Here is a 54,422-nt window from a genome sequence, read left to right as displayed (position 1 = left end):
GTCGTGCCGGTCTTCGCCAAGATCTACGCCCTCGCTGGGAAGGCGCTGCCCCTGCCCACCCAGATCCTGCTGGGGATTTCCGGGTTCTTGCGGCAAAACGGGCTTTTGCTCTTGCTCGGGCTTTTGGGCCTGGGCTGGGCCGGGGTCAGCTACGCGCGCACCCCGGAGGGGGCGCGGGTCTTCGGGCGGTTCCTCCTGCGCCTGCCGGTGGTCGGGCCGCTGGTGCACAAGACCGAGGTCGCCCGCTTCGCCCGGACCCTGGCCGCGCTGTATGCCAGCGGGGTGAACGTGGTCGCGGCCCTCGAGGCCGCCCGCGACCTGATCGGCAACGCCTTCCTGCGGGACGCGGTGGACGGGGCCGTCGAGGACGTCACCAAGGGCCTCACCCTGGCCCAGGCGATGGCCAAGCGCGCGGACCTCTTCCTGCCCCTTTTGGTCCGGCTGGTCGGGGTGGGGGAGGAGTCGGGACGGCTGGAGACGATGGTCGACCAGGCGGCGAGCTACATCGAGCGCGAGGTCCGCTACGCGACCAAGCGCCTGGCCTCGATGATCGAGCCGGTGATGACCCTGATCGTGGGTATCCTGGTGCTGGGCATGGCGCTGGCGCTCTACCTGCCGCTCTTCGACCTGCCCCAGACCCTGCTGAGGAAATGACGATGACCGGCCGTCCCTGGACCCTTCCCCTGGTGCTCTTCGTCCTGGTGGCGGCCTGGCTCTTCAACGACTGGCGGGCGCTTTCGACGGCCAAGGCCGACGTGGCCGCGCTCCGGGACCGGGAGGCGGAGCTCGAGGCCCAGCTCGCCCCCGCCGAGGCCGCGGCTCCCCTGGACCCCGGCAAGTTGCCCGACGTCTACCGCGCGGTGCTCCGGCTGGTCGAGGTGGAAAAGCTCACCCTGATGGGGCTTTCCCCCGCCCAGGGAGGCGCCTTCGAGCTCCAGGTCAAGGGCGATTACAAAGGGGTTTACGGGCTCTTGACCCAGATTCCCAAGCTGGCCTTTCCCATCTGGATCCAGTCCTTCGAGCTCATCCCCGAGGACCAGGCCGCGACCCGGTTCGACCTGGTGATCTCGATCGGGGTGCGCCTCCAGCAGGAGGACGAGGAGTAGCCCTTGCCTTCGTCCGGTCGCGGCGTGTCATAATGTAAGCGCTTACAGCATGGGTGAGGCGACGATCTACGAGGTGGCGAAGCGGGCCGGTGTTTCGGTGGCCACGGTGTCCCGGGCGTTCAACGGGGGCCCGGTCGCCGAGGCCACCCGGGCACGCGTCCTGGCGGCGGCCAAGGCCCTCGGCTACCGGCCGCACCGCCTGGCCCAGGGGCTGGCCTCGGGCCGCTCCTGGGCGGTGGGGTTGGTCGTTCCCGACGCCGCGGGACCGCTTTACGGCCGCTTCGAACGCGGCCTGTCCGAGGTCCTCGCCGCCGAGGGCTACACCTACCTGGCCTCGGAGAGCCGCCGCGACCCCGAGCGCGAGCTGCAGGTCATCGAGGAGATGCTCGCCCGCAAGGTCGACGCCCTGGTCCTGGTGGGCACCGGGGCCACGCTGGAAGCGCTTACAAAGCGGCTCGGGCCGCTCCCCCCGGTGGTGCTGGTCGAGCGCGAGGGCCCGGACCACGCCCCCGGCCTGCGGGTGGACCACACCCGGGGCGCGATCGAGGCCACCCGCCACCTGATCCGGGCGGGACGGCGGCGGATCGCCCACCTCGCCGGCCCCCGGCGCGCCGGGCGCGAGCGCCGAGAGGGCTTCTCACAGGCCCTGAAGGCCGCGGGGCTGGTCCCGGAGGCGGTGCTTAGGGGCGACTTTTCCGAGGACAGCGGCTACGCCCTGGGCAAGCGCCTTTTGAGGGAGGGCCGCCCGGATGCCGTCTTCGCCGCCAACGATCGCATGGCCCTGGGCTTTTACCACGCCGCCTGGGAGCTGGGCGTGGCCATCCCCGAGGAGGTGAGCGTGGTGGGGTTCGACGACCTGCGCTTTGCCGCCCACCTCACCCCGCCCCTGACCACGATGCGCCAGCCGGCCGAGCAGCTCGGTCGGCGGGCGGGAAACGCGCTGCTGGCCCGGCTTGCCGGCCAGCGGCCCAGACGCTGGGTGCTCCCGTGCGAGCTCGTGGCTCGCGCGTCGGTGAAGCACGAAGGAGGGTTCGTATGAGAAGGATTTTGGCAGGGTTGTTGTTGGTGTTGGGATTCGCGCTGGCGCAGACGCTGACGCTTTGGACCACCGAGGAACAGCCGAAGCGGATGGAGATCCAGCGCCAGATCGCGAAGGCGTTCGAGGCCAAGACCGGGATCAAGGTCAACGTCGTTCCGGTCACCGAGAACCAGCTCGCCGAGCGCATCACCGCGGCCTTCGCCGCCGGCCAGCTGCCGGATCTGGTCTTCCACCCCGTCGACTACACGGTGGGCTGGGCGGACCAGGGCATCCTGGACACCGAGGCCGCGACCGAGGTCATCGAGAAGCTCGGAGAGAAGACCTTCTTCAAGGGGGCGCTCGAGCTCGCCAAGTACCAGGGCAACTACACCGCGGTCCCCACCGACGGCTGGACCCAGCTGCTGCTCTACCGCAAGGACCTCTTCAAGGCCCGCCACCTGGCCGAGCCCAAGACCTTCGCCGCCATCCTGGGGGCGATCGAGGCGCTCCACGACCCGCCCAACATGTACGGCTTCGTGGCCGCGACCGACCCCAGCCAGGTCTACTTCCAGCAGGTCTTCGAGCACATCGCCCTGGCCAACGGGGTGCGCCTGATCAAGGACGGCAAGGTCGCGCTCAACACCCCGGAGATGATCGACACCCTGAAGTTCTACAAGCGCCTGGCCGAGGCCAGCCCCCCGGGGAACCTCTACTGGAAGCAGTCCCGCGAGCTCTACATGGCGGGCAAGGCGGCCCAGATCATCTGGTCGCCGTTCATCCTCGATGAGCTCGCCGGGCTGCGGAACTCGGTGCCGGTGACCGCGTTCGACGACCCCACGACCGACGAGCTGGCCAAGCGCACTGGCTTCGTGGCGCGGCTGGTGGGCCCGAACAACCCCAAGGGCGCGTCCTACGCCCAGATCAGCTACATGGGCATCACCACCGACGCCGACACCGAGGCCGCGAAGCAGTTCGTCGAGTTCCTCATGACCGACGGCTACCTGGACTGGCTCTCGATGGCCCCGGAGGGCAAGTTCCCGGTGCGTAAGGGCACGATGGACGCGCCCAACAAGTTCATCGAGGGCTGGTCGAAGCTGCCCATCGGCGTGGATCGCAAGCGGCCGATCTCGGACATCTACCCGCCGGAGGTCGTGCAGAAGATCCTGGCCGGTCTCGAGGTCGCCGACCGCTGGGGCTTCAAGGCGGGCTACGGCGCGCTGGTGGCCAAGCTCTACGGTGAGAAGGTGATCCCCAAGATCGTCCGCCGCTACCTGGACGGCGAGCTCACCGCCGAAGCGGCCGCCGCGGAGATGCAGCGCGCGGTCGAGGCCCTGATGCGTTAGCCGCGTGGGGGGGCGCTTGCCCCCCACGCTTTCTTTTTTTGCTTTTTGGGGGCACGTGATGCGACGTGGGGGTTTAAAGGCGCGCGAGGCGAGGCTGGCGTTCTTCATGCTCTTTCCCACCTTCGCCATCGTGCTTTTGATCGTGATCTTTCCCGTCATCGCCGATGTTTGGATCGCGTTTAAGCCGGTCAAGCTGGGCGATCTGCGGGTGCCCAAACCGGTGGTCATCGAGCGGGTGAAGGCCCGCCCGAACGCGCCGGGGGACGCCCTCGTCGTCCGCTACCGGGTGCAAAACCGCACCAAGAACCCGATAACCAAGACCCGGTTTACCGACCCCCTGCCCCCAGGCCTGGTTCCCCTCGACCTGCCCCGGGCCTGCCGGATCGAGGACCGCGCCCTGGCCTGCGCCTTCGGCGGCCTGGCGCCGGGCGAGCGCGCCGAGTTCACCGTAACCTTTCGCGCCGAGGCGGCCTACTTCGCTGCCGGCCGGCCGGATCCGCGCAAGACCCGGCCCGAGGTCGAAAGCGAGGCCCCCAACCCGTTGATCGCCAAGCCCTTCGTCCTCGACAACTTCGTGCGCGTCTTCAAGGACCCGGAGTTCTGGCCGATGCTCGAGGTCACCCTGGCCTACACCCTCTTCGGCACCGGGCTCTCCATTCTGCTCGGCCTCTTCGCCGCCCAGCTGCTCGCGGTGCGCTTTTCGGGGCGCAACCTGCTGCGCGGTCTCTTCCTCTTTCCCTACGTGGCCCCGGTGATCGCGGTGGCCTTCGTCTGGGTCTTCCTCCTGGACCCCTTTTCCGGCACGCTGAACGCCCTCTTGCTCAAGTACGGCCTCGTCGATCAGCCGATCCCCTTCCTCTCCCAGCGGTTCTGGCCGGTCCATTTCTTCGGCCTTACCCTGAAGCTGCCGCTGGCGCTGACCATGGTCATCCTCTTCGAGGGCTGGCGCTACTTCCCCTTCGCCTTCCTCTTCATCCTGGCCCGTCTGCAGGCCATCCCGCGCGAGCTCTACGAGGCGGCGAAGGTCGACGGGGCGGGGATCTGGGCCACCTTCCGCTTCGTCACCCTGCCCCAGCTGGCGGGTATTTTGGCCACGCTCTTCTTGCTGCGCTTCATCTGGACCTTCAACAAGTTCGACGACATCTTCCTCCTCACCGGCGGGGCCGCGGGCACCGAGACGATCACCATCAAGGTCTACGACTACGCCTTCGCCCGCGCCGACCTGGGGCAGGGGGCGGCGCTCGCGGTGGTCCTCTTCTTCATCCTGGCGCTCTTTTTGACCGTCTACTTCCGCTACGCGCCGAAGGGGGAGGTCTAGGATGCGGGTTCTGATCGGGCTGGTCACCGGCGCCGTCGGGGCTCTGATGGCGGTGTTCGCCGCGGCCTTCTCGCTGGCGCTCTTCTTCGGGCTGGACAGCGCCCCGCACCTGGGCCGGGCGCTTCTGCTCGGCGCCCTCCTGGGCGGGCTGGCGCGCTTCGTGGCCGCCCGGCCCCGGCTTGGCGCCTACCTCGGCCTGGCCCTGCTCGGGGCGGTCCTGGCCCTGCCGCTCGACCTGGTCGGGCTCGGGCCGTTCTGGTCGGCGGCGCTCGGGGCCTTGAGCGGGGCCCTTGCGGTCTACGGCCTGCGCGAGCTGCCCCCGGAGACGAGCGAGGTCTACGAGGTGCTGGGGCTGCGCTTTCTGCGCGCGGTTGGCGTTCTGGTCTTCGTCTTCGCGGTGGTCTTTCCCTTCTGGGCGATGTTCGCGGCCTCGCTCAAGCCGCGGGCGGAGTTCCTGGCCAACCCCGCGAGCCTGGCCCTGCCCCTGGACAGGCCCCTTGGCCAGCTCCTCGAGGGCTACCGGGCGGTGCTCTTCGACTACAACTTCCTCCGCTACATCGCCAACACCGCCTACGTTTCGATCACCACGATGCTCTTGACCCTGGCCCTCTCGGTCCTCGGGGCGTACGCGGTGGCCCGGCTGGACTTCCCGGGGCGGTCCTGGATGGAGCGCGCGGTCCTCCTCACCTACATGTTCCCGGCGATCGTGCTGGCGATCCCCCTTTATGCGATCTTTACCCTCATCGGGTTGCGCAACACCCTCTCCGGGCTGATCATCGTCTACCTCGCGCAGACCCTCCCGGTCGCCCTCTACATGCTGCGCAGCTACTTCGAGACCATCCCCGCGAGCCTGGAGGAGGCGGGGTTGATCGACGGCTGCAGCCGCTTCGAGGTGATCTGGCGCATCACCCTGCCGCTCTCGCTGCCGGCGCTGGCCTCGGTCGGGCTCTACGTCTTCATGATCGCCTGGAACGAGTTCCTCTTCGCGTTCATGTTCCTCGACTCCCCGGAGATCTTCACCCTCTCCCGGGGGATGGTCGCCCTCAACAGCCAGGAGGTCCCCTACCAGTACCTGATGGCCGGGGCGGTGATCGTCACCGTGCCGGTGATGCTGCTCTTCTTCTGGTTCGAGCGCTACCTGGTCGGGGGGTTGACCGCGGGAGGGGTCAAGGGCTGATGCGGGTGCTGCTCGCCGGGGCCCGCTTTCAGGGCCTGGACGGGGTGAGCCTCGAGGCCGAGAAGGTCGCCGAAGGCCTCGAGGCGCTGGGCCACGAGGTCTTCTGGCTCGCCGGGGCGCTCGAGCCCTGGCACCGCGGCGCGGTCGTCGAGGCGATGGGGCTCTTCGACCCCGAGGCGCTGGCGCTCAAGGCCGAGGCCTTCTCCGGCGAGGGTCAGGACCCGGCCCTCGAGGCCCGGATCGAGGCCGCGGGGGCCCGGCTCTACCAAGCGATCGCGGCCGCGCTTTCGGGCCAGGCCTTCGACGCGATGGTGGTGGAGAACGCCTGGGCGATCCCGATGCAGCTGCCCCTGGCGGTGGCGCTGGTTCGCCTCTGGCGGGCGCGCGGCCTGGCGGCGCTCGCCCACAACCACGACTACTACTGGGAACGGCCGCGGTTTTTGAAGCACCGCATCCCCCGTGTGCTCGAGCGCTACTTCCCCCCGAGGGGCCCGGTGCAGCTTTCCATCAACCACCAAGCGGTGCGCGCGCTCTTGGCCCGGCGCGGGCTCAAGAGCCTCTACCTTCCGAACGTCATGCCCTTCGAGCGCCCCCTGCCTCCGCCCGACGCCTACGCGCGAAGCTTCCGCCGGGCCTTTGGGCTGGAGGGGAAGACCCTCCTCTTGCAGCCCACCCGGATCGTGCCCAGAAAGCGGATTGAGCGGAGCCTCGAGCTCGCCGCCTGGCTCCGGCGGCGGGGGTGGGACGCGGTCTTGGTGATCAGCCACCCCGGGGCCGACGAGGGCCAGGCCTACCCCGAGCGGATCCGCGCCCTGGCAGCGGCGCTCGGCGTCCCGCTCTACGAGATCGGCGCGCGGGTGGGCCCCCGCCGCGATCCCCGAAAGGGGATCTACGCGCTGATGGACGTCTACCAAAACGCCGACCTCGTCACCTATCCCAGCGCCTACGAGGGGTTCGGCAACGCGCTCTTGGAGGCGGTCTACGCCAAGAAGCCGCTCTGGGTGGGGCGGTACCCGGTGTATCTGGAGGAGATCAAGCCGCTTGGCTTTCGCTTCTTTGAGGTCGGAGACCCCTATGCGCGGATCGAGGCCGCGCTCGCCGATCCGGATCGGGTGCGGCCGGACCTCGAGCACAACCACCGCCTGGCCCAACGCCACTTCGGCTACCGCCGGTTGACCTCGGTGCTAAAGGAGGCCTTGCGTGAAGCCCGCCAAGGAACGCCTGATTGAGCACCTCAGCTTCGTCTACGGATCGCTCGGCGAGGACCTGGCCCGGGAGGCCCTGGCCCTTGCGATGCGGACCGCCCCCCGGCCCGGCCCCCTGGACCGGCTGGACCTCGGCGCCGGCGAGGGGCTCTTGATCGCCTACGGCGACCAGGTGACCCGCCCCGGCGAGCCCGCGCTGCGGGTCATGGAGCGCTTCCTCGGGCGCTTGCCAGAGGGGTTTGGCGTCCACCTCTTGCCCATCTATCCCTACTCCTCCGACGACGGCTTCGCGGTGATCGACTACTACGCCGTGCGCCCCGACCTCGGCGGCTGGGAGGACGTCCGGGCCCTCGCCCGGTCGCGGCGGTTGATGCTGGACGCGGTGATCAACCACGCCTCCGCCGAAAGCGTCTGGTTCCGGCGCTTTCTGCGCGGCGAGGCGGGGTGGGAGCGGGCTTTCCTCACCGATCAGGGCTGGGACACCTCGAGGGTGGTCCGGCCCCGCACCACCCCGCTCTTTACCGAGATCGCCGGCCGCCGGGTCTGGACGACCTTCGGCCCCGATCAGGTGGACCTCAACTACCGCGAGCCCCGGGTCTTCCTCGAGGTCTTGCGGCTGCTCCTTTTCTACGTCGAGCAGGGGGCGGACCTGATCCGCCTGGACGCGGTGGGGTTCCTCTGGAAGGCCCCGGGCCGGCCCTCGCTCCACGAGCCCGAGACCCACGCTCTGATCAAGGCCTTCCGCGCCGCGCTGGACCTGGTGGCCCCGGCGGTTAAGCTGGTCACCGAGACCAACGTGCCCCACGTGGAGAACGTCGCCTACTTCGGCGAGGGGGACGACGAGGCCCAGCTCGTCTACAACTTCGCCCTGCCGCCGCTGGTCCTCGACGCCTACGCGCGCATGGACGCGCGGCGGCTCTCGGCCTGGGCGGGCACCCTCGCGGCACCGGGCCCGCGCGCTGCCTTCTTGAACTTCCTCGCCTCCCACGACGGCATCGGCCTGCGCCCCGGCGAGGGGCTCATCCCGGAGGCGGACCTGGCGCGCCTGGTCGCCCGGGCCCGGGCGCACGGCGGCGAGGTCTCCTACCGCGCCACCCCGGAGGGCCCGCGCCCCTACGAGCTCAACCTGACCTGGTGGGACGCGCTGAACCCGCCGGGGGAGGACGAGGCCCTGGGGCTCCGGCGGCACCTCGGCAGCCACCTGATCATGCTCGCCCTCAGCGGCCTGCCCGCGGTCTACTTCCTCTCCTGGCTGGGGGCCCCGTCCTGGCGTGAGGGCTACCTCGAAAGCGGGCAAAAGCGCCGGCTCAACCGGCAGAAGTTCGGCGAGGCCGAGCTCGAGGCCCGCCTCGCCGACCCGAACCACCGCTTTGCCCGGGTGTTCTCCTCGATGCACGCACTCTTTTCCAGGGTGCGGCCGCAAGCCCTCGCCCCGCACCGGGTCCGCCAGCTCGACCCCCGGATCTTCGCCGCCGAGCGCGACGGCTACCGCGTCTACGTCAACGTCTCCGCCGATCCGATCCGCCTTCCCGAAACCGGAACCCCCCTCCTCGGCGAGGGTCCCACCCTCGGGCCCTACGGGTACGCGGTCTACGCCTGATGGGGCGTGCCCGGAAGGCCAGATCGTGTAGACTGGGGCAGGGCCGGAAAAGCCCGGCGGGGACCTTGAAAACCCGGGGTTTCGGTGAGGCAAATTGTGATATGGGGAGTATTCCTTTGTTGCGTGCGATGCGCATCGGCCAAGTCGCGATTCGCCACCCCCGAGAGGTGGTGGAATGGTTCCAGAAAACGCCCCTTTTGTCGCTTTTGGCCCTCTTTGCCCCGTCCTGGACGCGCGTAAAATGGCGAAGGGTTGCAACCGCGATCAGCCCTGTAAGGGTTTGAAACACGATCCTCGAGGCCTCGGGGTTCCGGGTCGCGACACTCAGGGGTTGCAACCGCGATCAGCCCTGTAAGGGTTTGAAACTTGAGGTACTTCGGATAGGTTTGCCGCAAGACCTTTCGGGTCGTTGCAACCGCGATCAGCCCTGTAAGGGTTTGAAACTCCAACCTGTGGTAGGGGCCAGGTGCAGGCCCCCAGCCGAGGTTGCAACCGCGATCAGCCCTGTAAGGGTTTGAAACTTCTTCAAGGCGGGCTCCATCATGTTGAGCGAAAAAGCAGTTGCAACCGCGATCAGCCCTGTAAGGGTTTGAAACCACTACATACAGGGTCGATCCCGCCGGGAAGCGGGTCTGGGGTTGCAACCGCGATCAGCCCTGTAAGGGTTTGAAACTCCAGCGGGCCCGGGAGGAGGCGCAAGGCCTCCCGGGGTTGCAACCGCGATCAGCCCTGTAAGGGTTTGAAACTTCATGGGGACACCCAACGCTTCTGCGATACCCGGGTGACCCACTGGTTGCAACCGCGATCAGCCCTGTAAGGGTTTGAAACACCGCGACCCGGAGGAAGCTTCCTCCGGGTCGTTTTTCGTGCGCTGGTTTTTGGCCTTACTCCTCGTCCTGCTCCAGCGCCCGGATTTCCTCGATGAAGCGCTCGACCGAGTCGAACTCCCGGTACACGCTGGCGAAGCGGATGTAGGCGACTGGGTCCAGCCGCTTCAAGAAGGCCATCGCCCGGCGGCCGATCTCCTCGGCGGTGATCTCCGGCGCGGTGACCTGGTCCTCGAAGGTGTAGGCGAACTTCTTCAGGTCCTCGTCGGCCACCGGGCGTTTCTCGCAGGCCAGCCTCAGCCCCCGCAAGAGCTTGTCTGGGTTGAAGGCTTCGCGCTTTCCCGAGCGCTTGACCACCATGAGGGGCTCGAGCTGGGGGCGCTCGTAGGTGGTGAAGCGCCGGCCGCAGGCGGCGCACTCGCGGCGGCGGCGGATCGCCAGGCCGCCGTCCACCGGCCGGGAGTCCACCACCCGGGTGTCGGCGTTGCCGCAGTAGGGGCACTTCATGGCAGGTCGGCGAGGAGGTCGTAGAGCTCCGGGGGGCTCGGGGGCTCGGGCAGGCGCACCGTGAGCACCTCGCCGTGCACGCCGTCGGAGACCATCGAGCCCAGCCCCACCACCGCCCGCACCAGGGGCAGGTCGTAGGCCTCCCCGGCGGGGTCGCGGCTGGGCACGACCCCGTTGACCCGCACCTCTTCGGGGAAGACCGCGCTCGCGCCCTCGATCAGGCCGCGCAGGGCGCCGCGCACCGAGGCCACGTGGGGCTCCTGGCGCTTCAAGGGAGGCAGGATTAGCACCACGAACCCGCCCCCGGCCAGGTACTTGAGGCCGTGCTGCAGGACGAAGAGGCTGGACTTCACGTCGTGCCCCATCAGCTCGTACCACTCGGTCTCGGAGAGCTCGGTGAAGGGGGTCTGGCTTTCGGCGCTGGTGAGGTGGACGATCCCGTCGACCGCGCCGAAGAACTCCTCGATCTTCTGGAAGGTCTGGACGACGTCCAGGGAGACCGAGAGGTCCCCCCGGATGGGGATCGCCTCCGCGCCCAGGGCCTCGACCTCGCTGGCCACCTCGGTGGCCCGCTCGGCGTCGGGGTCCACGACGACCACCGTGGCCCGGCTGCGCCCGTAAGCGTGGGCGATGAGGCGTCCGAACCCGCGCCCGGCCTGGGTGACGACGACGATGCGCTTTTCGAGGCCGAGGATGTCTTCTTGGTCCATCAGGGGCATTCTTGCACGCCGGGGGCGCTTTACAAAACCCCTGGCATTCGCTACATTAGGGGATGCCGGGTGACCGGCGTTGTGCGGGCCCGTAGCTCAGTTGGATAGAGCGGCTGACTACGGATCAGCAGGTCAGGGGTTCGAGTCCTCTCGGGCCCGCCACCCTAGCCCCCGTCCGATGGACGGGGCATTTTCTTTTAGACTTTGGCCGTGACGCTGCTTTGCGTGCTCGCCGCCTACCTGCTGGGTTCGCTGACCTTTGGGGTCATCCTGGGCTACCTTCTGCTCGGCGACGACATCCGGCGGCGGGACCTCCCCGGCGGCTCGGGGGCGTTTCGCCAGCTGGGGCCGGCCTGGGGGGTGGCGGTGGCCCTCTTGGACATCGCCAAGGGGGCGCTGGCCGCGGCGCTCGCGCTGCGCTGCCCGGAGGCCCTGCCCTGGATGGCGGGGGCGGTGGTCGCCGGCCACAACTGGCCGGTCTTCTTCGGGTTTCGCGGCGGTGGGGGTCTGGCCCCGGCGGTCGGGTTCTTCCTCGTGGTCGCGCCGGGGCTGACGCTGCGGGCGGTGGCCTTGGCGCTGCTGGTGGCCGGACTCTACGCCCCGTTCTGGCGCCGCCACCGGCACCTGCCCTATCCCATCCCTGTGGGCGGGGCCTTTGGCCTGGTCTACCTCGTCTGGGGGGCCTACGCAGCCGGTCCGGAGCGGTTTTGGGCGGCGCTGCTGGTGGCCCTGGCGATCGCCGCGCGGGCGCTTTGGATGCTTCTCCGCGGGCGATAGACTTGGGGCATGAAACTCCTGCGCTTCAATCAGGGGCGGTGGGGGGTGCTTGAGGGCCCCTACGTCTTCGTCACCGAGGGGCCCGGGGGCAAGCCCACCGGCGAGCGGTTGGCGCTGGCCTCGGTGGCGATCGAGCCTCCGGCGACGCCGACCAAGATCGTTGGCGTGGGGAAGAACTACGCGGCCCACGCCCGGGAGATGGGCTCCGAGCCTCCCGCCGAGCCGGGGCTCTTCCTGATCGCGCCGAACGCGCTCTCCGGGCCCGAGGCGCCGATCCCCTACCCGGCCTGGACCCAGGAGCTGCACTACGAGGGGGAGCTCGCGGTGGTGATCGGGCAGACGATGCGCCGCGTGGGCGCCGACTCCGCGCTCTATCACGTCCTTGGCTACACCGCGGCCAACGACGTCACCGCCCGCGACAAGCAGCGCACCGACCTGCAGTGGGTGCGGGCCAAGTCCGCCGACGGCTTCCTCCCGCTCGGCCCCTGGCTGGAGACCGAGCTCGATCCCCAGGACACCTGGGTGCGCACCTACGTCAACGGCAAGTTGCGTCAGGAGGGGCACACCGGGGACATGCTCTTCTCCGTCGCCGAGATCCTCGCCTACATCTCCGAGTTCATGACCCTCTACCCGGGGGACGTGGTGATCACCGGGACCCCCGAGGGGGTGGGGCCGCTCTCGCCGGGCGACGTCGTCGAGGTCTCGGTCGAGGGCGTGGGCACGTTGAAAAACCAAGTGGAGGCGGTGTGATGGTCCACGTTTTGGACACCGGATTCCAGGGCCAGAGGGGGGTGATCGCGGTCTTCGCGGTGCCCCACGAGGGAGGCGTGGCCCTCGTCGAGAGCGGGCCGGAGAGTACCTTCGAGGCCGTGGCCTCGGGGCTGAAGGCGCTCGGCTACGCGCCCGGAGACGTCACCGACGTGCTCCTCACCCACATCCACCTGGACCACGCCGGGGCAGCGTGGCGCTTCGCCGAGGCCGGGGCCCGGGTCCACGTCCACCCCCGGGGCTACGACCACCTCCTGGACCCGAGCCGGCTGATGGCCAGCGCAAAGCAGATCTACAAGGACAAGATGGACGCGCTCTGGGGCCGCATGGAGGCGATTCCTTCGTCCCAGCTCAAGGCCGTCGCCGACGGCGAGGCGGTGCGGGTGGGGGAGAAGGTCTTCGTCGCCCACGAAACCCTGGGCCACGCCAAGCACCACCACGCCTGGCAGCTCGAGGAGGTGCTCTTTACCGGCGACGTCGCCGGGGTGCGCCTGAGCGGTGGGCCGGTCCTCCCGCCCTGCCCGCCGCCGGACATCCAGGTGGAGGCCTGGCGGGCCTCGATCGCGCGCATCCGGGCCCTTGCGCCGGAGTGGCTCTACCTGACCCACTACGGGCCCTACGACGACGTCGAGGCCCACCTCGCCGACCTCGAGGCGCGCTTGCAGGATTGGGCGGACTGGGTGCTGGACCAGCTCCGGGCGGGGCTCGACACCGAGGCGATGGTGCCCCGTTTCGCCGAGAAGGTGGCCGCGGAGCTGGCCGCCACCGGGCTTTCCGAGGCGGCGATCCAGGCCTACGAGGCCGCGAACCCCAGCGCGTACTCGGTCTTCGGCCTGGTGCGCTACTGGCAAAAGCACCACCCGGAGGCGATCGGCGCTTGAGCACCGCGGTCTTCGACCTCGAGGGCACGCTGACCGCCGGCGAGACCTGGAAGGGCGTCGGCGAATACCTGAGGGCGCACGGAAAGGCCGCGGCCTACCGGCGCTTCTTCCTCGCCCACCTGCCGGGGGCGCTCCTGGCCAAGGCCCGCCTGATCCCCAAGCGCCCCTATCAGAACCGCTGGATGCGTGACCTGGCCCGCCTCTTCGCCGGCATGCCCGAGGCGGCCCTGGCGGAGATGGGGGCCTTCGTGGTGGAGGTCGAGCTCTGGCCCAAGCGAAAGGCCCCGGTCCTGGCCCGGCTCGAAGCGCACCTCGCGCGGGGGGACCGGGTGATCCTGGCCTCCGGCACCTACCAGCCGGTGCTCGCGGCCTTCGCCCGGCGGCTTGGGGTCGAGGCGCTGGGGACCCCCTTGGAGGTGGTGGCAGGCGTCGCCACCGGGCGGCTTGCGGGCCCGATGAACGTCGGGCGGGCCAAGGCCGAGCGGGTGCGCGCCCATCTGGGGGGCGCGCCGGACGTCGCCTACGGGGACACGCTCGCCGACCTGCCCCTGCTCGAGCTGGCCCGGCACCCGGTGGCGGTGGACCCCGAACCCGGGCTCATGCGCCGGGCCCGGCAGCGGGGGTGGGAGGTCTGCCTCAGCCGTCCAGCGGATCGGTGAACTTGTTCTCCTTGTCCCGGTAGAGGTGTTTGTCGGCGGTCGCCAGCGCCTCTTCGAGGCTCAGCGTGCTGGCGTCGATCCAGCCGAACGAGACCCAGGGAAAGCGGCGCTTGACCCGGCGCTCGAGCGCCTCTGGGGCCTTTAGGCCGAGGTGCAGCCCGATGAACTCGTCGCCCCCGATGCGGTAGAGGGCGTCGTTTTGCCGTAAGGCGTCGCGCAGCACCTGGGCGAAGCGCTGGATCAAGCGGTCGCCGGCCTGGTGCCCGTAGCGGTCGTTGACCCCCTTGAGGTCGTTGAGGTCCCAAAGGGAGAGCAGGAGGTTGGTGCCCTGCCGCCGGGCCAGGGCCTGCAGGCGGCGGTAGTCGTCCTCGAGCGCGCGGCGGTTTCTGAACCCCGTGAGGGGGTCGGTCAGGGCCTGGGTCAAGAGCTGCCGGTGCTTGTCGTCGAGGCGTTTGAGCAGCCGGTGGTAGCTGAAGCCGAGAAAGCCGGACATCGGCCAGAAGAAGAGGGCCACCGAGAGCATCTCCGGTCCCTTGAGCAGGGGAAAGCCCAGCGCGGCGGCGCTCAGGATCGAGGCGAAGAACCCCCAGATGCCGGCCATCGCGGTGATCGCGTAGATCGGGAAGAAGGCGAGGAAGACGAAGACCTGGGGGTGCAGCTCGACGGGGAGCTTGGTCTCGGTCTGGTAGGCGTAGAAGGCGAGGAGCACGATGACCCCGAAGGCATGCACCAGGCGCGGCCAATAGCGCCAGCGCCGGTTGGCGAGCAGGCAGGCCAGGGTCCAAACGAGGTAGAGGCCGTCGGCCAGCAGGTCGCCGGCGTGGACCAGGGGAAGCTGGCTGATGAGGGCGAGGACCAGGGCCAGGCCCGCCACTTCCCAGTAGTAGCGGTCCCAGTAGCCATCGATCGGACGCCCCCCCGGTTTCATACGCCCACTCCAATCTATGCTCTGGCCGGATCCATCCCCGGCCATTTGACCCTACCTCTGGACCGGACGGCCTGAGATCCCCCCTTTGGGGCCCCCCGTTTGCGGGGATGCACGTGAAAAACGGGGCGGCCCGCGGGCCGCCCCGGGGCATCGGAACCCAACCGGGGTCGGTAGACGCAGAGCGCCGCCGTGCTTCAGTCGCCGATCGGCTCGGCCCCCAGGAGCAGGAGGCCAACGTCGTCGTAGTCGGCGTCGACCCAGTCCTCGATGAGCAGCAGGATGCCGGCCGGCTTGCCTTGATCATCGAGGGCCCGGTAGGCCTTGATGCCTCGGGGGGGTTCGTTGAGCCCCGCCACGCTGTAGACGCGCTTATCCCCGTAGTGCTCGTAGGCGTGCACGATGCCGAAGGGCCCGCCCGGGGAAAAGCGGGCGATCCGGGGCGGGTTGAGGCAGGTCGCGGGGTCGAAGGCTCCCTCGTAGGCGAGCACGAAGGTAGCGGCCTCCGGCTTGCCCTCGGGAAAGTAGCCGATCCGGTAGTTCCGGGCGGCGCTATGCCCGCCCAGCAACCTAAGCTCGACTTCGTCCGCGCGGGGCTGGAAGATGCCCGCGGGAAGGGGCGCCCCGGCTTGGTAGCCGCAGAAGGTTCCGGGGCGCGGGGTGCTGCTTCCCTCGGTGGGCGGAGGTGCGGCCTCGCCGAGGCGGCGGATCGCCAGGTCGTCGAGGAAGAAGGTCGTGGCCTTGGGGCCGACGCCAAAGCCACCGGCGCGGTAGTCGGGGTCGGTCCAGTCGAGGAGCAGGCTGCCGTCCAGCCAGAAGCGGACCCGACCGCTCTTCTCCAGGGCAAAGCGGACGTCGTGCCAGTTCTGATCAAAAAGGAAGCTGCGACCGGTCTTCGCCAGCTCGCGCCGGTCGATCAGGGTGAAGCGCTGGTCCCCGGCGAGCTTGTCGAGGCGCACGCCCTCGTAGCCGACCCTGAGCTCGAGCGCCCGGTTCCCGGCCCCGTTCAAGAAGAGCAAAAAGCGCACCGCGCTATCGGTGCTGGGCGCTTCTTCCACCTTGATGGAAGCGCGCACCTCGTAGTCGCGCCAGTCCTCGGCCCCGGTGGTGAGGTAGCCCTCGCCGTAGCCGCCCTCGAGGCGCACCGCCTTATCCAGCTTGCCGCTGGGGTCGAAGGCCTCGACGATCGTGATCTTCTGCCAGTCTTTGCTTTGCCGGAGCATCCCGTAGCGATCCGGCGCCACCACCGGCAGCACCGCCCCCGTGGGGTAGGCGCCGAAGTCGTCGGTGAAGACGGCGCCCGGCTCAGGGAGCGGGTTTCCGGGGAGGACCTTGATTGCCGGAGCAGAGACCCCGCCCGCCGCCTCTTTGGCCCCCTGGGGAGCGGTCTGTGGTGCTTTGACCGGCACCGCGACCTTGACCCCGGGCACCGGACGAACCTCGACCGTCGGCTGCGGCGCGCAGGCCGCGAGGAAAAAGAGCGAGGCAACACCAAGCCATATGCTTCGCAAACTCATCTCCCTCACCTCCTGGCACCTCCAGGCCTACCAAAGGGTTGGTTAAACATGGGTTAAGGGGGCGGGTACCGCCCCCTTAGGATGGGCCAGGCCCGACTTTACCGACAGCTTCCGTTTACACTCGGGTTGCCGTTTTGCCAGGTGATCGTAAGGGTGCACGTGGTCCCGTCGCAGTCGGTCCCTTGGAGTTCGGCGGTGCCGCTAACAATCTTGGTGCCGTTGTCATGGACGTCGGTGAGGGTCGCGTTCAGGCTCCAGCCGTTGCAGCCGGGCCCGGTGCCGCTAAACGATCCGGTGGCGTTCATGGTGCCGGCGTACCAGGGCTGGTTGGGGTCATCGGGGGTCCAGGTGCCGCCAAGGTCATAATCGAAGGTGTACGTTTCGCCGTCGCGCGTCTTGGCATCCCAGCTTCCTTGGTAGGTGAAGCGATAGCTTCCCCCAGACTTCACCAGATCGTGTTTCTGGATCGTCCAGGTGACGGTGGCCGATCCACCATCGCCGCTCACGCCCCATTCGACCTCGCCGCTTACCTTGACCCCCGCCGCGGGATCGGCGTCGTCGGGGTCTTGCACGTTCACATTTCGATACTCCCAGTAGCCCGAAGCGCTCCCGCCGCTTCCGCTATAGCTCCAGGTGCACCGGCCGTTGTAGGTGGCGTTGGCGGGGATCCCGTCGCCGTCGGGATCGCTGGAGTCGTGACCCCGGTGCAGCTCCAGCTGGCCGTATCCTGAGGGCTCAGTCCCGCGCTAAACGGGGTGATCTCCAAGATTGGAACCGGAAGCCCGGCTAGCAGCAGGGGGCTTTCGATCCGGTAAAGCTGGGCGTTGGCGGCGGTCAGTACGGTCCCGACTTCTTGTGGCGTGGCGTTTTCGCCCGTTTCTCCTCCCGGCGATGTCGCGCTTTGATTGCATCCCGCAAGCAGCGTGGCCAGAAAACCCAAAAGCGCAACCACTACGAACTTCGCCTTCATGCCACACACCGCCTCGCGGACCGTCCGCATACCGTCTGCGGACAGCGGCCGGCCGCCATGCTGAACCAGCGCCTTTCATGATAGCCCTGCTACGGTTAAACTGAGGTTAAGTAAATGGCGACCGGCTACCTGTACCGCCCGCGCTTGACGCGGCAGGTGCGCGCGGCGCTCGAGGAGGGCCCGGTGGTGCTGTGGGGGCCGCCGGGGTTTGGCAAGACGCTGCTTTTGAAGGAGATCGCCCGGGAGCTCGAGCTCCCCTACCGCACCCGGCCCGAAAGCGGCCCCGGGGCCTACGACGTCACGACCCTCCCCGCGCACCCCGAACCGGGCCAGCTCTTCGCCCTGCCCCGGCGCCCCGAGGGGCCGTTCCCCGGGCTGGTGCTCGGCCCCTGGGCGCTCGCCTTCACCCGGGAGGAGGTGCGCGAGCTCGCCCGAAGGCTGGGGCAGCCGCGGCTTTTCGAGGCCGTCTGGGAGGCCTTCGAGGGCTGGCCGGAGCTCTCCCGCTGGGGGCTCGAGGCCGGCGTCGCCGACCCGTTGAGCCCGCCCCTTCGCGACCGCGTCGAGGCGCTGCTCGGGTGCCTTTCGCGGGAGGAGCGGCGGTTTTTGTGGTGGAGCCTGCTCGAGCTCTTGGAGCCGGTCTGGCACCGATCCGGTTGGGGGGCGGTGCTCGAAGGACTGATCGCCGGGGGCTGGGTGCGGTTGCGGGAGGGCCGGGTCCGCCCCCGCCCGCCGCTCGATCGTTTTCTTTGGGCCACCCGGGGCCTGCCCCCGCGCGAGGACCTGGGCGGGGTGCTCCAGACGGCGCTGGCGGTGGATCCGGCGGGGGCGCTCGCGGCCTTCTTGGCCTACGAGGACCCCGCGGCCGGGGCGGCCTTCGAGCGCTGGGCCAAGGGTGCGTTGGAAGCGGGGGAGACCGCGGCGGTGGTGGCCCGCTGGACGGCGCTCCCAAAGGCCGCGCGCACGCCGCGGGGAGCGCTCTTGGTGGGCCAGGCCCTGCGCAGCCTGGGCCGCTTCGAGGAGGCCTTGGGGCTCGCGGACTGGGCTAGCCAGGACCCCGAGTTGCGGGCCGAGGCCCGGGCGCTTTCGGGGACGCTCTTTTTGCACCTCGGGCGCTACGCCGAGGCCGAGGCCTCCCTCAAGGAGGCCCTGAACATCACCCCTGAGGCCCAACGCGCCCCGCTCGAGGTCGCCCTCTCCGCGGCTTTGATCCGCCGCGGGGCGTTTGGCCAGGCGGCGGACCTCGCCAAACGGGCGGCCGCGCGCGCCGGCGACGCCCTGACCGCGGCCAAGGCCCTGCACAACCTGGGGGTGGCGCTGCACCACCAGGGGGCCTTCAGGGCAGCCCTTTCCGCCTACCGGGAGGCCTGGGAGCGAAAGCAGGGGCTGCCCGCGATCTCCCGGGCCAACACCCTGCTCTCCTGGGGCGAGGCCTTGCGGCTTTCGGGGCGCTGGGAGGAGGCCCACCGGGTGCTCAAGCAGGCCCGGGAGGAGGCCCGGCGGGCCGGCGATTACCGCGCCGAGGGGTACGCCGAGCTCAACCTCGGCGACCTCTACCTCGACGCCGGTTGGCTGGACCTCGCGGCCGCGGCCTATGGGGCCGCGGCCCAGGTGCTGGAGGGGGTGGCCGACCCGTACGGGGAGGGGCTTTTATGGCTGGGACGGGCCCGGCTTTTTGGGGCGCGGGGCGAGCCCGCCCGGGCCCGGCTCGCGCTGACCCGGGCGGAGGCCGCCCTCGAGCACGGGGGAAGCGCGGCGGAGCTCGCCGAGGTCCACCTGCTCAAGGCCCGGTTCGTTCCCCGCTGGGCCCGGCGCTACCTCCAGGTAGCCCTTCGGCTGGCCGAAGCGGCGGGGAACCTGCACGCTTTGCACCGCGTTCGGCTCGAGCTGGCCCGGCTCGGGGACAAGGACGCGGAGGCCCTCCAGGCCGCGGCGTGCTACGCCCTGGAGGAGGACCCCGTGCTCGCCCTCACCCCCCGCTACCTCCCCCTCTGGCCCCAGGCGGGGGAGGCGGGCGCGGCGCTCTTGGAGGCCCTGGCCGAAGGCCTCGGGCCGGTCCGGGTCTACAGTCTGGGCCGGGCGGAGATCCTTCGCGAGGCGCCGGTGCCGCTGCCTACCCAGCGCGAGTTCGCCCTCTTGCTCTGGCTTTGGCTCCGCCCGGAGGCCGACCCCGTCGCCCTCTTCGCCGACGCCAAGCGTCCGGAGAAGCGCCTCCACCTCGCGGTGCACTACCTGCGTAAGGCCCTCGGGGAGGACTGGGTGCGGCGGGTGGGCGAGGGCTACCGCTCTCGCCCCCTGCCCGGGGTCTGGTGGGACGCCGGGCTCTTTCTAGCGCTCCGGCGCCACCTCGCCCTCAAGCCGCTTCGCCGCCTCGCGGCACGGCTCTACCGCGGCTCCCTGGCCGGGGGTGAGGCGCTCGCCGCCGAGCGCCGGCGCCTAGCCCGTTTCGCCCGCGCCATCGGGCAGGAATAGCTCGCGGGTGAGCACTTCCTGGCGCGTTCGCTCGCCCTTTTGGCGCTTTTCCGCGTAGAGCATCGCGTCGGCCTCCTTGAGCGCCTCGTTGAGGGGCTGCGCGTCGGCCCGAGCGTAGCCCATCGAGAACTTGCGAAAGCAGGTGGCGACCCGCTCGCGGATCTGCCGGGGGTGGGCAAGGCCCAGGTGCAGCCCCACGAACTCGTCGCCCCCGATGCGGTAGATCCCGTCGGTCCCGCGGCTGCTCTTGCGCAAGGCGTAGGCGAAGGCGCGCAGGAAGCGATCCCCGACCTCGTGCCCCTTTTTATCGTTGACCGCCTTCAAGCCGTCGATATCCCAGAAGGTGAGCCAGAGCGGCTGGCCGGTGCGCTGGGCGATCTGCTGCATCCGGGGGTATTCGGCGGCGAGGGCGTGGCGGTTGCCGACCCCAGTGAGCTCGTCCGTAAAGGCCGTCGTGGCCAGGCGCTGCTGGTGCGCGAGCAGCGCGCGGCGCATCCGGTAGTACTCGCTGCCGATCCCCAGGGCCAGGCCCCAGAAAAAGAGGGCGCCGATCACGTCCCCGGGGGATTGGGCCAGCGTCAAAAGTATGAAGAAGGCTACCAAGAGCAAGCCGAGGCCCCAGTAAAGCCCTTGTTCGCTTGCCGTGAGGTAGAGGGCGATGAACCCGATGAACAGGTAGGTCCAATAGGGGGCGACGTGGGCCAGCGCGCCGGGGTCCGTGACGTAGACCAGGCCGAGCACGAGGACGCCGAGCATGTGGGGCACCACGACGTCGGGAAGGCGTCGGGAGAGCGCGGCAAAGATCGCGCTGAGGAACACGAAGGCGACGGCGTAGCCGAAATCGCGGGGAGAGGGCGAGAAAAGGCTGATGACCAGGGCCAGCCCCCCGGCGAGCGCGATCATCCGCCAATAGCTTTGCTGCCAGAGGGCTTCGGCCTGGAACATGGGCTCAGTCTAACAAGTCAAACCCAGGGCCTCGGGCTAGTTTTGCGCTAGAAGCCGCTGGGCCCGCGCCTGCTCGAGCCGGTCGCGGGCGTCCTTAGGCGTGAGCTCGAGGGCCTTGGAGAGCTGGGCCCGGGCCGCGTCCTTCTTGCCCAGCCGGAGCAGGGCCTGGCCGTACTCCACCCGGTGGATGATCTCGTCGGGTTCGAGGGCGATGGCCTTTTCAAACAGCGGGATGACCTGGCCCGTGCTCGCCCCGTAGAGCCAGCCCACGCCCTTTTGCGCGAGCTCCAGGTGCCAGAGCGCCAGCGCCACCATCGCCCCGGCGTGGTTGGGGTCCAGGTCGAGGGTCGTCGTTAGCTCGTCGCGCACCGCCGAGGCCAGGGAGAGGCTTTGCAAGATGCCGCGAAACTGGGCCAGCCGCCCCAGGGCCCGGGCCAGCTCGAAGTGGGCCTCGGGGTCGTTGGGGTTCTCCGCGATCGCCTTCCGCGCTGCGGCCTCGGCAAGGCTGAACCAGCGGGCCTTTTCGGCGTTGTCCTCGGCCCGGTACATCGCGTAAAAGCTCGCCGCCTTGGCGGCCAGCACCCAGGTTCCCGCGGCCGTGGCCTCCTGGTAGGCGGCGGCAAAGCGCCCCTCGTGGAGCAGGGCCTCGGGGTTGGCGAGCGCGCTTCCTAAGAGCAGCAATAGTCCAAGGGCAAGCCATCGCATCACGTTTGTTCGCCTCCTTATATCGCCTCCAGTCTACGCTGGGACGATTATCGATTTCTAGCGCAATCTACTTGACAATAGTTATATCAGGTATTAGCCTAGGGGTGAAAGGAGGCGGCCGTGTTGGAGGAGTTCCTTTCCCGCCTGTCCGAAGCGCGCAAACGGATGCTGCTCAAGGTGCTCGAGGAGCGCTACCAGGACGAGGTGCGCGATAGCCAGCTCGCGGAGAAGGCCGCGGAAGGTATCCCTTACGAGCACCTGCGACAAAAGCTCAAGGAGATCGCCGCCCGTGAGCGCCGGCACGCGGAGCTCTTGGCCCAAAAGATCGAGGCGCTGGGGGGAACCCCGCCACCGCCGCCCGAGGTCCCCGAAGACGCCACCTGGCGCGAGCTCTTGAACGCGCTGGAGTCGGAGAAGGCGGACCGCGTGGCCTACATCGAGGAGGCCTTCGGGACCGGGGATCCGGAGATCGAAGCGCTCTTTACCCGCATCAAGGAGGACGAAGAGCAGAACTACAAGGAACTCCTCGAGGTCATCACCCGGCTCGATCCCTACGCGGAAGGGGCCTAGGCCCGGAAAGGGGGAGGCGTGCTCAGGAAAGCGGATTTTGCCCAGGTTGAGGCCCTGATCGAGGCCAAGCCCCCGGTGCTCTCGCTCTACGTGCTCACCAACCCCGCCGACCCCAACGTCGCCGAGCACACCTTCGACTTCAAGAAGAAGCCCTACGTGATCCGCGCCAAGGACACCCTGAAGGCCCTCGGCGTGCCGAAGGCGATCCAGGACCGGGTGCTCGAGCGTCTGGAGCACGACGTCCCCCAGGCGGTGACCCGGGCGATCTTCGCCAACGAGGACCTGTTCGAGGTCTTCGACCTGAACGTCGAGCTGCCGGTGATGGACCTGCGCACCGGGCTGGTCGAGGCTCGCTGGGGCGCGCCCTACGTCGCCCCGCTGCTCTTTGCCCGCGACGAGTTCGAGCCCTACGCGGTGGTGCTCTTGGACCAAGAGCGCTGGCGGCTTTTCGAGGTCTTCATGAACGAGATCGAGGAGGTCCAGGACGCCTTCCGCGCGGTGGCCCCCGAGGCGTGGCGGGAGCTTAAGACCACCGCCCCCGCCGTACCCCGGGGCACCGCCTACGCCGCGGCCGCGCGCGGCGGGGCGGCCAAGGACAAGTTCAACCGCCGCCTCCTGGTGTGGACGAGCCGCTTCTATCGCAAGCTGGCCGGCGAGCTGGAGCGCTTTTTGAACGCGCGCGGGATCCAGCGGGTGATCCTGCTCGGTCCCGAGGCCGACGTGCAGCACTTCGAGACCTTCCTTTCCAAGGCCGTCCGCCCCCGGGTGGTGGCCCGCGCCGGGGCGCCGGGCGGCGGCCGGGTGCCCCCGAGCGCGGTGCTCGAGGCCGTCCGCCCCCTGATCGAGGCTGTCGAGCGCGCCGAGGAGTCGCGCCTGCTCGACGAGGTACGGGAGAAGGGGATCTGGGGCGTGGACAAGGTGCTCGACGCCCTGCAGGTGGGCCGGGTCTACGTCTGGGTGCTGCCCTGGCACCTGGACCTCGAGGTCTACCACTGTCCCGAGGAGGCCTTCGTCGCCTTCGATGAGAACGCGGCCAAGGCGGTCTGCGCCGCCCCCGAGCGGCGCCCCTTGAAAGACCTCGTCGACGAGCTCGCCGCCGCCTACGGCGCGGCGCTGGAGTTCGTCCGCGGCGAGGCGGAGAAACGGCTTACCACCGAGTTCGGCGGCATGGCCGGGCTCGTGCGTTGGTAAGAGGAGGTGAGTGAGGATGATGCGTTGGGATCCCTTTAAGGAGATCGAGGAGCTTCAGGAGCGGTTGCAGCGGGTGATGGGCCCGGTGGGCACCGAGCGCGGCGAGGCCCGCACCTTCGCCCCTCTGGTCGACGTCTACGAGGACGCGGAGGGGCTGCATTTCGCGGTCTACCTCCCCGGGGTGGATCCGGAGAAGGTCGAGGTCACCGCGGAGGACGAGGTCCTCACGGTGAAGGCCGAGCGCCCCTTCGAGACCAAGGAGGGCGTGACCTGGCACCGGGTGGAGGGGCCTTACGGCATCTTCGTGCGTAGCTTCTCGGTGCCCCCGACCTACGATCTGAGCAAGGTTTCGGCGCGCTTCAAGCACGGCGTGCTCTACCTCGACGTGCCGCGGGCCGAGGAGGCCAAGCCCAAGAAGATCTCGATCCAGGTCGAGCAGTAGCTGCCGGACGGCCGGGGCCTCCCCGGCCGTTGGCTTTCCGGTAGGCTCATGCCGTGGAGGTGGGAACGATGTTGATGGCGGTTTCCGAGTTCGAACGGCTCTTTCGCGAAGCGGCGTCGCTGGATGTCGACAAGAACGACCTCAAGCGCGTCTCCGACTTTCTGACCCAGAAGATCCACGACCTTTTGGTGGTGGCTGAAAAGGCGGCCAAGTACAACGCCCGGGACATCATCTACCGGCCGGACCTGCCCATCACCAAGGGGCTTGAGGAGACGATCCACGCCTTCGAGCGCATGGACGTGGCCTTGAAGCTGGAGCCGGTGCTGGAACAGCTCGCCAAGCTCCCGCCCCTCGACCTGGAGATCGGCAGCGACGTCGAGGAGATCCTGCCCAAGGTCGCAGGCGCGTTGGTCGTGGCCCTGGCCCGGGTCCTGAAGGAGCTCGACCCCAAGCTGAAGAACCCGCAGACCGAACACTGGGAGCGCGCCGAGCGGATCTTCAACTACCTGATCTAGCCATGCAGGCCGCGGTCACCCGCTTTTACCGCCTCAGCGTCCAGCTGGCCTTCAACGCCGTCGTGCTGGTGCTGGTGCTGGGGCTCTTCGTCGGGGTGGCGCGGCTGCTTTTGGGCCTCGGGGAGGTGCTCCGGCCGGGCCACCTCGCCGAGGCGTACCACACCCTGATCACCGACGCCCTGACGTTGGTGGTGGTGATCGAGCTGGTGCGCACCTTCGTCGACTACTTCGAGTGGGAGCGGGTGCGCATCCACGTGCTCTTGGACGCGGGCGCGGTCTTCGTCTTGCGCGAGCTCTTCATCGGGGTGCACAACGCCGCCCTCGACGCCACGGGCGTGCTCTTTTGGACGCTGGGGGTGCTGATCCTGGTCGCGGCCCGCACGCTGGCGCTCAAGGTGCAACCGGAGGGGCCCAAGCATGCGCGTTGAGGAAGCGGTGCTCCCCGGCGTAGGGCCCACGTTCACCCCCTAGCGACCGGCGGGTGGTGAGCGTCCACCAGACCGGGCACTCTGCCCCAAGGACGGGGGCGAGCCCGGGCGTTGCTGTGCGCGCCGCCCCCTCGAGGCCTGGCTGGCCCGGGCCCCGGAGGTGCGCGTGCTCGGGGTGCTCCGGGAAGACCAGGCGTTCTACCCCAAGTCCCAAGGACCGGGTGCTGGGGCCAGGGGGCGTCTCGATCGTGGCCGGCTCCCGCACCGCGATCGGCCGCTTCGAGCAGACGGGCTGCGCTGGCCATCGGGCTCAAGCTCCCGATCCGCTACCTGGCCGCGCTGCCGGGCTCCCCCACCGGCGCGGGCTCTTGGCCACCTTCTACCTGGTGCCCTGGGGCGCGCTGCTGGTGGGGCAGCTCGCGGTCCTCTTGGTGCTGGTCAGCGTGCCGCTGGGCGCGGTGCCCATCCGCTACGGGCCGGACTGGCTGCCCCGGTGATAGGCTGGGCCCCGGAGATGGCCGAGGTCGTCGTCGGCTGGGTGCTGGGCTCGGATCTGCGTGACCCCGAGCTGCTCGCGGCCTACGCCGAGGCCCGGGCGCGGTTTCTGCGGGTCCTCGAGGCCGAGTTCCCGGAGTTTCGTTGGCGGATCGCCTACACCGAGCGCCGGGTCTTCTTGCCCCGCGGCGGGCTGGACCCGGTGCCGCTCTTGGAGATGGCGGTGGACGAAAAGCTCCACCGCCACTGGGACTTCGCCTTCACCATCGTTCCCAACGCGCTCTTGCCGCACCATCAGCCGGCGGCGATGGGGGTGGCCTCCCAGGCGCTTGAGGCGGGGGTGATCTCTACCTCCCGCCTGGGTTCCGGCGAGGCCCTGATCGAGCGGATCGTCGCGCTGGCCTTGCACCTCTTCGGCCACTTCTTCGGCCTGCCCCACAAGGAGGGCACCCCGATGCACGCCCTGCGGGACCCCGAGGCGCTCGAGGTCCGCCCCTTCGACTCCGAGGAAAAGGCGGTGATTCGGCGCTACATCGAGGACGTGGTCCTGGTGCGCCTGGAGGAGATCCGCACCCGCTGGAGCGTGGTCAGCTTTTACCTGGAAACCTTCATGCAAGACCCCAAGGCGGTCCTCAGCGCGATCCTGGAGCACCGTCCCTGGCGGCTTCCGCTCTTCTTGGGGCGGCTCACCGCCGCCGCCGCAGTCTCCACCGTCTACCTCTTGATCAGCTCCGACGCCTGGGCGCTGGCCATGCACCTGCGACCGGTGCCCTTGCTCTTTGGCTCCTTGATCGCGCTCTTGGCCGCCGCCTTCTTCCTCTTTTGGGGGCAGGACGTGGGTCTTTTGGGGCACGAGCGCACCTGGCGGGAGCAGCTCGCCCGCACCCGGATGGTGCTCTTTGGGGTGCTGTTCATGGGCCTGGTCTCGCTCTGGGGCGTCGTCCTCGGCCTCACCTTCCTGATCGCCCTGACGCTGCCCGATCGGCTCGTCGAGGCCTGGGCCGGGGGCACCCCGCGCGTTCCTTTCAGCCTGTTTTCGGCGATGATCGGCGTGGTGGCCGCGGCGATGGGCGGAAACCTCGAGGAGGAGTCCGAGCTCAAGGCCGAGCTCTTCATCGACGAGGAGCTCTAGCCCCTAAACTGGGGCCAAGGTGAAGGCGTCGCTCACCCCCCACGCCCTCCGCGTCCTAAGGACGCGCCACCTGCTTAAGGACGCGGCCGGGGCGCCGATCGAGGAAGTCAAGCGAACCTTCCGCTCGGCCCTGGAGGTCCCTCCAAAGGCCCATCGCCAGATGCAGGCCGGCTGGCAGCGGTACCTGGACAATGCGGTCTCCAAGACGATCCACCTCCGCTCCAAAGCGCCGCCCGAGACGGTCGCCGGGATCCACCTCGAGGCCTGGCACCTCGGGCTCAAGGGGATTACGGTGTTTCGCTTCGGTTCGAAGGGGGAGCAGGCCTTGAAGCTCGGCTTCCACCCCCGCGGCCTGAAAAAGCCCGAGCCCATCCACACCTGGGCCGAGGAGGCCGAGCGGGAAGGAGGTTGGCGGTGTCGGTGTTGATGGAGTTCGCGATCTTTCCCACGGACAAAGGGGAGAGCGTCAGCGCCTACGTGGCCCGGGTGATCCGGGTGGTCGAGGAGCGCGGCCATCCCTACCAGCTCACCGCGATGGGCACGATCGTCGAGACCGAGACGATGCCCGAGGCCACCGCCCTCCTCAACGCGGCCTACGCGGTCCTGGCCCCGGACACGAACCGGGTCTACGCGGTCGCCAAGTTCGACGTGCGCAAGGGCCCGATGGGGCGGATCGAGGCCAAGGTGCGCTCGGTGGCGCGAAAGCTTTCCGGGGGCTGATCGCGGGTAAGCTCAGGGCCATGGGACAAAGGGAACCGGGGACGCGCACGGCGCTGGTCACCGGCGCGGCCCCCGTTGCCTCGCCCTTCTTGCAAGCGCTTTCCTAAGTGTGTTAAGTTGGCCTCAAACCATGGTCCGAGGCCGTCCGACGATTGACGAGGTCGCCCGTCGCGCGGGGGTCTCCCCATCGACGGTTTCACGGGTACTGAACGGTACCGCTCGGGTCTCCCAGGAAAAGGCGCGGCGGGTCTTGGAGGCCGTCGAGGCGCTGGGGTACACGCCGAGCCCCCTGGCCCAGAGCCTGGCCCGCGGGCGGTCGTACGGGGTGGGGATCCTGCTTCCGGATTTCTCCAGCGCCTTTTACGGCCCGATCCTCGAGGCCCTGACCCTCGAGCTGGGGGCCACCCCCTTCCGCCCCATCGCGGTGCCCGGCCACTGGAGCCTGGTGCGGGAGCTGGAGGCCCTGGAGTTTTTGAAGGCCCACCGGGTGGAAGCCCTGATCCTTCTGGGCACCTCCCTCGACGGCACGGCCCTGCGCGATGTCGAGGTGCCCGTGTTGGGGTTCGGCCAGCCCCTGGAGGGGCCGGGGCGCTGGTCCCTCCTCCTGGACAACCGGGACGCGGCCTACCGGGCCACGCGTCACTTCATCGAGCGGGGGCACCGGCGAATCGCCCACATCTCCAGCAACCGGGGAGGCGACGACATTCGCGAGCGTCTCTTGGGTTACCGCAAGGCGATGCGCGAGGCTGGGCTCGAGCCCCGGGTGGTCTACGGCGACCTCTTGGAGGAGGGAGGCTACCGGGCGGCGCGCATGCTCTTCCGCCGCTTTCCGGACACCACCGCGATCTTCGCGGTCAACGACCAGACCGCGATCGGGGCCAGGCGCTACCTGTACGAGGCGGGGCTGGACGTGCCGGACGACGTTTCCCTGATCGGGTTCGACGACATCCCGGTGGCCCGCTACCTGACCCCGCCCTTGACCACGGTGCGCCAGCCGGCGGAGGAGGTGGGGGCGTCCTTGGCCCGGGCGCTAAAGGCGGTGCTGTCGGGGCAGACGCCCGAGCTTATCCGCCCCAGGCTGGCCCTGATCGAGCGGCGTTCGGTCGGGGAGGTGAGAGGCTGAAGCGAACGTCGGTTTCGGTGTTCGAGGGGTAAAGGTGCTCGCTCCGCCGGAATGGCGGAAATGGGAGGTTGTTCGCATATTTAAGAAAGCGCTTTCAGCCTGGATGCTGCTGGTTTCGCTTGCCCTGGCACAGGGCACCCTGGAAGTCTGGATCATGCCCAACAGCGGCCAGCCGGCCAAGGACTTCAAGGCGCTGGTCGCGCCGTTCGAGAAGGCCAACGACGTCAAGGTCAAGGTGACGGTGCTGGACTGGGGCGTCGCCTGGACCAAGATCACCACCGCGGCCACCAGTGGGGTCGGGCCCGACATCACCCAGCTCGGCACCACCTGGGTGGGTTCGATCAGCGCGATGGGCGTCCTGGAACCCCTGGACGACGTGCTTGCGACGCTGGGGGGCGAGGCCTCGTACCTTCCCGCGGTGTGGAAGACGACCCGCTTAGAGGGCGCCAAGCAAGCGACCGCGCTCCCCTGGTTCTCGGAGCTCAGGGCCTTTTACTACCGTACCGACGCGCTCGACGCCGCCGGGGTTGACCCGGGGAAGATGTTCCAGAACTGGCAGACCTTCGAGGCCGGGCTTTCCGCTCTGGCGCGTTCCGATTTCAAGGACCCCGAGACCCGTCAGCGCCTGGCGCCGTTCTTCACCGCGGGGAAGAATTCCTGGGACGTCTTGCACAACGCCGCGCCCTGGATCTGGGGAGCGGGCGGCGCGATCGTGCGCAAGGAGGGAGGGGTCTGGAAGAGCGCCCTGAACGCCCCGGCCAGCCTGGATGGGCTTTACTTCTTCTTGAACCTCGCGCAAAAGGGGTTCATTCCCGACGAGAGCCTGGAAAAGAACACCGCCCAGATCGAGGCCGACTTCGCAGCCGGGCGCTGCGCCCTGATCGCCAGCGGCCCCTGGCTGATCAAACGGGCGGCGACGCCGGAGGACGAAGGCGGGTTCGCCGAGCGGGTGGCGGCGAAGCATATGGGCGTGGCCCCCTATCCCGCGGGTCCCCAGGGGCGTTACACCTTCTTCGGAGGCTCCAACCTGGCGCTCTTTAACTTCTCCAAGCACAAGGACCTGGCGAAGAAGCTGCTCGTCTATCTGGGCAGCCGCGAGGCGCAGCTGAGGTACGCCGAGATGACGGGCATGCTGCCCGCCCTGCGCGCCGCTTGGGACGCCCCGGAACTGCAGCAAAATCCCCTCATGCGCACCTTCGTGGACGCCGCGCAATACGGCCGGAGCTATCCCAGCCTCGCCGGGTGGGGCGTGGTGGAGAACCTGGCCGTGCAGCACATCGGCATGGCCTGGGACCTGGTGGCCCAACGACGCTTGAGCCGCGACGCCCTCAAGGATTTGATGGATAAGGCTTCGCGGGCCATTGACCAGGCCCTGCGCTAAGGGATCCGGAGGGGTCCCCCGGGCTTGCCATGCGCGCCTTTTGGAGACGTTACGGCCTCGCTTACCTCTTCATCGCCCCGGCCCTGCTGGGCATGCTCTTGGTCCATTACGGGCCCATGCTCCAGGGCCTTTACATGAGCTTTTTGGACTTGCGGCTGCAGACGCTCCGCCTCTACCTGAGCGCGCCCTTCGTTGGGCTTGAGAACTACCGCGAGATCCTCGTCGATCCGGCCTCCACCTTCCGCAGCGGGTTCCTCTACGCGGTCCGCACCACCCTCCTCTATGTCCTGGTGGTCAACGCGTTCACGCTCAGTCTCGGCCTTCTGTTCGCCCACGCGTTGAACCGCCCGCTCTGGCTCCGCGGGGTGGTGCGGAGCCTCTTCCTCCTGCCCTGGGTGGTGCCGAGCTACGTCGTCGGCCTCCTTTGGGGCTTCATGTGGCTCAAGAACGGCGTCATCAATCACCTTTTGGTGGACGTCTTCCACCTGCTTCCGGACAAGCCGCACTGGCTCACCGGCCCCTTGACCTTCGTTGCCATCGTCATCCCCACGGTGTGGCGCAGCTGGCCATTCGTGATGGTGACCTACCTGGCCGCGCTGAGGAACATCCCCGATGAGCTCTACGAGGCGGCCCGGGTGGACGGGGCCACCCCCTGGCAGCGCTTTCGCCACGTGACCTGGCCGCTCTTGCGGCCGGTGACCGCGATCCTCCTTCTCTACGGGCTTTTGGGCACGCTCTTTAGCTTCAACATCGTCTACATGATGTTTGGTCACGGGGCCGGTTATCCGGGAGCGTGGGGTGATCTCTTGATGACCAACCTCTTCCGCAACACTTTTGGCCTTTGGGACTTCGGCCTGGGCGCGGCGGCCAGCACCCTTTACATGTTGCTCAGCCTGGCGCTCATTCTCTTCTGGTACCGGGCCTTCCGGGAGGACCTGAAAGCGAGGTGAGCCGTGAAGCAGGAGCGCGGTGTCCGCTGGGCCTCGAACGTGCTCATCGTCCTGGGCCTCGTCCTTCAGCTGGCCCCCATCTTCTGGATGGTGAACACCTCGTTGATGACCCAGCTGGAAGCGGCGACGGGCAGCCTCTGGCCCAAGGTGCCCCAGTGGCGGAACTACCTGGAGTTCTGGCAGGCCTTACCGTTCTTTCACTACCTTGGCAACTCGCTTTTGGTGTGCTCGGTGACCACCCTGATGGCCCTGTGGGTGGCCACCCTGTCGGGTTACGCCTTGGCCCGCTTCCGGTTTCCCGGCGCGGAACTCTTCGGCGGCAGCGTCCTGCTGACCCAGGTCATCCCCGGGATCCTCTTCCTCATTCCGGTCTACATCATGTACATCGCCTTTCAGAACTGGACCCGATCAACCCTGGGCATCGAGGTGCGTCTGGTGGGCAGCTATGGGGGGCTCATCCTGACCTACACGGCGTTCTTCGTTCCCATCAGCATCTGGATCTTGCGCGGGTTCTTCGCGTCCATCCCCAGAGAGCTGGAAGAGGCCGCCATGGTGGACGGGGCCACGCCCTTTCAGGCCTTTTATAAGGTGGTGCTTCCTCTGGCACGCCCGGGACTGGCGGCCACCGCGGTGTATATCTTCCTGACCGCCTGGGACGAGCTGCTCTTTGCCCAGGTCTTGACCAATGAGGCCACCGCCACCATTCCCGTGGGCATCCGCAACTTCGTCGGCAACTTCCAAAACCGTTACGACCTTCTCATGGCGGCGGCCACGGTGGCGACCGTTCCCGTGCTCTTGCTCTTCTTCCTGGTGCAGCGCCACCTCATTCGGGGCCTGACGGCCGGAGCGGTCAAGGGATGAGGGTTGTCCCCCCTTGGACAGGCCCCAGGCGTGCGTACGACGTGAAGCGTGCATAGGAGGTGCTACCGGTGGAGTTTCTCTTCGGTGTGGCGACGAGCGCCTACCAGATCGAGGGGGCGACCCGGGAGGATGGCCGGGGGCCCAGCATTTGGGACGCGTTCTCCACGCAACCGGGAAAGATTCGGGACGGAAGTTCGGGCGAGCCGGCCTGCGATCACTACCATCGCTACCGGGAGGACGTGGATCGCCTGGCCTGGCTGGGGGTCGACGCCTACCGTTTCTCGGTGGCCTGGCCGCGAATCCTGCCGGAAGGGCGGGGCCGGATCAACCCCAAGGGGCTGGCTTTCTACGACCGCCTGATCGATGCCTTGCTGGAAAAGGGCATCCAGCCCTTCCTGACCCTCTACCACTGGGACCTGCCCCTGGCCCTGGAGAGGCTGGGGGGATGGCGCAACCGGGAGACGGCCCACGCGTTCGCGGACTACGCGGAGATCGTGGCGCACGCCTTTGCGGACCGGGTCCCCTTCTTCGCTACCCTCAACGAACCCTGGTGCAGCGCCTTTTTAGGGCACTGGACGGGTGAGCACGCCCCCGGGCTCCGAGATCTGGAAGCCGCGCTGAAGGCCGCCCACCACCTCCTCCTGGCCCACGGTTTGGCGGTGGAGGCGCTGCGCGCGGTGGGCGTCAAGCACGTGGGAATCGTGCTGAACTTTACCCCCGTTCGGGGCGACGACGAGGTCGCGGTGCGCCTTGCCGATCGCTACCACAACCGCTTCTTCCTGGATCCCCTGTTGGGGCGCGGCTACCCGGAGAGCCCTTTTCGCCGTCCCCTTGCGCTTCCGGTACGCCCCGGGGATTTGGAGACGATCGCGCAACCTTTGGACTTTCTCGGCGTCAACTACTACACCCTGGCCCGGGTGGACCGCGGGGAAGGGGTGTACCCGGTGGCCTACCTTCCTCCGCAGGGAGAGCCCACCAGCATGGGCTGGGAGGTGTATCCGGAAGGGCTTTACGACCTCCTTTGGCGTTTGGCCCGCGAGGTCCCCTGGCCGCTCTACGTTACCGAGAACGGGGCTGCCTATCCCGATCGCTGGCAGGGGGAGGCGGTGGTGGTGGACGGGGCGCGGGTCGCCTACCTCGAGGCCCACTTGGACGCGGCCTTGCGGGCGCGCAGGGAAGGGGTGGACCTGAGGGGCTATTTCGTCTGGAGCCTGCTCGACAACTTCGAGTGGGCGCACGGCTACACCCAGCGCTTTGGCCTTTTCTACGTGGACTATCCCACGCAAAGGCGCGTGCCCAAGCAAAGCGCCCACTGGTACCGGGGCAGGCTCCAGCGTTCCCGTGAGGCCGGCGCGGTGGAAGACTAAAACCGCTCGGTGACGCTCTTCATCTGCAGGAAGAGCCTGAGGTAGTCGTGGCTGCCGGTCTTGGCCCCGGTGCCCGAGAGGTTGAAGCCGCCAAACGGCTGGACGCCGACGAGCGCCCCGGTGATCTTGCGGTTGAAGTAGAGGTTGCCGACGTGGAACGCGCGCCGGGCCTTTTCCAGCACCTCGCGGTTTCTGGCGTAGACGCCGCCGGTCAGGCCGTAGACGGTGTCGTTGGCGATCTCCAGGGCCTCGTCGAAGTCATGGGCCTTGATCACGCTGAGGACCGGTCCGAAGATCTCCTCCTGGGCGATCTTCGCCTTGGGCGGCACATTGGTGAAGATCGTGGGCGCGATGAAGAACCCCGGGCCCTCGAGCTTTTCCCCGCCCAGGACGAGCTGCCCCTCGTTCTTGCCAAGGGCGATGTAGTGGAGGATCTTCTTCTCCTGGGCGGCGTTGATCACCGGCCCCATGTCGGGGTTCTCCTCGGCCGGGCCGACCGTGAGCGCCCGGGTCTTGGCCTCGACCTTCTCCATCAGGGCGTCGTGGACCGCTTCCAAAACGATCAGCCGGCTCGCCGCCGAGCACTTTTGCCCGGAGAAGCCGTAGGCGCTCTGGATGATCCCTTCGGCGGTGAGGTCCAGATCGGCGCTCTCGTCCACGATGATCGCGTCCTTGCCGCCCATCTCGGTGATCACCCGCTTCAAAAAGCGCTGGCCGGGGCGCACCTCGCCGGCGGCCTTGTTGATCCAGGTGCCGACCTCGAGGCTACCGGTGAAGTTGATGAACCGGGTCCTGGGGTGTTCGACCAGGTAGGCCCCGACCTCCTCGCCGATCCCGGGGAGGAAGTTCAGCACCCCGGGGGGGAGGCCGGCCTCCTCCATGATCTCGAAGACCTTGTAGGCGACGACCGAGCTGTCCTCGGCGGGCTTGGCCACCACCGTGTTGCCCACGGCGATCGGCCCGGCGAACATTCCGGTGTAGATGGCGACGGGGAAGTTCCAGGGGCTGATCGAAACCCCGGCGCCGAGCGGGATGTAAAAGGACTCGTTGTCCTCGCCGGGGAAGGGGACGATCTCGACGGCCTCCGGGCCCTTAAAGCGCAGCGCCGCCCGGGCGTAGTACTCGAGGAAGTCGATCGCCTCGGCGACGTCGGCGCTGGCCTCGATCCAGTTCTTGCCCACCTCGTAGACCATCCAGGCGGTGAGCTCGGTTTTCCTTCGCCGCATCAGGTGGGCGGCCTTGAGCAGCACCCGGCTCCGCGCCGCCTGGTCCCAGCGCTTCCAGGCGTCGAAGGCCTTCCAGGCGGCCTCCAGCGCGGCCTCGGCGTCTTCTTTTCTGGCCTTAGCCACCCGGCCGACGACGCGGGAGGGGTCCGAGGGGTCGATCGAGTCGATGAACGCGCCGGGATCGACGCGCTCCCCGCCGATCACCAACGGGTACTCCCGGCCGAACTGCGCCTTGACCTCGGCCAGCGCGGCCCGCATCGCCTTTTGGCGCTCCTCGGTGGTGAAGCGCTCGATGGGTTCGTTCCTGAAGGGTTCGACGGTCATCTTCTCACTCCCTTTCCTAAGACTTCAAGAGCCCCCGGAGGACGAAGAGGGCGTTCTCCGGACGCTCGGCGATCCGGCGGGAAAAGTAGGGGTACCAGGCGCGGCCAAAGGGCACGTAGGCCCGCGTCGTGTAGCCCTCGCGGGCGGTTCGTCTTTGCAGCGCCGGGCGCACCCCGTAGAGGAACTGGAACTCTAAGCGCTGCCTGGGAATGCGGTGCTCGGCCGTCCAGCCCTTGGCCCAGCGGATCAGCCGGTCGTCGTGGGTGGCGATCGCGGTGGGGTTGCCCGCCTCGAGGTTGGTTTGCACCAGGCTCTTGAACGCCTCGCGGATGGTGGCAAGGTCCTGGTAGGCGACCTCGGAGGGTTCGGCGTAGGCGCCCTTGACCACCCGCACGTTCGGCCGGTAGGAAAGGAGGGCCTTGAGGTCGTCTTCGCTGCGCTTCAAGTAGGCCTGGAGGACGATGCCCACGTTCTCGAACCCGGCCTCGCGCATCGCCCGGTAGATATCGAGGGTCTTGTCCACCCGGGGGGAATCCTCCATGTCGATGCGGAGGAAGACCCCGCCTTCTTCGGCGAGGGTGAGGATCTCCTCAAGGAGCGACCTCGCCAGGGCTTCGCTTAGGTCCAGCCCCAGCTGGGTGAGCTTGACCGAGACGTAGCGAGGGTAAGGGAGGGTCGCGAAGGCCCGGACGGTGGCCTTGATCTCCTCGGCGAAGGCCCGGGCCATCGCCTCGTCCTCGACCATCTCCCCGAGCACGTCGAGGATCGCGTGGATGCCTTCGGCCTCCAGCCGGTGCACGGCCTCAAGCGCCTCCTCAAGCGTCTCCCCGGCGATGAAGCGCCGAGCCAGCCGCCAGCCGTGGCGCCGCACCAGCCGCTCGACGACGGGGTGGCCGGCGATGGCCAGCACTCCTTGCCGCCAGAGGTTCATCGGGCCTCCTCCAGACGCGCACGCACCAGCGCCTTGAACCGCTCGACGTGGGCCCGGGCCGCGGCCGCCGCCCGCTCGGGGTCTTTGGCCTCGATGGCCTCGAGGATCGCCCGGTGCTCGGCGAGGGTCTTGGGGCTTTGGTTTTCGTCGCTGGACAACCCCCGGGCCAGGGTGAGCTTGGCGTCCAGCTGGTGAAAGAGCTGCTCGAGCTCCTTGTTCTTGGCCGCGGAGAAGAGGAGGGCGTGGAAACGGGTGTCGGCCTCGGTCTGGGCGGCGAGCGCCCGCCGAGGGAGGCGTTCGAGGTGGGCGAGCGCCTCGCGCAGCGCGGCCAGGTCCCGCGCGTCGCGCCGCAGCGCGGCGAGCCGGGCGGCCTCGGCCTCGAGCGCTGCCCGCACCTCGTAGACCTCGTCGACCTCCTCGGCGCTGAGCCGCCGCACCCGCGCGCCGCGCCCGGGGAGGAGCTCGACCAGCCCCTCCTGGGCCAGGCGCAAAAGGGCCTCGCGCACGGGGGTGCGCGACACCCCGAGGCGCGAGGCCAGCTCGGCCTCGGTGAGGCGGGCCCCGGGGGCGAACTCCCGCCGCGCCAGCGCGGCCTTGAGCCGGGCGTAGGCGGCCTCACGGACCAGGGCAGGACGTTCCAGGCGCATGCTGTATGCAGTATACACCATGGCTTGCCGGTGCGCGTGCGCTTTCGCGTGCGGCGCTCGTTTGTTAACGTTGGATGAAGAGAGGGAGGAAAGAGGTGAGACGATGAAGCGTTATGTGGTGTGGTTGGGCCTGCTCCTCGCCCTAGCCTGGGGCCAGAGCGTCCGCGAGGCGGGGATGGCGGGCGTGCGCCTGCCGGGGGCCGGAGCCAGTCTACATAACCCCGCCTACTTCGCGGTCGAGAGCCCCTTCGACCAGGGTGGGTGGACGCTCCCCCTCGGGCTCTTGGGCCTTTTGCTCCCCGATCGCAGCCCGCTCTACTACGTGGCTGCGCCGGACGTCTTCTATAAGAGCTTCGATGGGCTTCGCTTTTACGATCAGCTCAGCCACCTGGATAGCTTTCTGATCAACCCCGAGGCCAGCCCGAAGGAGGTGCGGCTCGAGGTCTCTCCAGACCGCATCGCGCTCACCGACGGCGAGGGCCGGCCGCTCCGGCTCTCGGCCCGGGTCGGCGCGGGCGGCGCCGGCGGGGGCGCGCCAAGCCTGACCCCGCCGCCGCTCGTGGCCTACCCCTTCTCCCTGGGAGGCGGGTTGAGCCTCGCGGTCTCCGCCTTCGGCGGCGTCGAGGGGGCGGGTGTCCGCCCGGACGCGAAGCTCGCGGAGCTGCTCTCCGGTGGACAGCTTTCGCCCAACACCCGCTACGCGGCCACCGCCGAGGCCCACGCCAGCACCGGGCTGCGCCTGGACTTCGCCTACGCCGTGCCCCTGCCCGCGCTTCCCGAGCTCGAGGGCCGGGTCTTTCTGGGCGCCCGGGGCGCGGGCTTTTTGGGCCTGGCCCGGGTGGACGCGGCGCTCAAGACGGCCTTGACCACCGACGCCCAGGCCAACGTCCAGACGACCGAGACCGAGACCACCGTCTTCTACAGCTACCCCGGGGCCGGGGGGCTCGGCTACGGGCTGCGCCTGGACCTCGGGGTCGCCTACCAGAACGAGCTTGGGATCTTTGGGCTGGGCGTGAACAACGTCCTCGGCTACAGCCACTGGAGCGGCACCGAGGTGATCCGAAACGATAGCGGCACGACCGAGCGGGCGGCGGAGAAGAACGCCTTCGGTTTCAGCCCCGCGGTCTACGCCAACGGCGCCAGCTACGTCGAGGCAGCGCCGGGGACGAGGCTCCTTCTGGCCGGGGACCTCGGCTACGACGGGGCGGTGTTCGGGCACCTCGGCCTCGAGTACCCGCTGGGGCCCACCGCGCTCCGGGCGGGGATCGGCTACGACCAGGGCGTGCGGCTGGGACTGGGCGCGGGCATGGCGCTTTCCGGGGTCCGGCTGGACCTCGCCCTCACCAGCCACACCGGGGCCTTCACCGGCCAGCAGGTCTTCGGCCTGGCGGCCAGCGTGGGGTTTTAGGAGGTGCGTATGAAGCGATGGATCCTGCTCCTTGTGGGCGTGCTGGCCTTCGCCGGGTGCAGCATGCAAACCCGCTATAGCGTCGCGCTGTCCGGGTTCCAGCTAATCGGGGATCCGCAGGACGTGCCGATCCCGGGTACGCTCACCCTCTACCTTCCGGACGCCGACGGCGATCCCACCACCCCCGACGGCGGCTACCTGGCCTCGGTGCCGGAGGCGGTGGCCGCCCACCTGAGCGAGGCCGCGCTCACCCTCGGCCTCGATCTAAAGAACACCGGAAGCGTAGCCCTCACGGCCCGGATGGCCTTCTACCTGGCCCCCGAGAGCGAAAGCACGAACATCTACCAACCCCAGTACCGGGTGGATGGAAGCGATCCCCTCACCCTGGCCCCGGGAGAGACCGGCACCCTGACGCTGAGCTTGACGCTTTCCTCCAGCGAGCACGCCGACGCCTTCGACCGGATCCGGCAGAGCAACGGGCGTTTTCGCGTGGGGGTGAAGCTCGAGCTCAACGGCGACCGGGCCCGTCTGACCGCCGGCCAGCTGGACCTCACCCTGACCAGCGACCCCCTGGGGAAGCTGCTGCGCTAGGGGTCGGCGCCCTCGTGGCGCCGCCGCGCCCGCGCCCCCATCGCCCGGCCCGCTCGGTAGCCCTCCTTGAAGGCGGCGAGCAGCCGGGCGTCGGGGGCGCGCTCCATGTGGCGGACGAAGAGGGCCTCGAGCTCGGGCGGCTCGAGGCGGTCGTAGCCGTCCTTGAACCCGAGCTCGAAGCCCTTGGCGTAGGCGGTCTGGACTAGATCTCGAAGGTCCACATCCCCTCCTCCATCAAGGGGACGCGCGCGTTCCCCTTGAGGCCGGTGACGCGCATCGCCTCGGAGCCGATCATCCAGTCCTGGTGCACCAGGCTCTCGTTCATCCCCCGCCGGGCCCGCTCGGTTTCGGAGAGCCGGTCCGCATCCCGCAGGTTCTCGCTGTAGGCCTGGCCGAAGGCGATGTGGCTGGCGGCGTTCTCGTCGAAGAGGGTGTTTAAAAAGAGCACTCCGGCCCGCCGCACCCCGGAGTCGGCGGGGACCAGGGCCACCTCGCCGAGCCGCCGCGCGCCGGGGTCGGTCTCCAAGAGGGCCAAGACGGCCTCCCGGCCGGTCTCGGCCTCGACCTCGACGGCCACGCCCTTTTCGAAGCGCACCCTGAGCCCCTCGACCAGCACCCCGTTCAGGGAGAAGGGCATCGTGGCCGTCGCCACCCCCTCGACCCGGTCCTTGTGGGGCATGGTGAAGACCTCCTCGGTGGGGAGGTTGGGCAGGCAGCGCACGCCGTTCTTGGCCTCCCCCCAGCCCCCCTTCCAGACGTGGCCCTCGGCGAGCCCCACGACGAGGTCCGTCCCCGGCCCCTCGAAGTGCAGCGCGTCGAAGGCCCACGCGGTCAGCCGCTGGGCGCGGGCGCTGAGCGCGTCGGCGCGCTCGGACCAGGCCTGCAGGGGGTCGTCGGCGTCGAGCCGGGTCGCGACGCGCACGGCCTCGGTGAGCCGGGCCAGGGCCTCGGCCTCGGGCAGGTCGGGGAAGACCGCCCTGGCCCAGGCCGGGGTGGGGTAGCCGACGATCGTCCAGTTGGTCTTGAACTCGGAGATCGGCTTGAGCATCGGTTTGCGCGCCGCGGACTGGCTTTGCACGTAGGCCCGCACCCGCTCCGGGGGCGCCTTGGCCAGGAGGTTGGGGTCCTCTCCGGTCAGCGCCAGGCGCGCGGTCCCCGCCTCCAACGCGGCGCCGATCGCCTCGTAGAGCCAACCCGGGGCGTAGGTCCAGGCCTCGGGGCCGCCCTCGTTGAGCTTGGCGAGGAGCAGGGCGTCGTCGAAGAAGAAGGGCAGCAAGTGCACGCCCCCGGCGCGGTAGACGGCGCGGGCCAGGGCCTGGACCAGGGGGCGCTGGTCGATGTGCGCGGTCAGCAGGACCGGCTGCCCGGGCTGCAGGTTCAGCCCGACCCTGACCGCGAGTTCGGCGAGCGTGGCTTCCAGGTTCATAGGTGTTCCCTCCACCAGTCGAGGTAGGCCTTGAGCCGGGCCACCCGGCGGTCCGGACGGCCGCTTCGCGAGAGGTTGTGCCCCTCCTCGGGGACGCGGAAGAAGCGGGCCTTGACGCCGCGGTCGAAGAGCGCGGTGTACCAGGTCTCCCCCTGGTCGATCGGGCAGCGGTGGTCGGCCTCGGCGTGGACCACCAGCGTGGGGGCCTTCACCCGGTCGGCGTAGGCCAGGGGGCTCTTTTCCCAGAGCACCTCGGGACGGTTCCAGGGATCGGCGAAGAGCTGGATGCGGGTGAACATCGGGCCGATGTCGCTGGCGCCGAAGAAGCTGATCCAGTTGGCGATCGAGCGGTCGGTGACCGCGGCCTTGAAGCGCTCGGGATAGCGGGCGGTGAGCCAGTTCGTCATGTAGCCGCCGTAGCTGCCCCCGGCGACCCCGACCCGCTCCCGGTCCAGGGGAAAGCGTGCCAGGGCGGCGTCGAGCAGGCCGAGCAGGTCGGCGGCGTCGATCTCCCCCCAGCGGCCCTCGAGCTTGGCGAAGGCCTCGCCGTAGCCGGTGGAGCCCCGGGGGTTGCCGTAGACCACGGCGAAGCCCGCCTGGCGGAAGAGCTCGAGCTCGAGCATCAGCGCCTGCCCGAAGGCGGTGTGGGGGCCGCCGTGGATGTAGAGGATCACCGGGTGCGGCCCCTCGCCCTCGGGGAGCAGGACCCAGCCCGGGACCTCGTGGTCCTCGGGCGCGGTATGGACGAGGGGCTGGGGCGGCCGGAGGCCCGGCAGGCGGCGGGCGTTGGGGTCGTAGACCTCGCGCCCCTCCACGACCAGCCGCGGCCCGTGGGTGAAGTCCTCGACGAGGAGCGCCCGGCCCTCCATGGCAAAGGCCACGATCGACGCCTCGTGGGCGGTCCGCTCGGCCTTCCCGTCCGGGGAGACGGCGTAGAGCACCCCTTTTCCGGCCTCGGTGGCCAGGATGTAGATCCGCCCGTCCCGGCCCCAGCGGGGGCCGGCCTCGTAGCTGCCGTAGCGCACGTCTGAGTTCACCGAGTTGCCGAGGTGAGCGGCAAAGAGCGTTCGGTCCTGGCCGTCGTAGGTCAAAAGCCGGAGCTCGTCGAAAAGGCCCCCCTCCTTGTAGCTCTGGTAGACGTAGGCCAGCCCCTGGGGGCCGGCGGCGAGGCCGTAGACTGCTCCCTTGGGGTCGTGGAACAGGCGGAGCTCCCCGTCCCGGTAGCGCCAGATCGCCCCCTGCCAGTGGGCCTTGGCCCGGGCGTCGGGGGCGGCGACGACGTAGAGGGCGCCGTCGGCGCCGAAGGCCGCGGCCTCGATCGGGGGAAAGCGCGAAAAGAGCTGCTTCCTGCCCAGGTAGACCTGGACCGGTGCCTCCGAGGCGAGCCCCGCCCCGTCGAACTTGAAGGGCCAGGCTTCGTAGACCCTGGGGGTTCCAGGGGCCTCCTCCTTGGGCCGGGTCCAGGTCAAGACCTCGCCCCGGGGCCCGATCTCGAACCCCAGCACGCCGCCCGGGTGGCGGGTGACCTGCTCCGGTTCGCCGCCGTCCAGCGGCAGGCGGAAGAGCTGGGGGACCTCGGCCACCCGTCGGGTGAAGTAGATCCAGCGGCCGCGCCAGACCGGACGGCTGGCCTCGCCCTGGGTGAGGGCGCGGGGCCGGCCGCCGTCGAGCGTCATGAGCCGGGTGCGGTAGCGGGGAGGCGCGTTCTTTTCGCGTTCGATCTCGGTCAGGGTGAAGAGCGGGCGGCCGCTGGGCCCCTCGCTCAGCCCGCCGAGGAAGCGAAGCCGATAGAGGATCTCGGGGGTCATGGTCCCTAGGCTACCAAAAACCCTGACCCGTGGGTCAGGGTTGGGGGACGCGCGGATCGCGACCTAGCGGCGCACGCGGCGGCGCTTGGGCCGCGCCGCGCCTTCGCCCTGCTCGGGGCCGAGGAGCAGCGCCAGGAGGCCGGCCAGGGCCTCGGTGTCGCCGGCCTTGATCCAGGCCTCGGCGATCGGCCGCATGGCCGCCTTCTTGGCCTCCGGCTGGTTGCGCGCGGCCTCGACCAGGGCGCGCAGCCGGGCGGTGCGGGCGGCCTCGGGGCTGGGCAGGTCGAGGCGTTGAAAACGGCGTCCCACGGCCTTTTCCAGCCGCCGCACCAAGAAGCCCTCGCGGTGGCCCTCGAGGATCGCCACCGTCCCCTCACGACCGGCCCGCGCGGTGCGCCCGGAGCGGTGCTGGTAGCTCTCCGCCTTGTCCGGGAGGCGGTAGTGGACGACGAGGTCCACCTCGGGGATGTCCAGGCCGCGGGCGGCGACGTCGGTGGCCACCAGGGTGCGCGCCTGGCCGTTGCGAAAGGCCCGGATCACCCGCTCGCGCTCGCGCTGGCCGAGGTCCCCGTGGACCGCCTCGGCGGGCAGGCCCGCGTGGCGCAACGCCTCGGCGACCGTGTCGGCCTCGGCCTTGGTGCGGGTGAAGACGATCGCCCGCTCCGGCCCCTTGGCGAAGATCAGCTGGGCCAGCGCCGCCTCGCGGGACGTGCTGCTGGTCTTGTAGACCTCCTCGGTGTAGCGCACCGCCTCGTCGGTGACCACGTTGACCGTCTTCGGGCGCGTGAGGTGGCGTTTGACGAGCCGCTCCGCCCAGCGGGGCAGGGTGGCGGAAAAGAGCAGCGTCTGGCGCGCCTCCGGGGTGGCCTTGAGGAGGGCCTCGACGTCCTCTTCGAAGCCCATCGAGAGCATCTCGTCGGCCTCGTCGAGGACGGCGATCTCGACCCGGGCGAGGTCCAAGACCCCGCGCTTGAGGTAGTCGAGGGCCCGCCCGGGGGTGGCGACGACGACGTCCGCACCCTCCTTGAGGGCCCGGGCCTGGGCCTGGTAGCCGGTGCCACCGTAGACCGTCACCACCTTGAGGTGGGGGGCCACCCAGGCCAGCTCCTTGGCCACCTGCAGCGCGAGCTCACGGGTGGGGGCGAGGACCAGGGCCCGGGGCGCGCGGCCCCGGGTCGGGTCCGCCGGCAGGCGCTCGGCGATGGGGAGGCCGAAGGCCAGGGTCTTCCCGGTTCCGGTGCGGGCGATGCCCAGGACGTCCTGGCCGGCGAGCGCCGCGGGCAGGGCGGCCTGCTGCACCGGGGTCGGGGTTTCGATCCCCCGCTCGGCGAGACGGGCGACGGTGTTCGGGCTTAGTTCAAGGTCGTGAAAGTTCATGTGGTTTCCTTTCCGGGGCTTTTTCAGCGCTCCGAAAAGGAAAACCGCTTAAAACCCCTAAAACTTCCTAAGACTACAGGAAAGCGAAGGCCAAGTCAAGGGCGCTCTGGCCGAAAGCTGAGGGGGCCGGCCTCTTTGAGCGCCAGCTGGCCGCAGGCCGCGCCCACGTCCGCTCCCCGGCTCCAGCGGACGGTGACCGGGAGGCCCTCGGCCTCGAGCACCCCCGCGAAGCGGCGGATCCCCTCCGGCGGGGTGCCCTCGACCGGGGCCCCCTCCCAGGGGTTGAAGGGAATGAGGTTGACGTGGGCCACGATGCGCCTTTGCTTGATCAGCCGCGCCACCTCCCGGGCCTGCCAGGGCGCATCGTTGATCCCCTTGAGCATCACGTACTCGAAGGTCACCCGGCGCCGGGTGCGGGCAAAGTAGTCCCCGACCGCGTCCATGATCGCCTCCACCGGGTAGGCCTTGGCGGTGGGGATGATCTGCTTCCGGGTGGCGTCGTCGGGGGCGTGGAGGCTGAGGGCCAGCTTGACCCCCAGGTCCTCCTCCCCCAGCCGGCGGATCCCCTTGGGGATGCCGACGGTGGAGAGGGTGATGCGCCTGGGGCTCATCGCCAGCGCCTGCTTGTCGATCATCCGGCGCACCGCCTGGGCGACCGCGTCCAGGTTCAAGAGCGGCTCGCCCATCCCCATCAGCACCACGTTGCGGATCTCGCGGGGGCTCAGCTGCTGGTGGTGGGCGATGGCCAGGAGCTGGTCCAGGATCTCCCAGGGGGTGAGGTTGCGACCGAAGCCCAGCGCCCCGGTGGCGCAGAAGACGCAACCCGCGGGGCAGCCCACCTGGCTGGAGAGGCAGACGGTCTTGCGGTCCTTGTAGGGCAGGTAGACGGCCTCGGTCTGGCGGCCGTCGAGGAGGGTGAAGAGGTACTTGGTCGAGCCGTCCCTGGAGGGGAAGGCCTGGACCAGCTCGAACTCCGAGACCCGCCACTCGGCCTCGAGGGCCTCCCTGAGCGCCCGCGGGAGGTCGGTCATCTCCTCGAAGCTGCGCGCCCCCTTCTTGTAGAGCCAGCTCGCGATCTGGCCCTTGCGGTAGCCTTCCCCCGGGAGGCCTTCGGGGGGCCTGGGGGCGAGGATCGAGCGCTTCATGCCTGGGACTGGGTGAGCTCGAGCATCAGGTATTCCAGCCGGGTGCGGGCGTTGTCCTGGGAGCCGTAGATGCTGCGCACCAGCTCGCCGCCGGGGGCGTAGACCAGCCAGTGGGGCGTGCCCTCGACCCCGAGCCGCTCGGCCAGCTCGCCGCTGTGGTCCAGCGCCACGGGAAAGGGGAGCTTGGCGTAGTCGCTGGCGAAGTAGCGCACCTTCTCGACGACGTCGGCCTTGTCGTAGCGCTTATGGCCGTAGCTGGTGTGCACGGCGAGGTAGTGGAGCCGGTCCCCGTGCTCGCGAACCAGCCCCTTCAAAAAGGGGATGCCCCGCGCGATGCAGCCCGGGCACTCGAGGTTGAAGAACATCACGATCCCGGGCTTTTCCCAGGCGCTCGGGGGGCTTAGGGGCTCGCCCCAGACGAACTCGCTCGGCCAGTCCATGCTAGAGAAACTTCTCCTCCTTGCCCAGGCGCTTCACCAGCAGGTAGTAGAAGGTCGAGCGCAACTTGCGCCCCTGGATCGTCTGGCAGACCTCCTGGAGCAGCCGGTCCATCTCTTCGTCGCTGAGGTCGACGTGCAGCTTGTCCAGGAGGAAGCGCTTTTTCACCCGTTCCAGCTCGTCGGGCTGGCTGCAGGCGACGTAGGCGCTGTCGGCGTTGCGGAAGACCACCGCGTAGGTCTCCACCAGCGCCCGCAAAAGGGCCTCGTCGGGGTTGGGGTCGTACTTCTTCACGTCCTCCAGGGCTTTTTGAAAGAGCTCCTCGTGGGTCATCGCCACCTCCTTCAAAGGATTATAGCAAAAGGCTCAACAAACTTAAATCTTAAGGTGCACCACGGTGACCCCGTGGCCGCCTTCATACGGCATCGCGTCGTGGAAGGAGGCCACCCGCTTGTCGCGCTTTAAGGCCTGGCGCACCGCGGTGCGCAGCGCCCCGGTGCCCTTGCCGTGCAGGATGCGCACCGGGCTCTCTTTGAGCGCGTGGGCCTCGGTGAGGAACTCGTCGAGCGCCAAAAGCGCCTCTGCCTGGGTGAGGCCGCGCAGGTTGAGCTCGGGCTCGAAGCCGGACTTGACCACCACCGCCTCCTTGGGACGGGGGGCGCCGGGGTCACGGGGCTTGAGCCGGGCCACCGGGACCTCGACCTTCAAGGGCCCGATCTGGACCAGGGCCACGCCGTCCTTGACCCTGAGGACGCGCCCCTTTTGGCGGTAGTCGGGGACCTCGACCAGGGTCCCGGCGGCGAGCGTGGGGTAGGGGTTGGGCTGGGGGCGGGGGCGGACCTTCTGCCTCAGGGCCATGACCTCCCTGAGGGCGTCCCGTTTTCCCTCCGCGGTTTTGGCCTTGGCCTTGAGCTGCTTGATCTGCTGCTCGGCGGCCTTGAGGAGGCGGTCGGCTTCGGCTCGGGCCGCGTCGAGGACGCGCTGGCGTTCGGCCTCGAGGGCCCCGAGGCGGGCCTCGAGCGCAGCGGCCTTGGCCCGGGCCGCCTGCTCGCGGGCCTCGGCCTCGGCCAGGGCTTCGTCCAGCGCCGCTTTTTCCGCCTCCATCTCCGCGAGCAGGGCCTCGAGCCGCCGTCCCTCCTCCCCAGCCAGCGCGCGGGCCCGGGCCAGCAGGGGCGCGGGGAAGCCCAGCCGCTCGGCGATGGCCAGGGCGTAGCTGCGCCCCGGGACCCCGACCAGCAGCCGATAGGTCGGGGCCAGCGTCTCGGGGTCGAACTGCATGCTCGCGTTCTCGATGCCCTCGGCCTCGCTGGCGAAGACCTTGAGCGGGGTGAGGTGGGTGGTGGCGACGCCCAAAGCGCCGCGCTCGAGCAGGGCCTCGAGAACCGCCTGGGCCAGCGCCGCCCCCTCCTCGGGGTCGGTGCCGGTGCCCAGCTCGTCGAGGAGGACCAGGGTGCGGGGGTCCGCGGCCTCCACCGCGTCCTTGAGGCGCAGGAGATGGGCGGCGAAGGTGGAGAGGCTGGCGAAGAGGTCCTGCCGGTCCCCGATGTCCACGAAGACCCGCTCGAAGAAGGGGAGGATGGCCTGTTTGGCGGGGACGAAGAGGCCGGTCTGGGCCATCAGCACCGCGACGCCAACGGTCTTCAAGACCGCGGTCTTGCCCCCCATGTTGGGGCCGGAGATCAGCAGCAAGCGGCGCGCGGGGTCCAGGCGCAGGTCGTTCTTGACCGGATCTTGAATGAGCGGGTGAAAGGCGGCCTCGAGGACGAGGTGGCCGTCCTCGGTGAAGCTCGGGGTGCTGAGCCCCCAGTCCTCGGCGAGGCGGCGGCCGGCCTCGGCTAGGTCCAGCTCGACCAGGGCGGAAAGCGTCGCCCGCACCCCCGGGTCCTGGCCCAGGCGGGCGGAGAGCTCGGCGAGGATCCGCCGCACCTCGGCCTCCTCGGCCAGGATCAGCTCGGCCAGGGCGTTGTTCAGGGGAACGAGCTCGGCGGGCTCGACGAACAGGGTGGCCCCCGAGCTGGAGCGGTCGAGCACGATCCCCGGCACCTCGTGCACCCGCTCGGCCTTGACCGGAAGGGCGTAGCGCCCCCGGCGGAGGGTGACGAAGCGGTCGCTGAGCGCCGCTTGATGACGCTCCATCAGGGCGTAGACGCGTTCCTGGATGCGCCGGCGCAGGGGGGCGATCCTGCGGCGCAGGCGCTTGAGCGTCTCCGAGGCTTCGTCCTTGACCTGCCCGGTCTCGTCGAGGGCACGGCGCACCGCCCGGGTGAAGGCGCGGTGGTCGCCGATCCTTTCGGCGACCGCCCGGAGCGCTTCGAGGTCGGTCTCGAAGAGCGCCGCCTTGAGGGCCATCGCCCGCTCCAGGGTCGTGGCGGCGGCGAGCAGCTCCGGGCCCTCGAGCCCCTCCCCCTTGGCCAGGGCCTCGAGCTGCGGGGTGAGGTCCTGAACGCCCCCGAGGTCGATCGGGAAAACCTTCGCCTCGGCGATCCGCCGTAGGCGGGTCTCGGCCGTGGCCCGGTCCACCGGGGCCAGGTGCCGGGCCGCGGCCTGGCCGGCCAGGGTCTGGGCCCGCTCGGCCAGGGCCTCGCGCACCGCGGCGAAGTCGAGGGCCTCGAGGACGTCCTGCATGCAAAGGTTTATTCTAGCACGCGAAAACGCAACCCGCGAACACCTAAGGACTGGCCACGCTTTCGCCACGCCCCCCTGGCTACCCTCGTCCCATGAGGGCTTTCAGCGTCCTTCTTATCGTTCTGGCCGGGGTGCTCGCGGCCTGCGCGCTGCAAGCCTCGCCCCGCCTGCTCCTCGACGGCGCGTCCTTCGTCCTTCACGGCACCTGGAACGCCGACCTGGACACCGCCAAGGAGGTCGCGACCGGACCGGAGATCGACGTCTGGTGGGAGCAGGTCGACGCGACCGAGCGCTACTGGGTTCCGAAGAACGGGGCGCGCTTCGCGGCCATGGGCAAGACGCGCCCCGATGCGGCCACCTGCCGCAACACGCCGCTGTCCGGCGATCCGATCGACGGCAGCGACGGCCCCGGCAACAAGATCCCCAGCGGCAGCTTCCTCTGTGCCCTGACCAGCGCGGGGCATCTGGCCATCGTCGAGGTGGTGCGCTACGGCTACAACCTGGAGCTTCGGGTCTGGGTCTATGACCGTTAGACCTCGAGGGCAAACCCCGCGTCCCGGTAGGTGAGGGCCTCGGCGATGTGGACCTCCTCCACCCGTTCGCTCGCCGAAAGGTCGGCCACGGTGCGGGCCACCCGGAGCACCCGGTCGTAGGCCCGGCCGGTGAGGAGGAGCTTTTTCGCCGCGGCGAGCAAGAGCCCCTCCGCGTTGGGGGTGAGGCCGGCCACCCGGGCCAGCTCCCTCGGCGTCAAGAGGCCGTTCGGTTTGCCCTGGCGCGCCTGCATCCGTTCGCGGGCAGCGGCCACCCGCTCGGCGATGCGCGCGCTCGCTTCCCCCTCGGGGGCACGGGCCAGCTCCTCGGGAAGGAGCCTGGGGACCTCGACCAAAAGGTCGAACCGGTCGAGCAGGGGGCCGGAGATCTTGGCCCGGTAGCGGCGGATCTGGTGGGGGCTGCAGGTGCAGGCCCGCTCGGGGTCCCCGTGCCAGCCGCAGGGGCAGGGGTTCATCGCCGCCACCAGCAAAAAGCGCGCGGGAAAGGAGAAGCTGGCCCGGGCCCGGGCGATGGTGACCGTTCCGTCCTCGAGCGGCTGGCGCAAGACCTCCAGCGCCCGCCGGGAGAACTCCGGCAGCTCGTCCAAGAACAGCACCCCGTGGTGGGCTAGGCTGACCTCGCCCGGTCGGGGCACGGCCCCGCCCCCCACCAGCCCGGCGTCGGAGACCGTGTGGTGGGGGGCGCGAAAGGGCGGCCTCAGGGGCAGCCCCCGGGCCAGCAGTCCGGCCGCCGAACGCACCTTGAGGACCTCCATCGCCTCCTCCCGGGTGAGCCTCGGAAGGAGGCCGGGAAGCCGACGGGCGATCATCGTCTTCCCCGAGCCGGGGGTGCCGCTCATCAGGAGGTGGTGAAACCCGGCGGCAGCGATCTCCGCGGCCCGCTTGGCCTTGGCCTGGCCCTTGACCTCGGCGAAGTCGGGGTAGGAGGGCGCGTCCTCGTCGGCTTCTCCAGGCATGACCGGATCGAGGGCCCGTTCCTTTTTAAGGAAGGCCAGGGCTTCCTCCAGGTTGCGGGGGGCAACGACCTCGACCCCCTCGACCAGGGCCGCTTCCCGGGCGGTCTCGGGGGGGAGGAGCAGCGCGTGGGGGCCGTCCCGCAGCGCGGCAAAGGCCATGTTCACGCCGCCCGCGACCGGCCTAAGCAGCCCCCCAAGCCCCAGCTCGCCGGCGATCCAGTGGGCCTCGAGGGCCGCTGGCGGCAGCACCCCCTGGGCCGCGAGCAGGGCCAGGGCGATCGGCAGATCGAAGCGCGGCCCCTCCTTTTTCAGGTCAGCGGGGGCCAGGTTTACGACGACCCGGGCCTGGGGGTAGGGGAGCCCGGCGTTCTTGATCGCCGCCCGCACCCGGTCGCGGGACTCGTTGACCGCGGCGTCCGGAAGCCCCACCACGGTGTACGAGGGAAGGCCGGGGCTGACGTCGACCTCGACCATCACCGGCACCGCCTCGAGCCCCCAAAGGGCGAAGGTCCGGGCCCTTGCGAGCATGGGCTCAGCCTACCGCGAGAGCGGTTTCGGGGAGGGTGCGTTTGACCCAGCACCGGCGCGTCAGGCGCGGTTCATTCCACGGTCACGCTCTTGGCCAGGTTGCGCGGCTTGTCCGGGTCGTGGCCGAGCAGCACCGCGGTCTCGTAGGCCAGGATCTGCAAGGGGATGACCGCGAGCACCGGGGAGAGCAGGGGGTGTACCGCGGGGATGGGCATGACCTCGTCGGCCTCGTCGGCCATCGCCGTATCCCCCTCGGTGATCACCGCGATCACCCGGCCGCCCCGGGCCTTGACCTCCTGGACGTTGGCGCGGGTCTTCTCGTACCAGGGTCCCTTGGGGTTGACCACCACCACCGGGAGGCGCTCGTCGATCAGGGCGATCGGGCCGTGCTTCATCTCCCCGGCGGGGTAGGCCTCGGCGTGGATGTAGCTGATCTCCTTGAGCTTGAGGGCCCCTTCGTAGGCGGTGGGGGCGTGGAGGTTGCGGCCGAGGAAGAGGAAGTCGCTGGCCTGGTGGTACTTGGCCGCGACCCGGGCGTAGTCCTCGGCGCGCTCGAGCGCCGCCTCCACCAGGCGCGGCAGCTTCTTGGCCTCGTGCAAGAGGGTCTTCGCGGTGGCGGCGTCGAGCGTTCCCCGCAGCCGCCCCAGCCGCACCGCGAGCAAGAAGAGCGCCGCGACCATCGCGGTGTAGACCTTGGTCGAGGCCACCCCGATCTCCGGCCCGGCGTGGATGTAGAGGGTGTCGTCGGCCTCCCGGGTGATCGTCGAGCCCTTGACGTTGATCACGCCCAGGGTCGCCGCGCCCTTGCGCCTGGCTTCGCGCAGGGCCTCCAGGGTGTCGATCGTCTCGCCGGACTGGCTCACCGCAACGAAGAGGGTCCGGGCGTCGGCCAGGGGGTCGCGGTAGCGGTACTCGCTGGCCACGTCGACCTCGACCGGGACGCGGGCCAGCCGCTCAATCAGGTACTTGCCCACCCAGCCGGCGTAGAACGCGGTCCCGGCGGCGACGATGTGCAGGCGGTCGAAGCGGGAGAGGTCGAGGTCCAAGTCCAGCCGTACCTCGCCGTCCTCCTCGTGGATCCGCCCGCCCAGGGTGTTCTCCAGCGCCCAGGGCTGCTCGAAGATTTCCTTCTTCATGTAGTGGGGGAAGCCGCCCTTCTCCGCCTGCTCCAGGGTCCACTCGACGGTGTGCACCCGCAGCGGTCGCGGCGCGCCGTCGAGGGCGGTGACGCGCACCCCGTCGCGGTGGACGACCGCGAGCTCGCCGTCCTCCAGATAGACGACCTTGCGGGTGAAGGGCAGCAGCGCGGGGACGTCCGAGGCCACGAACTGCTCGCCGTCCCCGAGCCCCACCACCAGCGGGCTGACGGTGCGGGCGGCGATCAGCGCGTCGTGGTCCTCGTGGAGCACCACCACCGCGTAGGCCCCCCTGGCCTGTTGCAGCGCGCGTCGCACCGCGGCCTCCAGGTCGCCGGTGTAGGCGTCGGCGATCAGGTGGGCGAGGACCTCGGTGTCGGTGTCGCTTTCGAAGACATAGCCCTTTTGGGCCAGCGCCTCCTTGAGCTCCAGGTAGTTCTCGATGATCCCGTTGTGCACCAGCGCCAGCTTCCCCGAGCGGTGGGGATGGGCGTTGCGGTCGGTGGGGGGGCCGTGGGTGGCCCAGCGGGTGTGGCCGATCCCCGCGTTCCCTGTAAGGGGACGCTCCTGGAGCGCGGCCTCGAGCACCGAGAGCTTGCCCGCGCGCTTTTCGGCCCGCAGCCCCTCCGGGGTCTTGACCGCCACCCCGGCCGAGTCGTAGCCCCGGTACTCGAGCCGCCTCAACCCCTCGATGAGGACGTCGGTCGCGTTCCTAAATCCCACGTAACCCACGATTCCGCACATCACGCCTCCCATCGGGGCACGCCGTGCCCCGTTGCCTTGGCCCTGCCCGCGGGTTGTCCCCGCCTCGCGGCGTGGGCTTTCCCCTTGGGCTTCGCTGGCGGGAGGGTGGGGCCTCACCCTGGCGGCATCCGCGGAATCCTTCGACCTTTCCCGGCGCTGCCGGTTATCCCGTTTCGGGTCCGCCACCTCGTGAGGAGGACGCGCCTCCCCCTGCGCTTCCCGCAACTAGAGAGTCTACCCCAGGCCGCGCGAAAGACAAGGTCAAAGGGCCGCGTTCGACCTTGACACCCGGCGAAGGCGCGGCGTAACCTGGGCTTCGGGCGTGCATGAGACCATCTTGAGTGCGCCCCAGGAGCGGGGCTGGGAGAGGAAACGCGGAAACTCGCCCCAGCGTCGTTTCCTGACACCGAGGAGGTGTGAGGAAGTATGAAGAGAGTAGGCCTACTGTTTGCAGGGCTACTGGCCGTGCTCAGCCTGAGCGTGGCCGGGGCCGTTAAGTTCACCGACGTGCCCCCCGGCCACTGGGCTGAGGAGGCCGTCTACAAGCTCGCCGACGAGGGCATCATCCTGGGCTTCCCGGATGGCACCTACCGCGGCAACGAGTACCTCACCCGCTACCAGGCGGCGCTCTTGATCTACCGTCTTCTGGAGCGGATTCGCTCCGAGATGAAGGCGGGCGTGGATCAGGAGACCCTGACCGCGCTGCGCAACGCGCTCCAGGAGCTCGCCGCCGAGGTGGCCTCGCTGGGCGTGCGGGTGAGCGCGCTCGAGGACAACGCGGTGACCAAGGCCGACCTGGAGAAGGCCCTGTCTCAGGTCAAGCCGGCGGGCATGGACACCGCCGCGCTCAAGGAGCTCGAGGCCAAGGTTGAGGCCGCGGCCGTCGCCGCCGACACCGCCCGCGCCCAGGCCGAGGCGGTCGCCGCCGACCTCGCCGCGCTGACCAGCAAGGTCGAGGCCAACGCCGAGAGCATTAAGGCCCTGAACGAGCTGGCGGTCCTCCTCAACCAGGACGTACTCAGCCTGCAGGACCGCGTTGGCGCGCTGGAGAAGCAGGTGGCCGCGCTCAAGAACGCCCAGCCCAAGGGCTTCGCCAAGGAGAGCGACCTCAAGGCGCTGACCGAGTACGTCCAGGCCCTCGCAGGTGACGTCGCCAGCCTGGCCGAGAAGCAGAAGGCCACCGAGGCCAAGGTCGCGACCCTCGAGCGCAACGCCTTCACCATCTCCGGCTCGCTCGGCCTGACCTACAAGGCGATCGACGCGATGGGCTTTGCTGGCTACGACATCGACCGCGTCATCGAGGGCAGCGCCTTCAGCACTGGGGACAGTAACAACAACGGTGAGGTCGTGGACGAGGCCGAGAACCTCGCCAGCACCGCCGGCAACACCAGCGCTAGCCTCTCCGTCAAGCTCCAGACCCAGAAGCTGACCGGCACCTCCAAGGGCGAGGGCGTCAACACCTACGACGAGCTCTTCCAGTTCAGCTTCAGTAGCTCGGCTTGGAGCAGCATCTCTGCGGGAGGCTCTTCCACCAACCTTTCCTTCAACGTGGACGCCGTGAAGACCACCCTGGGCATCGCCAAGGGCCAGCAGCTCAGCCTGCAGTTCGGCCAGGCGCCCACCGCCAAGTTCACCGAGTACGTCTTCGACAACGACGCCAACTCCTACGGCCCGGGCATCGTGGCCACCGTCACCGGCCTGCCGCTCGGCGCGACCCTGACCGGCGTCTACGGGAACAACGCTGCCCCCAGCAACTACGACTACTTCTACGGCGCCCGCCTCACCCTCGCGCCGATGAAGAACTTCTCCATCGGCGGCTCCTACGTGGCCCAGGACAGCCTGGCGAACCCCATCTACGGCGTCGACGCCAGCCTTGGCCTCGGGCCCATCGAGCTGATGGGTGAGTACTTCAGCGACGCCACCGCCGCGACCAGCTACTACGTCAAGGCCAAGGCCACCTTCGGCGCCTTCACCCTGGGCGGCAACTACCGCAACATCGCGGCTACCGTCACCAATACCAACCTGGCGTCGAACGACCTCTTCACCAGCAACAACGCTGCGCCCTTCGCCGCCGACCAGCAGGGCTACGGCGTTACCCTGGACGCGAGCTTCGGCGCGTTTGGCCTCTCCGGTTACTACGACGCCTACACCCTGACCAGCAACAACTACAGCGCCTACGGGGTCACCGCGACCCTGGGCCTCGGCGCCTTCTCGCTGAAGGGGTACTACAAGGCCGCGGCCCAGAGCGGCACGCCCCAGTCCTCGATTCCCGATCCTGCCCCCGGCACCGGGACGTACGAGAGCGCTTACGGCGGCCAGTTGTCCCACGATGGTGGCGCCGACAAGGCCTTCGTCAAGGGGCTGAACTTCACCGTCTCCTACAAGACCGACTACGTCGCCTCGCAGACCAACCTCGATGCGTACGGCGACTACAGCGGCAAGCTCGGTTTCATGAGCGTCAAGGTGCTGGGCGGGTACTTCGCCGACCTCACCGCTTCCACCAGCACCATGAAGTACGGCGTGAAGGTCGAGACCGATCCCTTCGCGCTGCCCCTCAAGCCCAGCTTGATGGGCGGCTACGTCGCGCGTACCACCACCGGTGGCACCGCCGAGACCAAGTGGTTCGCGGGCATTAGCTTCGACGAGTTCCTCTTCAGCCCGCACTCCACCTTCAAGGCCCAGTACGGCAGCTACACCGCCACCGGCCTTAACCTCATGGTGGGCAGCGCCGACAAGGCCTTCGATCCCTCGACCAACTACATCTACACCGATACCGCTGGCGCTGGCGGCACGCTGACCGGCTTCGAGCTCTCCTGGACCTACTGGGACCTCACCGCCAGCCTCGGCAGCTACATCGACAACAGCGGCAACTACGCCGACGCCTTCAAGATCAGCTACACCGTCGAGTTCTAAGGAAGGCATTCTGCGGGCCCCGGGTTTCCGGGGCCCTTTTTCTTTGCTATACTCACTCAGGTCGGCCCGAAGGGCCCGCTTGCCAATGAGCCAAGAGGCTCCGCTTGGAAGGGAGACATGATGAAGCTCAACAAAGGCGCGCTTTTAAAGGTCGTGGAGCAGCCGCACATTCGCTCCGACATCCCCGAGTTCCGCCCCGGCGACACCGTTCGCGTGCACTACAAGGTCAAGGAGGGCAACCGCACCCGGATCCAGGCCTTCGAGGGCACGGTCATCAAGATCAAGCGCAACGGGCTCAACACCACCTTCACCGTGCGCAAGATCTCCCACGGGATCGGCGTGGAGCGGATCTTCCCCATGCACTCGCCGTTGATCGACAAGGTCGAGGTCACCTTCCGCGGCAAGGTGCGCCGCGCCAAGCTCTACTACCTGCGCGAGCGCCGGGGCAAGGCGGCCCGGATCAAGCCGGACCACCGGCGCATGCTGCGCGGCAACAAGCGATAAGCGCCTGACGTGCCTTGCGGGCGGCCTTAGCTGGCCGCCCGCGCCCTTTGGTGCCAGGCCTGCAGGGGCTGGATCGTCGGCGCCTGGCTGCGCGCGGCGAGGATCGCCTTGAGGCTCCAGACCGCGGCTTCCCGGGTGGTGATGAAGGGCTTGCCGCGCTCCACCGCCCGGCGCAGCTCGGGGTGAGGGGCGAAGGCGATGAGCAGGTCGTAGTCGTCCTCGCTGGCCTGAAAACCGGCCTCCAGGTAGGCCGCCCGGGTCGCGGCATCGGCCTCGATGAAGCGCACCCGACCCCAGAGCGGCAGGACCTGACCGGCGCCGAGCTGGGCCTTGTAGTAGGCCAGGTAGGGGTCATGGTCGATCCCCATGCTTTCGCCGGTGGAGCGCATCTCCGGCCCCAAGAGGGGTAGGACGCCGGGGAACTTGAGCCAGGGGATGACCACCTCCTTGGCGGCGAAGAGGGGCGGGGTGGGGTCCTCGGTGAGGCCGATCTCGGCGAGGGTCTCGCCGACCGCGATCCGCGCCGCGTACTTGGCCAAGGG

The 54,422-nt window shown here is 69.2% G+C and carries 53 protein-coding genes, 1 tRNA gene and 1 CRISPR repeat array (2 of these 55 only partly in view); of the genes, 33 read left to right on the top strand and 21 right to left on the bottom strand.

Translation table 11 applies throughout. The annotated features are described in order from the left end of the window. The 8 genes in view from ACZ48Y_RS07460 to ACZ48Y_RS07425 are tightly spaced (at most 58 nt apart) and all read left to right on the top strand, a layout consistent with a single transcriptional unit that may run on beyond the window. A protein-coding gene (locus tag ACZ48Y_RS07460; protein ID WP_464739971.1) for a type II secretion system F family protein crosses the window boundary here: on the top strand, window positions 1–654 show its 3' portion. 543 nt of this gene lie to the left of the window's left edge; the window shows 654 of its 1,197 coding nt (coding positions 544–1,197); the start codon falls outside the window, past its left edge; its stop codon occupies window positions 652–654. Between the two features lie 2 nt (window positions 655–656). Continuing rightward, a complete protein-coding gene (locus ACZ48Y_RS07455; protein ID WP_464739969.1) occupies window positions 657–1,106 on the top strand; it encodes a hypothetical protein in 450 nt (149 codons plus the stop codon). Between the two features lie 49 nt (window positions 1,107–1,155). Next, window positions 1,156–2,145: a LacI family DNA-binding transcriptional regulator gene (locus ACZ48Y_RS07450; RefSeq protein WP_464739967.1), complete on the top strand. Its 990-nt coding sequence runs from the start codon at window positions 1,156–1,158 to the stop codon at window positions 2,143–2,145. After that, complete coding sequence (locus tag ACZ48Y_RS07445) at window positions 2,142–3,467, top strand: ABC transporter substrate-binding protein (protein WP_464739965.1); 1,326 nt, start codon at window positions 2,142–2,144, stop codon at window positions 3,465–3,467. Before ACZ48Y_RS07450 ends, ACZ48Y_RS07445 begins: the two co-directional genes overlap by 4 nt. A 58-nt stretch (window positions 3,468–3,525) precedes the next feature. Further along, the gene (locus ACZ48Y_RS07440) at window positions 3,526–4,785 is read left to right on the top strand and encodes a carbohydrate ABC transporter permease (protein ID WP_464739963.1); all 1,260 of its coding nucleotides are present in this window, start codon (window positions 3,526–3,528) and stop codon (window positions 4,783–4,785) included. Window position 4,786: 1 nt separating this feature from the next. Next, window positions 4,787–5,962, top strand: a complete 1,176-nt coding sequence (locus ACZ48Y_RS07435; RefSeq protein WP_464739961.1) for a carbohydrate ABC transporter permease — start codon at window positions 4,787–4,789, stop codon at window positions 5,960–5,962. Next, window positions 5,962–7,191 carry a glycosyltransferase family 4 protein gene (locus ACZ48Y_RS07430; protein WP_464739959.1) on the top strand — a complete coding sequence of 410 codons (1,230 nt, stop codon included), beginning with the start codon at window positions 5,962–5,964 and terminating at the stop codon, window positions 7,189–7,191. Before ACZ48Y_RS07435 ends, ACZ48Y_RS07430 begins: the two co-directional genes overlap by 1 nt. Beyond that, the gene (locus tag ACZ48Y_RS07425; protein ID WP_464739957.1) at window positions 7,163–8,767 is read left to right on the top strand and encodes an alpha-amylase family glycosyl hydrolase; all 1,605 of its coding nucleotides are present in this window, start codon (window positions 7,163–7,165) and stop codon (window positions 8,765–8,767) included. Before ACZ48Y_RS07430 ends, ACZ48Y_RS07425 begins: the two co-directional genes overlap by 29 nt. Window positions 8,768–9,018: 251 nt before the next feature. After that, a CRISPR array of direct repeats spans window positions 9,019–9,595; the repeat unit is 36 nt; unit sequence GTTGCAACCGCGATCAGCCCTGTAAGGGTTTGAAAC. A gap of 56 nt (window positions 9,596–9,651) precedes the next feature. Here ACZ48Y_RS07425 and nrdR read toward each other — a convergent pair. Both nrdR and ACZ48Y_RS07415 read right to left on the bottom strand, forming a co-directional pair. Next, window positions 9,652–10,101 (bottom strand): transcriptional regulator NrdR, encoded by a 450-nt coding sequence (nrdR, locus tag ACZ48Y_RS07420; protein WP_464739955.1) that lies wholly within the window; start codon window positions 10,099–10,101, stop codon window positions 9,652–9,654. Beyond that, on the bottom strand, window positions 10,098–10,820 hold the full coding sequence (locus tag ACZ48Y_RS07415) for an SDR family NAD(P)-dependent oxidoreductase (protein WP_464739952.1): 723 nt from the start codon (window positions 10,818–10,820) through the stop codon (window positions 10,098–10,100). Before ACZ48Y_RS07415 ends, nrdR begins: the two co-directional genes overlap by 4 nt. 76 nt (window positions 10,821–10,896) lie before the next feature. Between ACZ48Y_RS07415 and ACZ48Y_RS07410 the strand changes: the two genes are divergently transcribed. The 5 genes from ACZ48Y_RS07410 to ACZ48Y_RS07390 all read left to right on the top strand — a co-directional run bounded on the left by ACZ48Y_RS07410 (window position 10,897) and on the right by ACZ48Y_RS07390 (window position 13,896). Then, a tRNA-Arg gene (locus ACZ48Y_RS07410) sits at window positions 10,897–10,973 on the top strand. Window positions 10,974–11,021: 48 nt separating this feature from the next. Further along, a complete protein-coding gene (locus ACZ48Y_RS07405; RefSeq protein ID WP_464739950.1) occupies window positions 11,022–11,588 on the top strand; it encodes a glycerol-3-phosphate acyltransferase in 567 nt (188 codons plus the stop codon). Between the two features lie 9 nt (window positions 11,589–11,597). Next, entirely contained in the window at window positions 11,598–12,338 is a 741-nt protein-coding gene (locus ACZ48Y_RS07400) for a fumarylacetoacetate hydrolase family protein (protein WP_464739948.1), read from the top strand. Next, window positions 12,338–13,237, top strand: a complete 900-nt coding sequence (locus ACZ48Y_RS07395) for an MBL fold metallo-hydrolase (RefSeq protein ID WP_464739946.1) — start codon at window positions 12,338–12,340, stop codon at window positions 13,235–13,237. Before ACZ48Y_RS07400 ends, ACZ48Y_RS07395 begins: the two co-directional genes overlap by 1 nt. Then, a complete protein-coding gene (locus tag ACZ48Y_RS07390; RefSeq protein WP_464739944.1) occupies window positions 13,234–13,896 on the top strand; it encodes an HAD family hydrolase in 663 nt (220 codons plus the stop codon). The genes ACZ48Y_RS07395 and ACZ48Y_RS07390 overlap by 4 nt, the downstream gene beginning before the upstream one ends. On the opposite strand, the gene ACZ48Y_RS07385 is transcribed toward ACZ48Y_RS07390, so the two are convergent. From ACZ48Y_RS07385 to ACZ48Y_RS07375, 3 genes are all read right to left on the bottom strand, one after another. Beyond that, a complete protein-coding gene (locus ACZ48Y_RS07385) occupies window positions 13,874–14,824 on the bottom strand; it encodes a GGDEF domain-containing protein (protein WP_464739942.1) in 951 nt (316 codons plus the stop codon). The two genes, ACZ48Y_RS07390 and ACZ48Y_RS07385, sit on opposite strands and share 23 nt — an antisense overlap. A 194-nt stretch (window positions 14,825–15,018) precedes the next feature. After that, the gene (locus ACZ48Y_RS07380) at window positions 15,019–16,338 is read right to left on the bottom strand and encodes an SPOR domain-containing protein (protein WP_464742874.1); all 1,320 of its coding nucleotides are present in this window, start codon (window positions 16,336–16,338) and stop codon (window positions 15,019–15,021) included. A 98-nt stretch (window positions 16,339–16,436) separates the two neighbouring features. Further along, window positions 16,437–16,916, bottom strand: coding sequence for a hypothetical protein (locus ACZ48Y_RS07375; RefSeq protein WP_464739940.1), 480 nt, complete (start codon window positions 16,914–16,916; stop codon window positions 16,437–16,439). A 506-nt stretch (window positions 16,917–17,422) separates the two neighbouring features. Here ACZ48Y_RS07375 and ACZ48Y_RS07370 point away from each other — a divergent pair. Continuing rightward, entirely contained in the window at window positions 17,423–19,777 is a 2,355-nt protein-coding gene (locus tag ACZ48Y_RS07370) for an AAA family ATPase (protein ID WP_464739938.1), read from the top strand. Here the strand turns inward: ACZ48Y_RS07370 and ACZ48Y_RS07365 are convergent. Continuing rightward, window positions 19,742–20,722, bottom strand: coding sequence for a GGDEF domain-containing protein (locus ACZ48Y_RS07365; protein WP_464739935.1), 981 nt, complete (start codon window positions 20,720–20,722; stop codon window positions 19,742–19,744). The two genes, ACZ48Y_RS07370 and ACZ48Y_RS07365, sit on opposite strands and share 36 nt — an antisense overlap. Before the next feature lie 36 nt (window positions 20,723–20,758). Further along, a complete protein-coding gene (locus ACZ48Y_RS07360; protein WP_464742872.1) occupies window positions 20,759–21,427 on the bottom strand; it encodes a tetratricopeptide repeat protein in 669 nt (222 codons plus the stop codon). 120 nt (window positions 21,428–21,547) lie between these two features. Here ACZ48Y_RS07360 and ACZ48Y_RS07355 point away from each other — a divergent pair, with 120 nt between their 5' ends. The 14 genes from ACZ48Y_RS07355 to ACZ48Y_RS07290 all read left to right on the top strand — a co-directional run bounded on the left by ACZ48Y_RS07355 (window position 21,548) and on the right by ACZ48Y_RS07290 (window position 32,602). Then, window positions 21,548–21,997 (top strand): ferritin-like domain-containing protein, encoded by a 450-nt coding sequence (locus ACZ48Y_RS07355; protein ID WP_464739933.1) that lies wholly within the window; start codon window positions 21,548–21,550, stop codon window positions 21,995–21,997. An 18-nt stretch (window positions 21,998–22,015) separates the two neighbouring features. Further along, window positions 22,016–23,188 (top strand): VLRF1 family aeRF1-type release factor, encoded by a 1,173-nt coding sequence (locus ACZ48Y_RS07350; RefSeq protein ID WP_464739931.1) that lies wholly within the window; start codon window positions 22,016–22,018, stop codon window positions 23,186–23,188. A 16-nt stretch (window positions 23,189–23,204) separates the two neighbouring features. Then, the gene (locus ACZ48Y_RS07345) at window positions 23,205–23,630 is read left to right on the top strand and encodes an Hsp20/alpha crystallin family protein (protein WP_464739929.1); all 426 of its coding nucleotides are present in this window, start codon (window positions 23,205–23,207) and stop codon (window positions 23,628–23,630) included. 68 nt (window positions 23,631–23,698) lie between these two features. Continuing rightward, complete coding sequence (locus tag ACZ48Y_RS07340; protein WP_464739926.1) at window positions 23,699–24,145, top strand: DUF1931 family protein; 447 nt, start codon at window positions 23,699–23,701, stop codon at window positions 24,143–24,145. A gap of 2 nt (window positions 24,146–24,147) precedes the next feature. Continuing rightward, on the top strand, window positions 24,148–24,573 hold the full coding sequence (locus ACZ48Y_RS07335) for a phosphate-starvation-inducible PsiE family protein (protein WP_464739924.1): 426 nt from the start codon (window positions 24,148–24,150) through the stop codon (window positions 24,571–24,573). A gap of 248 nt (window positions 24,574–24,821) precedes the next feature. Then, window positions 24,822–25,070, top strand: a complete 249-nt coding sequence (locus ACZ48Y_RS07330) for a hypothetical protein (protein ID WP_464739922.1) — start codon at window positions 24,822–24,824, stop codon at window positions 25,068–25,070. Further along, window positions 25,067–26,200 (top strand): hypothetical protein, encoded by a 1,134-nt coding sequence (locus tag ACZ48Y_RS07325; RefSeq protein WP_464739920.1) that lies wholly within the window; start codon window positions 25,067–25,069, stop codon window positions 26,198–26,200. Before ACZ48Y_RS07330 ends, ACZ48Y_RS07325 begins: the two co-directional genes overlap by 4 nt. Window positions 26,201–26,219: 19 nt before the next feature. Next, a complete protein-coding gene (locus ACZ48Y_RS07320) occupies window positions 26,220–26,627 on the top strand; it encodes a hypothetical protein (RefSeq protein WP_464739918.1) in 408 nt (135 codons plus the stop codon). Next, window positions 26,615–26,920 carry an MTH1187 family thiamine-binding protein gene (locus ACZ48Y_RS07315; protein WP_464739916.1) on the top strand — a complete coding sequence of 102 codons (306 nt, stop codon included), beginning with the start codon at window positions 26,615–26,617 and terminating at the stop codon, window positions 26,918–26,920. The genes ACZ48Y_RS07320 and ACZ48Y_RS07315 overlap by 13 nt, the downstream gene beginning before the upstream one ends. Before the next feature lie 130 nt (window positions 26,921–27,050). Continuing rightward, the gene (locus ACZ48Y_RS07310) at window positions 27,051–28,043 is read left to right on the top strand and encodes a LacI family DNA-binding transcriptional regulator (protein ID WP_464739914.1); all 993 of its coding nucleotides are present in this window, start codon (window positions 27,051–27,053) and stop codon (window positions 28,041–28,043) included. Between the two features lie 103 nt (window positions 28,044–28,146). Beyond that, window positions 28,147–29,424: a sugar ABC transporter substrate-binding protein gene (locus tag ACZ48Y_RS07305; protein WP_464739912.1), complete on the top strand. Its 1,278-nt coding sequence runs from the start codon at window positions 28,147–28,149 to the stop codon at window positions 29,422–29,424. Between the two features lie 29 nt (window positions 29,425–29,453). Next, window positions 29,454–30,374: a carbohydrate ABC transporter permease gene (locus tag ACZ48Y_RS07300; protein WP_464739910.1), complete on the top strand. Its 921-nt coding sequence runs from the start codon at window positions 29,454–29,456 to the stop codon at window positions 30,372–30,374. A gap of 3 nt (window positions 30,375–30,377) precedes the next feature. Next, the gene (locus ACZ48Y_RS07295) at window positions 30,378–31,235 is read left to right on the top strand and encodes a carbohydrate ABC transporter permease (RefSeq protein ID WP_464739908.1); all 858 of its coding nucleotides are present in this window, start codon (window positions 30,378–30,380) and stop codon (window positions 31,233–31,235) included. A gap of 68 nt (window positions 31,236–31,303) precedes the next feature. Next, window positions 31,304–32,602, top strand: coding sequence for a GH1 family beta-glucosidase (locus ACZ48Y_RS07290; RefSeq protein WP_464739906.1), 1,299 nt, complete (start codon window positions 31,304–31,306; stop codon window positions 32,600–32,602). Here the strand turns inward: ACZ48Y_RS07290 and pruA are convergent. From pruA to ACZ48Y_RS07275, 3 genes are read right to left on the bottom strand one after another with little or no spacing between them, the layout of a single operon-like run. Continuing rightward, window positions 32,599–34,152 (bottom strand): L-glutamate gamma-semialdehyde dehydrogenase, encoded by a 1,554-nt coding sequence (pruA, locus tag ACZ48Y_RS07285; RefSeq protein WP_464739904.1) that lies wholly within the window; start codon window positions 34,150–34,152, stop codon window positions 32,599–32,601. The genes ACZ48Y_RS07290 and pruA overlap by 4 nt on opposite strands. 16 nt (window positions 34,153–34,168) lie before the next feature. Continuing rightward, entirely contained in the window at window positions 34,169–35,083 is a 915-nt protein-coding gene (locus ACZ48Y_RS07280; RefSeq protein ID WP_464739902.1) for a proline dehydrogenase family protein, read from the bottom strand. Continuing rightward, window positions 35,080–35,730: a GntR family transcriptional regulator gene (locus ACZ48Y_RS07275; RefSeq protein ID WP_464739900.1), complete on the bottom strand. Its 651-nt coding sequence runs from the start codon at window positions 35,728–35,730 to the stop codon at window positions 35,080–35,082. Before ACZ48Y_RS07275 ends, ACZ48Y_RS07280 begins: the two co-directional genes overlap by 4 nt. A gap of 103 nt (window positions 35,731–35,833) precedes the next feature. On the opposite strand from ACZ48Y_RS07275, the gene ACZ48Y_RS07270 reads away from it, so the two are divergent. Together ACZ48Y_RS07270 and ACZ48Y_RS07265 are read left to right on the top strand one after the other, a co-directional pair. Continuing rightward, a complete protein-coding gene (locus tag ACZ48Y_RS07270; protein WP_464739898.1) occupies window positions 35,834–37,138 on the top strand; it encodes a TetR family transcriptional regulator in 1,305 nt (434 codons plus the stop codon). Between the two features lie 9 nt (window positions 37,139–37,147). Next, window positions 37,148–37,729, top strand: a complete 582-nt coding sequence (locus ACZ48Y_RS07265; protein WP_464739896.1) for a hypothetical protein — start codon at window positions 37,148–37,150, stop codon at window positions 37,727–37,729. Here ACZ48Y_RS07265 and ACZ48Y_RS07260 read toward each other — a convergent pair. The 8 genes from ACZ48Y_RS07260 to ACZ48Y_RS07225 all read right to left on the bottom strand — a co-directional run bounded on the left by ACZ48Y_RS07260 (window position 37,726) and on the right by ACZ48Y_RS07225 (window position 46,548). Continuing rightward, on the bottom strand, window positions 37,726–37,950 hold the full coding sequence (locus ACZ48Y_RS07260; RefSeq protein ID WP_464739894.1) for a hypothetical protein: 225 nt from the start codon (window positions 37,948–37,950) through the stop codon (window positions 37,726–37,728). The genes ACZ48Y_RS07265 and ACZ48Y_RS07260 overlap by 4 nt on opposite strands. Then, complete coding sequence (locus tag ACZ48Y_RS07255) at window positions 37,932–39,155, bottom strand: aminopeptidase (protein WP_464739892.1); 1,224 nt, start codon at window positions 39,153–39,155, stop codon at window positions 37,932–37,934. Before ACZ48Y_RS07255 ends, ACZ48Y_RS07260 begins: the two co-directional genes overlap by 19 nt. Further along, window positions 39,152–40,963 (bottom strand): alpha/beta fold hydrolase, encoded by a 1,812-nt coding sequence (locus ACZ48Y_RS07250; protein WP_464739890.1) that lies wholly within the window; start codon window positions 40,961–40,963, stop codon window positions 39,152–39,154. Before ACZ48Y_RS07250 ends, ACZ48Y_RS07255 begins: the two co-directional genes overlap by 4 nt. A gap of 63 nt (window positions 40,964–41,026) precedes the next feature. Then, window positions 41,027–42,340 (bottom strand): DEAD/DEAH box helicase, encoded by a 1,314-nt coding sequence (locus ACZ48Y_RS07245; RefSeq protein ID WP_464739888.1) that lies wholly within the window; start codon window positions 42,338–42,340, stop codon window positions 41,027–41,029. A gap of 95 nt (window positions 42,341–42,435) precedes the next feature. Next, window positions 42,436–43,485, bottom strand: coding sequence for a dual-specificity RNA methyltransferase RlmN (gene rlmN / locus ACZ48Y_RS07240; RefSeq protein ID WP_464739886.1), 1,050 nt, complete (start codon window positions 43,483–43,485; stop codon window positions 42,436–42,438). After that, a complete protein-coding gene (locus ACZ48Y_RS07235; protein WP_464739884.1) occupies window positions 43,482–43,925 on the bottom strand; it encodes a TlpA family protein disulfide reductase in 444 nt (147 codons plus the stop codon). The genes rlmN and ACZ48Y_RS07235 overlap by 4 nt, the downstream gene beginning before the upstream one ends. 1 nt (window position 43,926) lies before the next feature. Next, the gene (locus ACZ48Y_RS07230; protein ID WP_464739882.1) at window positions 43,927–44,256 is read right to left on the bottom strand and encodes a DUF2853 family protein; all 330 of its coding nucleotides are present in this window, start codon (window positions 44,254–44,256) and stop codon (window positions 43,927–43,929) included. Window positions 44,257–44,298: 42 nt separating this feature from the next. Next, a complete protein-coding gene (locus ACZ48Y_RS07225) occupies window positions 44,299–46,548 on the bottom strand; it encodes an endonuclease MutS2 (RefSeq protein WP_464739880.1) in 2,250 nt (749 codons plus the stop codon). A 92-nt stretch (window positions 46,549–46,640) separates the two neighbouring features. Between ACZ48Y_RS07225 and ACZ48Y_RS07220 the strand changes: the two genes are divergently transcribed. Continuing rightward, window positions 46,641–47,081, top strand: a complete 441-nt coding sequence (locus tag ACZ48Y_RS07220) for a hypothetical protein (protein ID WP_464739878.1) — start codon at window positions 46,641–46,643, stop codon at window positions 47,079–47,081. Here the strand turns inward: ACZ48Y_RS07220 and ACZ48Y_RS07215 are convergent. Both ACZ48Y_RS07215 and glmS read right to left on the bottom strand, forming a co-directional pair. Further along, window positions 47,078–48,583 carry a YifB family Mg chelatase-like AAA ATPase gene (locus ACZ48Y_RS07215; protein WP_464739876.1) on the bottom strand — a complete coding sequence of 502 codons (1,506 nt, stop codon included), beginning with the start codon at window positions 48,581–48,583 and terminating at the stop codon, window positions 47,078–47,080. The genes ACZ48Y_RS07220 and ACZ48Y_RS07215 overlap by 4 nt on opposite strands. A 71-nt stretch (window positions 48,584–48,654) precedes the next feature. Then, window positions 48,655–50,463, bottom strand: coding sequence for a glutamine--fructose-6-phosphate transaminase (isomerizing) (gene glmS, locus ACZ48Y_RS07210; RefSeq protein WP_464739874.1), 1,809 nt, complete (start codon window positions 50,461–50,463; stop codon window positions 48,655–48,657). Window positions 50,464–50,928: 465 nt separating this feature from the next. On the opposite strand from glmS, the gene ACZ48Y_RS07205 reads away from it, so the two are divergent. Together ACZ48Y_RS07205 and rplS are read left to right on the top strand one after the other, a co-directional pair. After that, a complete protein-coding gene (locus ACZ48Y_RS07205) occupies window positions 50,929–53,376 on the top strand; it encodes an S-layer homology domain-containing protein (protein ID WP_464739872.1) in 2,448 nt (815 codons plus the stop codon). Window positions 53,377–53,496: 120 nt separating this feature from the next. Then, window positions 53,497–53,880, top strand: a complete 384-nt coding sequence (gene rplS, locus ACZ48Y_RS07200) for a 50S ribosomal protein L19 (RefSeq protein ID WP_464742870.1) — start codon at window positions 53,497–53,499, stop codon at window positions 53,878–53,880. Window positions 53,881–53,906: 26 nt separating this feature from the next. Here rplS and carB read toward each other — a convergent pair whose 3' ends face one another. Then, window positions 53,907–54,422, bottom strand: partial view of a carbamoyl-phosphate synthase large subunit gene (carB, locus tag ACZ48Y_RS07195; RefSeq protein WP_464739870.1) — the end only. The gene runs 2,571 nt beyond the window's last position; the window shows 516 of its 3,087 coding nt (coding positions 2,572–3,087); its start codon lies off the right edge, out of view — the gene reads right to left on this strand; it ends in the stop codon at window positions 53,907–53,909.

The organism is Rhabdothermus arcticus, assembly GCF_055382915.1.
The sequence above is the reverse complement of the archived record's forward strand: the minus strand, read 5'-3'. Positions and strand labels throughout refer to the sequence as shown.

What these genes read in the sequence shown, in the direction of transcription:
- ACZ48Y_RS07455 (WP_464739969.1), top strand. Translation starts at nt 657, where the DNA reads ATGACCGGCCGTCCCTGGACCCTTCCCCTGGTGCTCTTCGTCCTGGTG.
- ACZ48Y_RS07450 (WP_464739967.1), top strand. Translation starts at nt 1,156, where the DNA reads ATGGGTGAGGCGACGATCTACGAGGTGGCGAAGCGGGCCGGTGTTTCG.
- ACZ48Y_RS07445 (WP_464739965.1), top strand. Translation starts at nt 2,142, where the DNA reads ATGAGAAGGATTTTGGCAGGGTTGTTGTTGGTGTTGGGATTCGCGCTG.
- ACZ48Y_RS07440 (WP_464739963.1), top strand. Translation starts at nt 3,526, where the DNA reads ATGCGACGTGGGGGTTTAAAGGCGCGCGAGGCGAGGCTGGCGTTCTTC.
- ACZ48Y_RS07435 (WP_464739961.1), top strand. Translation starts at nt 4,787, where the DNA reads ATGCGGGTTCTGATCGGGCTGGTCACCGGCGCCGTCGGGGCTCTGATG.
- ACZ48Y_RS07430 (WP_464739959.1), top strand. Translation starts at nt 5,962, where the DNA reads ATGCGGGTGCTGCTCGCCGGGGCCCGCTTTCAGGGCCTGGACGGGGTG.
- nrdR (WP_464739955.1), bottom strand. Translation starts at nt 10,101, where the DNA reads ATGAAGTGCCCCTACTGCGGCAACGCCGACACCCGGGTGGTGGACTCC.
- ACZ48Y_RS07415 (WP_464739952.1), bottom strand. Translation starts at nt 10,820, where the DNA reads ATGCCCCTGATGGACCAAGAAGACATCCTCGGCCTCGAAAAGCGCATC.
- ACZ48Y_RS07400 (WP_464739948.1), top strand. Translation starts at nt 11,598, where the DNA reads ATGAAACTCCTGCGCTTCAATCAGGGGCGGTGGGGGGTGCTTGAGGGC.
- ACZ48Y_RS07395 (WP_464739946.1), top strand. Translation starts at nt 12,338, where the DNA reads ATGGTCCACGTTTTGGACACCGGATTCCAGGGCCAGAGGGGGGTGATC.
- ACZ48Y_RS07385 (WP_464739942.1), bottom strand. Translation starts at nt 14,824, where the DNA reads ATGAAACCGGGGGGGCGTCCGATCGATGGCTACTGGGACCGCTACTAC.
- ACZ48Y_RS07380 (WP_464742874.1), bottom strand. Translation starts at nt 16,338, where the DNA reads ATGAGTTTGCGAAGCATATGGCTTGGTGTTGCCTCGCTCTTTTTCCTC.
- ACZ48Y_RS07370 (WP_464739938.1), top strand. Translation starts at nt 17,423, where the DNA reads ATGGCGACCGGCTACCTGTACCGCCCGCGCTTGACGCGGCAGGTGCGC.
- ACZ48Y_RS07365 (WP_464739935.1), bottom strand. Translation starts at nt 20,722, where the DNA reads ATGTTCCAGGCCGAAGCCCTCTGGCAGCAAAGCTATTGGCGGATGATC.
- ACZ48Y_RS07360 (WP_464742872.1), bottom strand. Translation starts at nt 21,427, where the DNA reads ATGCGATGGCTTGCCCTTGGACTATTGCTGCTCTTAGGAAGCGCGCTC.
- ACZ48Y_RS07345 (WP_464739929.1), top strand. Translation starts at nt 23,205, where the DNA reads ATGATGCGTTGGGATCCCTTTAAGGAGATCGAGGAGCTTCAGGAGCGG.
- ACZ48Y_RS07340 (WP_464739926.1), top strand. Translation starts at nt 23,699, where the DNA reads ATGTTGATGGCGGTTTCCGAGTTCGAACGGCTCTTTCGCGAAGCGGCG.
- ACZ48Y_RS07335 (WP_464739924.1), top strand. Translation starts at nt 24,148, where the DNA reads ATGCAGGCCGCGGTCACCCGCTTTTACCGCCTCAGCGTCCAGCTGGCC.
- ACZ48Y_RS07310 (WP_464739914.1), top strand. Translation starts at nt 27,051, where the DNA reads ATGGTCCGAGGCCGTCCGACGATTGACGAGGTCGCCCGTCGCGCGGGG.
- ACZ48Y_RS07305 (WP_464739912.1), top strand. Translation starts at nt 28,147, where the DNA reads ATGCTGCTGGTTTCGCTTGCCCTGGCACAGGGCACCCTGGAAGTCTGG.
- ACZ48Y_RS07300 (WP_464739910.1), top strand. Translation starts at nt 29,454, where the DNA reads ATGCGCGCCTTTTGGAGACGTTACGGCCTCGCTTACCTCTTCATCGCC.
- pruA (WP_464739904.1), bottom strand. Translation starts at nt 34,152, where the DNA reads ATGACCGTCGAACCCTTCAGGAACGAACCCATCGAGCGCTTCACCACC.
- ACZ48Y_RS07280 (WP_464739902.1), bottom strand. Translation starts at nt 35,083, where the DNA reads ATGAACCTCTGGCGGCAAGGAGTGCTGGCCATCGCCGGCCACCCCGTC.
- ACZ48Y_RS07275 (WP_464739900.1), bottom strand. Translation starts at nt 35,730, where the DNA reads ATGCGCCTGGAACGTCCTGCCCTGGTCCGTGAGGCCGCCTACGCCCGG.
- ACZ48Y_RS07270 (WP_464739898.1), top strand. Translation starts at nt 35,834, where the DNA reads ATGAAGCGTTATGTGGTGTGGTTGGGCCTGCTCCTCGCCCTAGCCTGG.
- ACZ48Y_RS07265 (WP_464739896.1), top strand. Translation starts at nt 37,148, where the DNA reads ATGAAGCGATGGATCCTGCTCCTTGTGGGCGTGCTGGCCTTCGCCGGG.
- ACZ48Y_RS07255 (WP_464739892.1), bottom strand. Translation starts at nt 39,155, where the DNA reads ATGAACCTGGAAGCCACGCTCGCCGAACTCGCGGTCAGGGTCGGGCTG.
- ACZ48Y_RS07250 (WP_464739890.1), bottom strand. Translation starts at nt 40,963, where the DNA reads ATGACCCCCGAGATCCTCTATCGGCTTCGCTTCCTCGGCGGGCTGAGC.
- ACZ48Y_RS07245 (WP_464739888.1), bottom strand. Translation starts at nt 42,340, where the DNA reads ATGAACTTTCACGACCTTGAACTAAGCCCGAACACCGTCGCCCGTCTC.
- rlmN (WP_464739886.1), bottom strand. Translation starts at nt 43,485, where the DNA reads ATGAAGCGCTCGATCCTCGCCCCCAGGCCCCCCGAAGGCCTCCCGGGG.
- ACZ48Y_RS07235 (WP_464739884.1), bottom strand. Translation starts at nt 43,925, where the DNA reads ATGGACTGGCCGAGCGAGTTCGTCTGGGGCGAGCCCCTAAGCCCCCCG.
- ACZ48Y_RS07230 (WP_464739882.1), bottom strand. Translation starts at nt 44,256, where the DNA reads ATGACCCACGAGGAGCTCTTTCAAAAAGCCCTGGAGGACGTGAAGAAG.
- ACZ48Y_RS07225 (WP_464739880.1), bottom strand. Translation starts at nt 46,548, where the DNA reads ATGCAGGACGTCCTCGAGGCCCTCGACTTCGCCGCGGTGCGCGAGGCC.
- ACZ48Y_RS07220 (WP_464739878.1), top strand. Translation starts at nt 46,641, where the DNA reads ATGAGGGCTTTCAGCGTCCTTCTTATCGTTCTGGCCGGGGTGCTCGCG.
- ACZ48Y_RS07215 (WP_464739876.1), bottom strand. Translation starts at nt 48,583, where the DNA reads ATGCTCGCAAGGGCCCGGACCTTCGCCCTTTGGGGGCTCGAGGCGGTG.
- glmS (WP_464739874.1), bottom strand. Translation starts at nt 50,463, where the DNA reads ATGTGCGGAATCGTGGGTTACGTGGGATTTAGGAACGCGACCGACGTC.
- rplS (WP_464742870.1), top strand. Translation starts at nt 53,497, where the DNA reads ATGAAGCTCAACAAAGGCGCGCTTTTAAAGGTCGTGGAGCAGCCGCAC.